The 57,671-nt window shown below is 43.8% G+C and carries 56 protein-coding genes, 1 other RNA gene and 4 pseudogenes (2 of these 61 only partly in view); 9 read left to right on the top strand and 52 right to left on the bottom strand.

Features of this window, described 5'->3' with window-relative positions; translation table 11 throughout:
* The 3 genes in view from ACH33_RS02520 to sbnA are tightly spaced (at most 51 nt apart) and all read right to left on the bottom strand, a layout consistent with a single transcriptional unit that may run on beyond the window.
* Nucleotides 1-961, bottom strand: the 5' portion of a protein-coding gene (locus tag ACH33_RS02520; RefSeq protein ID WP_057897590.1) for a type III PLP-dependent enzyme. Its footprint begins 251 nt before the window's first position; only the first 961 of its 1,212 coding nucleotides appear in the window; the start codon lies at nucleotides 959-961; its stop codon lies beyond the left edge, outside the window.
* A 27-nt stretch (nucleotides 962-988) separates the two neighbouring features.
* Entirely contained in the window at nucleotides 989-2,002 is a 1,014-nt protein-coding gene (gene sbnB, locus ACH33_RS02515) for a 2,3-diaminopropionate biosynthesis protein SbnB (RefSeq protein WP_057897589.1), read from the bottom strand.
* Between the two features lie 51 nt (nucleotides 2,003-2,053).
* Nucleotides 2,054-3,055: a 2,3-diaminopropionate biosynthesis protein SbnA gene (sbnA, locus tag ACH33_RS02510; protein WP_057897588.1), complete on the bottom strand. Its 1,002-nt coding sequence runs from the start codon at nucleotides 3,053-3,055 to the stop codon at nucleotides 2,054-2,056.
* Between the two features lie 240 nt (nucleotides 3,056-3,295).
* Here sbnA and ACH33_RS02505 point away from each other — a divergent pair, with 240 nt between their 5' ends.
* Together ACH33_RS02505 and ACH33_RS02500 are read left to right on the top strand one after the other, a co-directional pair.
* Nucleotides 3,296-4,516: an MFS transporter gene (locus ACH33_RS02505; protein ID WP_057897587.1), complete on the top strand. Its 1,221-nt coding sequence runs from the start codon at nucleotides 3,296-3,298 to the stop codon at nucleotides 4,514-4,516.
* 35 nt (nucleotides 4,517-4,551) lie between these two features.
* Nucleotides 4,552-6,360 carry an IucA/IucC family protein gene (locus ACH33_RS02500; RefSeq protein ID WP_057897586.1) on the top strand — a complete coding sequence of 603 codons (1,809 nt, stop codon included), beginning with the start codon at nucleotides 4,552-4,554 and terminating at the stop codon, nucleotides 6,358-6,360.
* Between the two features lie 188 nt (nucleotides 6,361-6,548).
* Here ACH33_RS02500 and ACH33_RS02495 read toward each other — a convergent pair whose 3' ends face one another.
* The 5 genes from ACH33_RS02495 to ACH33_RS19020 form a co-directional block, all read right to left on the bottom strand.
* A complete protein-coding gene (locus tag ACH33_RS02495) occupies nucleotides 6,549-7,892 on the bottom strand; it encodes a sensor histidine kinase (protein ID WP_057897585.1) in 1,344 nt (447 codons plus the stop codon).
* On the bottom strand, nucleotides 7,889-8,560 hold the full coding sequence (locus ACH33_RS02490; RefSeq protein WP_057897584.1) for a response regulator transcription factor: 672 nt from the start codon (nucleotides 8,558-8,560) through the stop codon (nucleotides 7,889-7,891). Before ACH33_RS02490 ends, ACH33_RS02495 begins: the two co-directional genes overlap by 4 nt.
* Nucleotides 8,561-8,734: 174 nt before the next feature.
* On the bottom strand, nucleotides 8,735-9,940 hold the full coding sequence (locus ACH33_RS02485) for a S1C family serine protease (protein WP_057897583.1): 1,206 nt from the start codon (nucleotides 9,938-9,940) through the stop codon (nucleotides 8,735-8,737).
* A 370-nt stretch (nucleotides 9,941-10,310) separates the two neighbouring features.
* The gene (locus ACH33_RS02480; protein ID WP_057897582.1) at nucleotides 10,311-10,754 is read right to left on the bottom strand and encodes a hypothetical protein; all 444 of its coding nucleotides are present in this window, start codon (nucleotides 10,752-10,754) and stop codon (nucleotides 10,311-10,313) included.
* A 439-nt stretch (nucleotides 10,755-11,193) separates the two neighbouring features.
* A complete protein-coding gene (locus ACH33_RS19020) occupies nucleotides 11,194-11,367 on the bottom strand; it encodes a hypothetical protein (protein WP_156423990.1) in 174 nt (57 codons plus the stop codon).
* A 313-nt stretch (nucleotides 11,368-11,680) separates the two neighbouring features.
* Between ACH33_RS19020 and tnpA (ACH33_RS18510) the strand changes: the two genes are divergently transcribed.
* Nucleotides 11,681-12,079 carry an IS200/IS605 family transposase gene (gene tnpA / locus ACH33_RS18510; protein ID WP_082705854.1) on the top strand — a complete coding sequence of 133 codons (399 nt, stop codon included), beginning with the start codon at nucleotides 11,681-11,683 and terminating at the stop codon, nucleotides 12,077-12,079.
* Between the two features lie 4 nt (nucleotides 12,080-12,083).
* Entirely contained in the window at nucleotides 12,084-13,139 is a 1,056-nt protein-coding gene (locus ACH33_RS02475) for an RNA-guided endonuclease TnpB family protein (RefSeq protein ID WP_057897581.1), read from the top strand.
* Nucleotides 13,140-13,338: 199 nt separating this feature from the next.
* On the opposite strand, the gene ACH33_RS02470 is transcribed toward ACH33_RS02475, so the two are convergent.
* The 3 genes from ACH33_RS02470 to ACH33_RS19015 all read right to left on the bottom strand — a co-directional run bounded on the left by ACH33_RS02470 (nucleotide 13,339) and on the right by ACH33_RS19015 (nucleotide 14,713).
* Entirely contained in the window at nucleotides 13,339-13,980 is a 642-nt protein-coding gene (locus ACH33_RS02470; RefSeq protein ID WP_057897580.1) for a GDSL-type esterase/lipase family protein, read from the bottom strand.
* A 210-nt stretch (nucleotides 13,981-14,190) separates the two neighbouring features.
* Nucleotides 14,191-14,451 carry a hypothetical protein gene (locus ACH33_RS02465; RefSeq protein ID WP_057897579.1) on the bottom strand — a complete coding sequence of 87 codons (261 nt, stop codon included), beginning with the start codon at nucleotides 14,449-14,451 and terminating at the stop codon, nucleotides 14,191-14,193.
* Between the two features lie 88 nt (nucleotides 14,452-14,539).
* Nucleotides 14,540-14,713, bottom strand: a complete 174-nt coding sequence (locus ACH33_RS19015; RefSeq protein ID WP_156423989.1) for a hypothetical protein — start codon at nucleotides 14,711-14,713, stop codon at nucleotides 14,540-14,542.
* Nucleotides 14,714-14,734: 21 nt separating this feature from the next.
* Here ACH33_RS19015 and ACH33_RS02460 point away from each other — a divergent pair, with 21 nt between their 5' ends.
* A complete protein-coding gene (locus tag ACH33_RS02460; protein ID WP_057897578.1) occupies nucleotides 14,735-15,781 on the top strand; it encodes a S8 family peptidase in 1,047 nt (348 codons plus the stop codon).
* Between the two features lie 329 nt (nucleotides 15,782-16,110).
* Entirely contained in the window at nucleotides 16,111-16,407 is a 297-nt protein-coding gene (locus tag ACH33_RS02455; protein ID WP_057897577.1) for a hypothetical protein, read from the top strand.
* Nucleotides 16,408-17,455: 1,048 nt separating this feature from the next.
* On the opposite strand, the pseudogene tnpB reads toward ACH33_RS02455, so the two are convergent.
* From tnpB to ACH33_RS02345, 22 genes and pseudogenes are all read right to left on the bottom strand, one after another.
* A pseudogene (gene tnpB / locus ACH33_RS02450) lies at nucleotides 17,456-18,555 on the bottom strand (IS200/IS605 family element RNA-guided endonuclease TnpB).
* A gap of 7 nt (nucleotides 18,556-18,562) precedes the next feature.
* A pseudogene (gene tnpA, locus ACH33_RS02445) lies at nucleotides 18,563-18,763 on the bottom strand (IS200/IS605 family transposase); the annotation flags it as partial.
* 211 nt (nucleotides 18,764-18,974) lie between these two features.
* On the bottom strand, nucleotides 18,975-20,069 hold the full coding sequence (locus tag ACH33_RS02440) for an RNA-guided endonuclease InsQ/TnpB family protein (protein WP_057897575.1): 1,095 nt from the start codon (nucleotides 20,067-20,069) through the stop codon (nucleotides 18,975-18,977).
* A complete protein-coding gene (gene tnpA / locus ACH33_RS02435) occupies nucleotides 20,069-20,485 on the bottom strand; it encodes an IS200/IS605 family transposase (RefSeq protein WP_082705853.1) in 417 nt (138 codons plus the stop codon). Before tnpA (ACH33_RS02435) ends, ACH33_RS02440 begins: the two co-directional genes overlap by 1 nt.
* A gap of 262 nt (nucleotides 20,486-20,747) precedes the next feature.
* Nucleotides 20,748-21,106, bottom strand: a transfer-messenger RNA (tmRNA) gene (gene ssrA / locus ACH33_RS02430).
* A gap of 118 nt (nucleotides 21,107-21,224) precedes the next feature.
* Nucleotides 21,225-21,689 carry an SsrA-binding protein SmpB gene (gene smpB / locus ACH33_RS02425; RefSeq protein ID WP_057897574.1) on the bottom strand — a complete coding sequence of 155 codons (465 nt, stop codon included), beginning with the start codon at nucleotides 21,687-21,689 and terminating at the stop codon, nucleotides 21,225-21,227.
* A gap of 213 nt (nucleotides 21,690-21,902) precedes the next feature.
* Nucleotides 21,903-24,197 (bottom strand): ribonuclease R, encoded by a 2,295-nt coding sequence (rnr, locus tag ACH33_RS02420; protein WP_409359914.1) that lies wholly within the window; start codon nucleotides 24,195-24,197, stop codon nucleotides 21,903-21,905.
* A 67-nt stretch (nucleotides 24,198-24,264) separates the two neighbouring features.
* A complete protein-coding gene (locus ACH33_RS02415) occupies nucleotides 24,265-25,017 on the bottom strand; it encodes an alpha/beta hydrolase (protein ID WP_057897572.1) in 753 nt (250 codons plus the stop codon).
* Entirely contained in the window at nucleotides 25,007-25,732 is a 726-nt protein-coding gene (locus tag ACH33_RS02410) for an alpha/beta hydrolase (RefSeq protein WP_057897571.1), read from the bottom strand. The genes ACH33_RS02415 and ACH33_RS02410 overlap by 11 nt, the downstream gene beginning before the upstream one ends.
* Before the next feature lie 100 nt (nucleotides 25,733-25,832).
* Nucleotides 25,833-26,066 carry a preprotein translocase subunit SecG gene (gene secG, locus ACH33_RS02405; protein ID WP_057897570.1) on the bottom strand — a complete coding sequence of 78 codons (234 nt, stop codon included), beginning with the start codon at nucleotides 26,064-26,066 and terminating at the stop codon, nucleotides 25,833-25,835.
* A 79-nt stretch (nucleotides 26,067-26,145) separates the two neighbouring features.
* A complete protein-coding gene (locus ACH33_RS02400; protein WP_057897569.1) occupies nucleotides 26,146-26,580 on the bottom strand; it encodes a Fur family transcriptional regulator in 435 nt (144 codons plus the stop codon).
* Between the two features lie 167 nt (nucleotides 26,581-26,747).
* Nucleotides 26,748-28,034, bottom strand: a complete 1,287-nt coding sequence (eno, locus tag ACH33_RS02395) for a phosphopyruvate hydratase (protein ID WP_057897568.1) — start codon at nucleotides 28,032-28,034, stop codon at nucleotides 26,748-26,750.
* A 30-nt stretch (nucleotides 28,035-28,064) separates the two neighbouring features.
* Entirely contained in the window at nucleotides 28,065-29,597 is a 1,533-nt protein-coding gene (gene gpmI / locus ACH33_RS02390) for a 2,3-bisphosphoglycerate-independent phosphoglycerate mutase (RefSeq protein WP_057897567.1), read from the bottom strand.
* Nucleotides 29,598-29,602: 5 nt separating this feature from the next.
* Complete coding sequence (gene tpiA / locus ACH33_RS02385) at nucleotides 29,603-30,364, bottom strand: triose-phosphate isomerase (RefSeq protein WP_057897566.1); 762 nt, start codon at nucleotides 30,362-30,364, stop codon at nucleotides 29,603-29,605.
* A 15-nt stretch (nucleotides 30,365-30,379) separates the two neighbouring features.
* Complete coding sequence (locus tag ACH33_RS02380; RefSeq protein WP_057897565.1) at nucleotides 30,380-31,561, bottom strand: phosphoglycerate kinase; 1,182 nt, start codon at nucleotides 31,559-31,561, stop codon at nucleotides 30,380-30,382.
* 196 nt (nucleotides 31,562-31,757) lie between these two features.
* The gene (locus tag ACH33_RS02375) at nucleotides 31,758-32,762 is read right to left on the bottom strand and encodes an ArsJ-associated glyceraldehyde-3-phosphate dehydrogenase (RefSeq protein WP_057897564.1); all 1,005 of its coding nucleotides are present in this window, start codon (nucleotides 32,760-32,762) and stop codon (nucleotides 31,758-31,760) included.
* A 46-nt stretch (nucleotides 32,763-32,808) separates the two neighbouring features.
* On the bottom strand, nucleotides 32,809-33,846 hold the full coding sequence (locus ACH33_RS02370; protein WP_057897563.1) for a sugar-binding transcriptional regulator: 1,038 nt from the start codon (nucleotides 33,844-33,846) through the stop codon (nucleotides 32,809-32,811).
* Nucleotides 33,847-33,983: 137 nt separating this feature from the next.
* Nucleotides 33,984-34,352, bottom strand: coding sequence for a glutaredoxin family protein (locus ACH33_RS02365; protein ID WP_082705851.1), 369 nt, complete (start codon nucleotides 34,350-34,352; stop codon nucleotides 33,984-33,986).
* Nucleotides 34,321-35,724, bottom strand: coding sequence for an RNA polymerase factor sigma-54 (gene rpoN / locus ACH33_RS02360; RefSeq protein WP_057897562.1), 1,404 nt, complete (start codon nucleotides 35,722-35,724; stop codon nucleotides 34,321-34,323). Before rpoN ends, ACH33_RS02365 begins: the two co-directional genes overlap by 32 nt.
* Before the next feature lie 305 nt (nucleotides 35,725-36,029).
* Entirely contained in the window at nucleotides 36,030-36,362 is a 333-nt protein-coding gene (locus ACH33_RS02355; RefSeq protein ID WP_057897561.1) for a DUF2325 domain-containing protein, read from the bottom strand.
* Between the two features lie 142 nt (nucleotides 36,363-36,504).
* Entirely contained in the window at nucleotides 36,505-37,347 is an 843-nt protein-coding gene (locus ACH33_RS02350) for an alpha/beta hydrolase family protein (protein ID WP_162264988.1), read from the bottom strand.
* 34 nt (nucleotides 37,348-37,381) lie between these two features.
* Entirely contained in the window at nucleotides 37,382-37,624 is a 243-nt protein-coding gene (locus tag ACH33_RS02345; protein ID WP_057897559.1) for a hypothetical protein, read from the bottom strand.
* Between the two features lie 441 nt (nucleotides 37,625-38,065).
* On the opposite strand from ACH33_RS02345, the gene clpP reads away from it, so the two are divergent.
* Nucleotides 38,066-38,671 carry an ATP-dependent Clp endopeptidase proteolytic subunit ClpP gene (clpP, locus tag ACH33_RS02340; RefSeq protein ID WP_057897558.1) on the top strand — a complete coding sequence of 202 codons (606 nt, stop codon included), beginning with the start codon at nucleotides 38,066-38,068 and terminating at the stop codon, nucleotides 38,669-38,671.
* A gap of 73 nt (nucleotides 38,672-38,744) precedes the next feature.
* Here the strand turns inward: clpP and ACH33_RS02335 are convergent, their stop codons facing one another.
* The 8 genes from ACH33_RS02335 to ACH33_RS02300 all read right to left on the bottom strand — a co-directional run bounded on the left by ACH33_RS02335 (nucleotide 38,745) and on the right by ACH33_RS02300 (nucleotide 46,837).
* Entirely contained in the window at nucleotides 38,745-39,005 is a 261-nt protein-coding gene (locus ACH33_RS02335) for an HPr family phosphocarrier protein (protein ID WP_057897557.1), read from the bottom strand.
* Between the two features lie 66 nt (nucleotides 39,006-39,071).
* Nucleotides 39,072-40,013: a DNA-binding protein WhiA gene (whiA, locus tag ACH33_RS02330; RefSeq protein WP_057897556.1), complete on the bottom strand. Its 942-nt coding sequence runs from the start codon at nucleotides 40,011-40,013 to the stop codon at nucleotides 39,072-39,074.
* 12 nt (nucleotides 40,014-40,025) lie between these two features.
* Entirely contained in the window at nucleotides 40,026-40,991 is a 966-nt protein-coding gene (locus tag ACH33_RS02325) for a gluconeogenesis factor YvcK family protein (protein WP_057897555.1), read from the bottom strand.
* A 9-nt stretch (nucleotides 40,992-41,000) separates the two neighbouring features.
* Nucleotides 41,001-41,885 (bottom strand): RNase adapter RapZ, encoded by an 885-nt coding sequence (rapZ, locus tag ACH33_RS02320; RefSeq protein ID WP_057897554.1) that lies wholly within the window; start codon nucleotides 41,883-41,885, stop codon nucleotides 41,001-41,003.
* A gap of 171 nt (nucleotides 41,886-42,056) precedes the next feature.
* Nucleotides 42,057-43,163, bottom strand: coding sequence for an RNA-guided endonuclease TnpB family protein (locus ACH33_RS02315; protein WP_057897553.1), 1,107 nt, complete (start codon nucleotides 43,161-43,163; stop codon nucleotides 42,057-42,059).
* An 11-nt stretch (nucleotides 43,164-43,174) separates the two neighbouring features.
* A complete protein-coding gene (gene tnpA, locus ACH33_RS02310; RefSeq protein WP_156423988.1) occupies nucleotides 43,175-43,573 on the bottom strand; it encodes an IS200/IS605 family transposase in 399 nt (132 codons plus the stop codon).
* Nucleotides 43,574-43,953: 380 nt separating this feature from the next.
* Entirely contained in the window at nucleotides 43,954-44,913 is a 960-nt protein-coding gene (gene trxB, locus ACH33_RS02305) for a thioredoxin-disulfide reductase (protein ID WP_057897551.1), read from the bottom strand.
* Between the two features lie 223 nt (nucleotides 44,914-45,136).
* A complete protein-coding gene (locus ACH33_RS02300; protein WP_057897550.1) occupies nucleotides 45,137-46,837 on the bottom strand; it encodes a tetratricopeptide repeat protein in 1,701 nt (566 codons plus the stop codon).
* A gap of 238 nt (nucleotides 46,838-47,075) precedes the next feature.
* On the opposite strand from ACH33_RS02300, the pseudogene ACH33_RS02295 reads away from it, so the two are divergent.
* Nucleotides 47,076-47,735 (top strand): annotated as a pseudogene (locus ACH33_RS02295) (helix-turn-helix transcriptional regulator).
* 151 nt (nucleotides 47,736-47,886) lie between these two features.
* On the opposite strand, the gene hisIE reads toward ACH33_RS02295, so the two are convergent.
* From hisIE to ACH33_RS02250, 9 genes and pseudogenes are all read right to left on the bottom strand, one after another.
* A complete protein-coding gene (gene hisIE, locus ACH33_RS02290; protein ID WP_057897549.1) occupies nucleotides 47,887-48,543 on the bottom strand; it encodes a bifunctional phosphoribosyl-AMP cyclohydrolase/phosphoribosyl-ATP diphosphatase HisIE in 657 nt (218 codons plus the stop codon).
* Nucleotides 48,524-49,321 (bottom strand): imidazole glycerol phosphate synthase subunit HisF, encoded by a 798-nt coding sequence (gene hisF, locus ACH33_RS02285; RefSeq protein ID WP_057897548.1) that lies wholly within the window; start codon nucleotides 49,319-49,321, stop codon nucleotides 48,524-48,526. The genes hisIE and hisF overlap by 20 nt, the downstream gene beginning before the upstream one ends.
* Nucleotides 49,322-50,059 carry a 1-(5-phosphoribosyl)-5-[(5-phosphoribosylamino)methylideneamino]imidazole-4-carboxamide isomerase gene (gene hisA, locus ACH33_RS02280; protein WP_057897547.1) on the bottom strand — a complete coding sequence of 246 codons (738 nt, stop codon included), beginning with the start codon at nucleotides 50,057-50,059 and terminating at the stop codon, nucleotides 49,322-49,324.
* A 26-nt stretch (nucleotides 50,060-50,085) separates the two neighbouring features.
* Nucleotides 50,086-50,709: an imidazole glycerol phosphate synthase subunit HisH gene (hisH, locus tag ACH33_RS02275; protein WP_057897546.1), complete on the bottom strand. Its 624-nt coding sequence runs from the start codon at nucleotides 50,707-50,709 to the stop codon at nucleotides 50,086-50,088.
* Nucleotides 50,709-51,293 (bottom strand): imidazoleglycerol-phosphate dehydratase HisB, encoded by a 585-nt coding sequence (gene hisB, locus ACH33_RS02270; RefSeq protein ID WP_057897545.1) that lies wholly within the window; start codon nucleotides 51,291-51,293, stop codon nucleotides 50,709-50,711. The genes hisH and hisB overlap by 1 nt, the downstream gene beginning before the upstream one ends.
* A 14-nt stretch (nucleotides 51,294-51,307) precedes the next feature.
* Nucleotides 51,308-52,582, bottom strand: a complete 1,275-nt coding sequence (gene hisD / locus ACH33_RS02265; RefSeq protein WP_057900216.1) for a histidinol dehydrogenase — start codon at nucleotides 52,580-52,582, stop codon at nucleotides 51,308-51,310.
* A 6-nt stretch (nucleotides 52,583-52,588) separates the two neighbouring features.
* Entirely contained in the window at nucleotides 52,589-53,236 is a 648-nt protein-coding gene (gene hisG / locus ACH33_RS02260) for an ATP phosphoribosyltransferase (RefSeq protein WP_091261164.1), read from the bottom strand.
* Nucleotides 53,224-54,399 carry an ATP phosphoribosyltransferase regulatory subunit gene (locus tag ACH33_RS02255; RefSeq protein ID WP_057897544.1) on the bottom strand — a complete coding sequence of 392 codons (1,176 nt, stop codon included), beginning with the start codon at nucleotides 54,397-54,399 and terminating at the stop codon, nucleotides 53,224-53,226. The genes hisG and ACH33_RS02255 overlap by 13 nt, the downstream gene beginning before the upstream one ends.
* A gap of 550 nt (nucleotides 54,400-54,949) precedes the next feature.
* Nucleotides 54,950-55,769 (bottom strand): annotated as a pseudogene (locus ACH33_RS02250) (RNA-guided endonuclease TnpB family protein); the annotation flags it as partial.
* Between the two features lie 462 nt (nucleotides 55,770-56,231).
* On the opposite strand from ACH33_RS02250, the gene ACH33_RS02245 reads away from it, so the two are divergent.
* Nucleotides 56,232-56,939 (top strand): hypothetical protein, encoded by a 708-nt coding sequence (locus ACH33_RS02245; RefSeq protein WP_057897543.1) that lies wholly within the window; start codon nucleotides 56,232-56,234, stop codon nucleotides 56,937-56,939.
* Nucleotides 56,940-57,186: 247 nt separating this feature from the next.
* On the opposite strand, the gene ACH33_RS02240 is transcribed toward ACH33_RS02245, so the two are convergent.
* Both ACH33_RS02240 and ACH33_RS02235 read right to left on the bottom strand, forming a co-directional pair.
* Complete coding sequence (locus ACH33_RS02240; RefSeq protein ID WP_082705850.1) at nucleotides 57,187-57,594, bottom strand: site-specific integrase; 408 nt, start codon at nucleotides 57,592-57,594, stop codon at nucleotides 57,187-57,189.
* Nucleotides 57,595-57,671, bottom strand: the final stretch of a protein-coding gene (locus tag ACH33_RS02235; protein ID WP_156423987.1) for a hypothetical protein. It continues 136 nt past the right edge of the window; the window shows 77 of its 213 coding nt (coding positions 137-213); the start codon falls outside the window, past its right edge — the gene reads right to left on this strand; the stop codon is at nucleotides 57,595-57,597. It lies immediately after the preceding gene.

Here is a 57,671-nt window from a genome sequence, read left to right as displayed (position 1 = left end):
TAGGTATAACTTCAAAAGGATGACTATGCTGCCACGAAACCGGTAGCCGGAAATGATGAGTTCCGCCACGCACGATCGCGTAATTCTTTCCATGATTCTTCTTAATATCAAGCACTTCTGTCGCATAGTAACCGGCAGAAGCGGTCAGATAACGGCCACACTCGAACAATACTGTCATCTCCGGCAAGGAATACTGTTCAAGCACGGGAGAAAGCTCTTCGACAAAATGCTCCCATGCGAATTGCCGGTGCAAATCAGCATAATTTACGCCAATTCCGCCGCCGACGTTCAAATAACGAATAGATTGTCCAAATTGCTTTGCCCACGCAGATACGAGCTGACAATAGTAGGTCACCAGTTGTACATGTTGGGCAGCATCCAAATTGTTCGATAGCGAATGAAAATGAAATCCTTCAACGGTAATATGATCTAATTGCTTTGCTAAAGAAATCGCCTCCGGAACCATTGCTTCATCAATTCCAAATTGGGTGGGGCGCCCCCCCATTGCTAACGTTGCATTCGGTAGAGGGCCGCGCAAATTCACGCGTAATAAAACAGGAATCACCGCTCCGTATTTTTCTGCCAAGTAGTTTACTCTCTTTAGTTCATGCAGACTTTCCACATGAATAAGGCTTACCCGATGCTCAATCGCTCCGGCGATCTCCTCGTCTGTCTTACCCGGGCCTCCAAAAATAATTGGAACATTCTCATCAATGGCACGAACTTTCTTTATTTCACCGAGAGACGCCACTTCAAAACCATGGACAATCGGCGCCAGCGCTTTAAGAATTTCCGCTTCTGAATTCGCCTTAATCGCATAGAAAAGCCGGCACGTTGTGGGTAACGTTTCAACGCATTTTGCAACATGCTCCCGCAAAGCGGAAAGATCATAAATATAGGCGCAAAAAGGGGTATGCTGTTCTTTTTTCCTGGATTTGATGTAATCGATAATATGATTCATCGCGTTCTCCTTATAGCTATGCCTGTTCTATAAATGTAGTTTCGTTCCGACATCGTTAGCTATCGCTTTCCTGTAAATTTCCGCCGCGCTGGCAATGTCCTCAACAGCCATTCCCATAGGATTCAGAATGATAATCTCATCTTCCGCTTCACGTCCCGGCTTTTTCCCAATCAAAACTTCGCCAAGCTCTGCGTGCAACTGTTCACGCGAAAAGCGCCCTTCAAGCACAAGTTGATGAATTACCTTTTTCTCGCGATTCGCTTGATCCCAATCGTCGACCACTACTTTATCCGCGCGCAAGAATACCTCTTTATGCAAATCCATAATCGAAATATTGCTTACAAAGGTGCCTTTATTAAGCCACTCGAACGGAATGTATGGCTCCGCTGCAACCGTCGCGGTCACTAGCACTTCCGCTTGCCGAACAGCGTTTTCTGCCATTTCTGCTACCTGTACCGTCACATGCGGAAACGTTTCCCGCAATTCAGCCGCAAGCCGGTTCGCGGCTTGATCATTTACATCGAAGAGATATACATTCCGAATCGCGGCAAACTGCTCTAACAGAGAAGTAAGTTGCATTCTAGCGATTACACCGCAACCAATGCTCGAAACCTTTGTAAATTCCGGTTTGGCCAAATGCTGAGCTCCGATCACAGTAACAGCCGCCGTGCGCATCCCGCTAATTAAGCTTGCCTCCAATATGGCAATCGGATAATTGCTTTCCGGATCATTGAGAATAATTAAACCGCTTGCCCGTTCGATCCCTCGCCTGCTGGGATTATCATGCTTACTCCCGATCCACTTTAATCCGCTCATAGAAACATCTCCGCCCACATAGGCAGGCATCGCAATAATTCGATCCGCAATGTGGCCGTTTTTTTCATCTGTACGCAAATAAGGTTTAAGAGGCTGAACAAAATCTTTCTGCGCATGCAATTCAAGCGCACGCCTCACCGCGCGTACATAAGGATGGGATGTATTCCCACCCAGTGCTATAATATCTTGCTTGCTTAAATATAAAATAGATTGCTGTTGATTCATGGAAAAATCCCCTTTTTTCAAATTAATTTACTTATAAATACTTATAAAAGATTAGATGGACACCTGCAGCCTTAGAAGCTTTTGTACCCATTCTTCGTTATACACGCTGTCCAAATAACGTTCGCCGCGGTCAGGAAATACGGTAACAACTCTTGTCGAGGGCGACAGCGTAGGCAATAGCTTTCCTAATGCGGCTACAATTGAACCGGATGATCCGCCGGCAAGAATCCCTTCTCGCTCTAAAAGAGCCAGGCAGCCAGTGACAGATTCACGGTCATCTACATGAATGACCTGATCAATTTCATCCGGGGAAAATAGCTCCGGCACGCGACTTGCGCCAATTCCTGGAAGCTCACGCGGCAAAGACGGTGTGCCAAAGATCACCGAACCGACCGCATCTACAGCTACTACTTTGACTTGTGGAAAAGCCTCGCGAACCCTGCGTGAAATTCCAAGTATACTTCCCGTGGTGCTTACTGCGCAGACCAGATAATCAATCGGACCATCTATTTGTTTTACAATCTCACTGCCTGCTCCATGATAATGTGCCTGCCAATTCAAAGGATTCGCATATTGATTGATCCAATACGCGTTCGGTATGGTCTGTACAAGTTCTCTAACCCGCCGAATCCTCGTTTGCAAGTATCCTCCCTGCTCATCAGGTTCTTGAACCATGTCAATGTTTGCGCCCAAATAAGTAAGAATCCGAAGATTTGTTTTTGTTATTTTCGGATCAACGACGCAGGTAAACTTCAAACCGTACCGCTTCGCTGCAATGGCAAGCCCAATGCCCAAATTTCCCGATGTGCTCTCAATAAGATGGGTATGCTGGTTGATGGTGCCATCACATAATCCTTGTTCAATAATATAGCGGGCCGGCCGATCTTTCATGCTTCCCCCTGGATTCATCAGCTCCAGCTTGGCATATAAAGAAACACCTGAATCAGGAAAAAGCGACCTTAATCTTACCAGCGGCGTGTTTCCCACGCAATCCATAATAGAGTCTGCAACACGTATAGATGTACTTACCAATTGAGAAGTATACTTTTGCATTACGAGCATCTCCCCTCCAGGAAAGAGATATGGTTTTAAGAAAAGTGATAATGATAATCTATATCACTTATTGAGTATTATTATTGATAATCATTCTCATGTCAATGATTAGAAAAAATTTTAAATTATTTGTAATGTGCCTTATTTCTGATTGACAATGATTATCAATACTGTTAATATGTACACATTAATTGATAATGATTGTCATTTTCTTTTATGGAGGGGTGTGATGAAAGGTAAATGGATTCTGCCTTATGGAAAACCAATGTTCGAATTCTATGGAGCGGACGTTTTCTGGTTAGTACAGGCTTAACCGGAATTAGTCCATTTATCCCCTTTTTTATGGAATCACTCAGTCATGGTGATACAGAAAATAGGCTGCTTTGGAGCGGTTTGGCTCTCGCTGCCCCTGCCCTATCTTACGCCATCATGACACCCCTGTGGGGCAAAGTAAGCGACAGATGGAGCCGGAAATGGATGGTGGTTCGCGCCCTATCCGGCTTAGCATTAAGCATGTTCTTCATGGGGATTGCACAAACTCCCTTCCAATTCTTTCTGTTTCGTTTGTGTCAAGGAGCCTTCGGTGGAATTTCTGACGCAAGCAGCGCTTTCATCGGCGCTGAAACTCCAAAAAATCGCCAAGGATATACGTTGGGAAAAATGGAAAATGCCTCAGCGCTTGGCCTTCTACTAGGCCCATTTCTCGGAGGCATACTTGTGGAATTTTGGGGCTGTCGTCCATTGCTTTTGCTAATGGGTCTCTTAACGGGTTGCTGTGCAATCATAGCGGCTATCTTCCTTACCGAAACCCGATCCCAGACGAAAGCAGAATCCATACACAATAGTATATGGAAAACTTTTGCTTCCCTCTATCAACACCGTGCCGTGCGAGCATTCATTCTGGCCGGAATTCTAGTAAAAGTGGCTGATTTCGCTACCTTTGCGATTTTTACTCCTTATGTAGAACAAATGATCCAATCATCAGCAACAGCTATCTGGGCGGGAATTCTTCTAGCTATGACTTCATTCGGGGAACTGGTTGGCGCACCATGGTGGGGAAAGAAAAATGATTGTCAACGTATTGAGTATACTTTCATCTGGGCTGCCTTTTTTTGCTCTGTTTGCATGCTTATTCAGACGTACACTTTGAGTTTGCAATGGCTTCTTATTGTCCGCTTTCTGCAAGGCTTTTCTTACAGTGCACTCCTGCAATCTGTCATGTTATATGTGCTGCGAACATCTGATATGGACAATCAGGGCGTACGAATCGGCGCAACCAACAGCCTTCTCATGATCGGCCAAATCACCGGTCCCTTCCTCGGATCGTTCCTGGGTAGCCACATCGGCTTCCCGTTTGTCTTTCTTGTCATGGGAATCGTATTGGCATTCACTTCTATGATTATCTGGTATTCTTCTCTACTTTCAAGCAACCGGAATCTTAATGTCCATCACAAACTCTAAAACGCTTTTAATGATTCAAAGAAAGGAGCATAAGTATGACTGCGATTGCCGGACATGTAAACAAAGAAGAGGAAACGATGATGAAACTGACGGAAAAAGAAATGCTCAAGCGAATTTTGAACGCGTATCTTCGCGAAACAGGCAATCATGATCCAAGGGATCAGCAAGCGGTGCAAACTCTCTCTCTTCCGGTTCACACGGAAACCGCCATGAAAATTTTTTTGCCACACACAAAAAATACAATTCTCGGGACACTTACCTATTGGTCCGCTGGCGGCCATCATGCATATGGAGATACGTTCTTTCAAGAAACAGAGACAGGAAAAAAGACCCTGTCCTTTGAACAAATTGTTCTTTTCATTATGCAAGAAGTCTCTATTTCAGAACCCGATAAGACGTTGCGGCAACAGAAACAGGAAGAATTGATACGTATGATTAAAAACAGCTTAAAAAATATGCGTATATACAGTCAGCAGACAACAACAAGAGAAGGGCTTGCCACGGCCCGCTTCGATTTTCGATACTCGGAACAATCGCTCTACTACGGGCATCCGTTTCATCCTACACCCAAAAGTTCAGAAGGCTTTACAGCAGAAGACTTGCGGAAATACGCGCCTGAAATGGGCGCCGCTTTTCCCCTGCACTATTTTGCCCTTTCTCCCGAACTCATTATAGAAGGATGGGTCAATAAGCAAGAAGAAGAAACAGACCCTTTTATTCCAGAAGCAATCGCAACGCAAGCCCGTCAACAGCTAAACACCGAATATGAATCGTATGTATTGCTTCCATGCCATCCATGGCAAGCTATGTATCTTCTCACGCAGCCGCTGGTTAAAAAATTAATAGAAGAAAAACAACTGATCGATCTTGGTCCATTAGGTAAGAACGTATATCCTACTTCCTCCGTTCGTACGGTCTGGTCGCCAGAGCATCAATGCTTCTACAAGCTATCTCTACATATACGCGTGACAAATTTTATTAGAGAAAATACCCGCGAACAATTATACCGGACACTGGATGCGGCCAAGGTCGTGCATTGTGTGAAAGACCGTTATAATTCTGAGAATTTCACCATCTTATTGGAAAACGGATTTCGGACGGTATCAATTCCGTATGCAACCCATGCGGAAAACGAGCAAATTATGGCAAGCTTCTCCGCTATTCTGCGCGAAGCACCCGCAGAGTGCCAGGAAGAAAATACACCTTATGTCATTGCTTCTTTATTCGAGGTACCTCCTAAAGAAAAAGAACCGGCCTTATTCTATGCGATTCGTAGACAGAATGAGAAGCGCGAGTTACCTAACTTGTTTGAATGGCTAAAACAATATTTATCTATTTCTTTGCAGCCGATTTTACAGCTATTCGCTGAAACAGGGATCAGCCTTGAGGCGCACGTGCAAAATTCCATGCTTCGGCTAAAAGATGGTTTTCCATCCAAATTTTACGTTCGTGATTTAGAAGGGATTAGCGTAGACCGCGAACAAGCGAAAAAGCAAAATTGGGTTGATACGATTATTTCTGCTGCTAGTCCCGTTTTATATAGCAACGAACAAGCATGGTTCCGTCTAAAGTATTACTTTTTCGTTAATCATCTGGGGCACCTTGTTCATACGCTCGCCCGCTATAGTCATCAAGATGAGTATTTATTCTGGCAAACGGTGCGGGAATTCTTACAGTCGATGAAAATAACCACTGCTTCACCGCAGCTACAATCATTAATTGATGATCTGCTGCACAGCGACACTCTTCCGGCAAAGGCTAATTTATTCAGCTGCTTTCAAAAACGGGGTGAAAATCCGTTGTATATGGACATTCCAAATCCTATATTTACATGCGCGCTATAGCTCCACATATTAAGAAAGAAACAGGACTATCCATACTCACCACATAAAAACATGCAGTGAAAAATACACCTTTCCTTCCTTCGCGCCTTTTTATCTTTCTATTCTGTACCAAACCAGGCAAAAGCGAAAAAGCGGCCGCCAAAACATCGCAACCGCTTTTTCGCTCTTGTCGTGAAGGTATGGAGATGTTAAGCCGAACAAATTTGTAAATAAAAAGCTACACCCCCCTCTTCATTCCTCGCCCAGACTTTCGCCTGATGAAGATCGGCGATGCGCCTGACAATCGCCAAACCAAGCCCAAATTGTCCTTTCTTTCCTTTATAAAAAGGATGAAAAATGGCTTCCAGAGCATCTTGGGAAATCTTCTCTCCATCATTCCAGATTCGCAAGGTTATATATGTCTGTTCCTGCTTTTTTTCTTTTTGCGCTGAAATTATAATTTGTTTCGACGCATAACGAATTTGATTGTCCAAAATGTTCTCTAGCGCCACTTGCAACTGCTCCCGGTTTCCTTGCACCACCACGGGGATCAACTGCATCTTCCATTCAAGTTCCACACGCTGAAAACGCAAACGATTTACCACTTCATGAACCAACTCTGCCATATCGACAGGCTGAAAAACCTGCTCCTGATCAGATAAATAATCAAGTTTTGTTAAATACAGCAAATTTTTTATTTGCTTTTCTAGACGCTCCGCTTCTCCTTCAATCACATTCATTGTACCGTGCAAATCTCCTTTTGGATAAATTCCGTCCTGCACGGCTTGTATATAACTGCGAATGACCATAACCGGCGTTTTCAATTCATGGGAAACATGCTGCAGGAAAGAGCGCTGGGCTTCATCTTGCTGAATAAGTTTTTTCCGCATTCTCTCAACCGATTGCGCTAACTTTCCGATTTCGTCCTTTCTATCCAAAAGCAAAGGTTCCGACCAATCCATATCTGCGATGCGTTTTACATGTTTTTCAATCTTGATTAGTGGGCGTGATAAATATTTCGCTAGCCAAAAGGAAAAAGGAAAACTTATTACCAACACAAATCCTAAAACTCCGATTAACTGTTGAAAAAGCGATTGAATGATCCGGTTTTCATATTCTTCCCATACATAAGAGAAAAGATAAACATCCTGTCCATCGACTTCTCCCTTGCGAATTACATAAAAAATCTTTTCACCCGCTATGTTTCCTACATACCTTTGCGAATCACTCTCTTGCTCAAACGCTTCCCTTTTTACCTCCTGCAAAAAGGACAAAGGAAGATCAGTCGGAGAAACGATGACTACTCTATCCCCTAACAAAAAAACATGCTTGACTACTCGAATATTTTCAAGCTTCTGTCGTGCCCCGGGCGGAATGTTTTCCATGTCATGTATCCAAAGCAAATTTTGAGCATCCTCAATTCTCGTATAAATCTCCTGGGTTAAAAAAGGACGAACAGTTAATGGAACCAGCAAAACGACAAGCAAGGCCAACGCTACCATAAAACCGGTAAAGACGAGCCAAATTTGTACGGCTAAGGATTTATTTTTCATTGCTTTACAACCCTATACCCATATCCGTATATTGTCTCGATACGCAAGTCAGGCATTTTTTTGCGAATACGCCTTACAATGTCATCCACTACTCGATCCGTACCAAAATAGTCTTCTCCCCATACATACTTTAAAATCTGCTCCCGTGAAAATGCTTGGCCCTGATTTTTCGCAAACAAAAGTAAAAAATCGAATTCTTTGGATGTCAATTCGATGATCTGCTGATGATGCATAACCATTCTTTTCGACTCGTCTATCGAATACGGGGGCAGGGAAATTACACAGGTGGAAACAGAAGCTTTCCCGTATACACGCTCCAATAATTTACGTGTACGAATGACCAGCTCACGCGGCAAAAAAGGTTTAGCCAAATAGTCATCGCTTCCCATCTCCAACCCAATGACTCGATCCAGTTCTGCATCCCGGGCGGAAATAAAAATCACCGGAACCTCAGGGGAATCCGCTTTAATTTCCCGAATGAGCTGATAGCCGTCAATATCCGGCAACATAATGTCCAAAATCCATAAGTCGGGCCGATGATGGATGGCCTGCCTTGCTTCTTCCCCGGTTAGAAAAGAAACAACATCCCATCCTTCTTTCCGCAAATAAGAAACAAGCAATTGATTTACATTCTCCTCATCCTCAACCAAATAAATACGAAATGGCATGGTTTCACCCCCGTGACAAACAATTTTTATGGATTAAACATACCGAAAAAAGGGGATGATATGCAACATATGAGAAAAACTCGCAGACGTAAGCGCTCGTTCTTTTTCCGTAAACATTGCAAATACGACGAACAGAAAAAACCGGGGATAGACTCCCCGGTTCCGGTGGTTTCTTTACGGCATGTTTCGTTTTGTAAGTACAATATTGACGCTATGCAGCTTTCCGTCGCGATAGAACGTTACTTTCACTGTATCCCCAACTCGCTTCTGGAATAAATACTTGCGTAATTGTACCGAATTCTCAATTTTTTGATCATCGAGCTGCACAATGACATCATACTGCTTTAATCCCGCCTTCTCGGCAGGGCTGAACTGTTCTACATCTTTCACAACAACTCCGCTCTCCACATCGGCAGGCAATTGCAGCGGGTCTTGCCATGCCTCTGTCGGTACAGCCTGCAAATCGACCGGCGTAATGCCCAACTTCGGACGCTGCACAGACTTGTGCGCAATCAAATCATCAATAATTTTACTCGCGTCATCGATCGGAATGGCAAAGCCTAGTCCTTCCACTCCTGTCTTCGCAATTTTAGAGCTATTGATCCCGATCACCTGACCGGAAATATTCACGAGTGGGCCACCGCTATTTCCCGGATTGATCGCCGCATCCGTTTGCAGAACATTCGTTTCAAAATCTTGCTCCCCATCTCCATCCAGGTCAACCGGTATCGTTCTTTCCGTTGAACTGATAATTCCCTGAGTAACTGTGCGGGAGAATGTCATACCAAGAGGGTTCCCAATGGCAATCGCCGGTTCACCCACCTTAACTGCAGATGAATGACCGAATTCCGCAACCTGTTGAACTTTCGAGCCATCAATTTCAAGGACAGCCAGATCAGTCCACGGATCCGTACCTATAACTTTAGCATCAATGTTTTTCTTACCATTCGCAAGAGATACCTGAACTTTCTGCGCTCCTTCGATTACATGATTATTCGTTACAACATATGCTTTATCTCCAGCCTTGCGAAATACGATCCCTGAGCCGGTTCCTGCTTCCCCACGCGCAACTTGTCCAAAAATATTCGTTGTTTCTTGAATATTAATCACACCGACGACCGCATTTTCCACTTTCTTAACCGCATCGACAACAGCCGAATTAACGTTTACAGAATAATTGGCTATCTCACCGCCGGATGGTGCACTGGATGGTGCCACATTCCAACCTGGGAGATAGCCTGATTTTAGCAGCGTCGGCATCATCATTAACACAAGCAAACCACCCATAATCGCTGAAACAAAAGCAATAAAAACCAGCGAGGATCCTTCTCTTCTTTCTTTCTTAAGCTGACTGGAAAAACTATCATCATAATAGCCCATAGCATGACTCCTTTCTCCACTGCATTTTGCCTAATCGTTTCTATAGCTTCAGAATCGTTTTTATATCTGTTGATCAGTAATTGGTTCTTAATATCTTTTACTGTAAATAAAAAATGCGGAACAAATATCAAGGAATTGTGGGAAATTGTCAAAACATAGTCAACAAAAAAGAGGCCTACTCTCCGTTCACGATGGATGTATCTTAATACAACCTGTGTGAAACGGGAATAACCTCAACAGTTCCTGCGGTTGGCTAGCTTACGCTAACAATCTCATACTTTTTCGGCTCATGCTCGTTTGCATTCCATGTTGTCGCAAAATGGCCTGATACTCGTTCGATGCATACTGGCTCCCTTGATCCGAGTTGTTTCTATAAAATGTTTTTTAACATCGATTGCACCACCGGGTTTTGCAAAAGTTTTATAATCTGGGCAAGGTCTACATTGTCAAGTAAATTTCCCAGGCTGCTTTTTTCTGTGTCTGCTGTTTGGCTACTCTTCGGGGCGGTTTCCGGGGCAGTTTGAACTTCCGCGTTGCTCTTATCGCGCCGCTTTCTTGGTTGTCTATTGTTTCTTTTGGCTAGATACTTTTTAACCTCTGCTAGTTCTACCAGGATATTTTCAAGTTTTTCTCTATTATCCTTTGTCTCCATAATATGAGCTTCAATGTTATACAACGTATTTTCAAGTTTTTCCCTGTCATCTTTTGTCTCGATTATGTTACCTTCTATTTTACGCAGCGTATTTTTAATTCCTAATAATCGCTGGTTGATGACATGCAGCTCTTTTCTCCGGTTTGGACTGCCCTTCTTCACGACAAAACACCTCCTTTTTCTTTTGTACTGCTGGGTCCCATACTCATTGTATGTTAAAAAAGGCATAATAGAGATAAGGCATGTACCTAGTTTATAAACGTACAAAAGGAGAAAGAGGAAAGAACACGAGAAAAGTCCAGGCCATTGTTTTTGTATGGAATATGATTTGACGTTCATTTCTACATAGGAACTTTAGATTTTATTACTGTCCAATCCTATTACTTTATGTAAAAACCCACTTTTGAGCGTACAAAAATGAGGGAACGTATGATTTTTCAGTAATAGCATCTGTTAGATTTTGTTATCCTTTATTTCTTAAAGGTTGTCCTTCCTGCACGGTGAATAGGGGGATTCTTCATTCATATCCCCCGTTCGTTTTCACCCGCACAAGAAAGGCTCACGAGAAGAATAAAAAAACAAACATGAAATTAATTTCGTGTTATTCACGTGATTCCCGTCGTTCTCTGCGTCGTTCTTTGCGTGGTTCACGCTGTTCCTTCGCTGATTTACGTGTTTCCCGCTGTTCTTCACGTCGTTCACGCCGTCCTTTGGCTGATTTACGTGTTTCCCGCTGTTCTTCATCTTCACATCGTTTCCTACCAAAAAGACCCATTCTCTTCCCCCCTTTTCACATGGCATCTAATTCCATACTATGTGGAGTAAGAGCAATGGTTATATTAGTATCTCGCTTTATATGCATAATGTGAAAATTGGGCGCATAGAAGATAACGCCCGATAATTAGAGGTACTTTTTTTATCCAAGCACATTTTCATTTATTACAGAAAATACCGTCTGAAAGCCCACGGTTTGAATCGTGGGGTGAAAGACAGCGTTGCTCGATAATCCCTTCATGGGATTGCTTAGAGCAACAATTTTTTATCTTTAATTGTTGCAGTATGACTATTAAACTGGTACGATCCATAATATGGAACAAGAATATCGAAGAACGAAAACAACTGTATCTTTAATTAACTATCATTTTGTTTTCTGCCCACGTTATCGAAGAAAAGTGTTAGTGAACAGAGTGGAAGAGCGATTCAAGCAGTTAGTAGAAGAAATTTGCCAAGAGAATGATTGGATCATTCTTGCTATGGAAGTGATGCCTGATCATTGCCATTTGTTCTTGAATTGTCTTCCCTCTGATTCTCCATCAGATATTATGGCAAGAGTGAAAGGAGTGACTTCCAGACGATTAAGACAGGAATTTAAACACCTGTCTCATCTGCCAAGTCTTTGGACACGCTCTTTCTTCGTTAGTACAGCAGGGAATGTATCAAGTGAAACAATCAAACGCTATGTGGAATCTCAAAAGAAAAGGGGGTGAATCGATGCCAACGATCACACTAAGGCTAGAACTACACAAACCGACTCAAGTCAAACAGGAAATGTACCAACGAATGACAGAATTGAACACAGAATTTGCTAATTGGCTATTGCATCATCCTGAATTAAACAAAGCAACGAGCAAGATATTTAAAGACTTTTCGTCACAAAAGTTTCCTTCTGCTATCGTTAATCAGACTATTCGAGAAGTAAAGTCCCAAAAGAAAAATCAGAAGGCAAAGACGTTTAGAAAACTATGGTGTTGCTTTAATAATCAAAACTTAAAAGTAGAAAAGAAAGGAGATTTCTACACGGTTGCTTTTCCAACATTAGAGAAAATAATAGGTGTACCCGTTGTAGCACGTCCATATCAACAAGCATGGCTTAATCGAATCATTAACGGAACGGCAAAACAAGGAGCGGCTAAACTGTATAAGAAAAAGAAAAAATGGTACTTAGCCATTCCAATCACTTTTGAAGTAGAACAACGGAAAGAAACTAAAGTCATGGGAGTTGATCTAGGACTGAGATACATAGCTGTCGCCAGTGTTGGAACAAAATCATTATTCTTCAAAGGAAACCAAGTTGCTTTTATTCGTAGATGTTTTGCGGCTAGACGAAGAAAGCTAGGTAAACTGAAAAAACTTTCCGCCATCAAAAAATCAAAAGATAAAGAGTCTCGTTGGATGAAAGATCAGAACCATAAAATCAGCCGTCAAATCGTAGATTTCGCATTGACCAACGGTGTTGGTATCATTCGAATGGAAGATTTGACGGATATTCGAAATAGGGCAAAGTCTAAAAAAGAAGCTGGTAGAAACCTTCATTCATGGGCTTTCTATCAGCTACAGAAAATGATTAAGTACAAAGCAGAAATGGTAGGTATCCGCTTTGAATTAGTTAAACCAGACTACACTAGTCAAACTTGTAAATGCGGTTATAGGGATAGGGCAAACCGAAACGGTATACACTTCAAGTGCAAAAAATGCGGATACACCATACATGCGGATCTAAATGGAGCAATCAATATCGCAAAGGCCATTTCTGGGTTAGTAGCCTAGCGTACTGGTAACAGGTACGCCGCCCGTGTGGGTACACTCTAACCACATGGGACGGGGTGATGACACACCCTCGAACTTGGGCGTTGTCCAAAACGGAAACGGACTGCGGACGCTAACGAACCAAGAATCCCACGGCTTCAGCCGTTTGGAGTGTCAAATAAGAGATGCATGAGATGATGGGCACGTAGTTAGACAAGTGTTAAGGTTTATAATCTAATCTTCTAATTGTTTCTGCTATTACTCGATGACCTTTATAGTTTGGGTGCTTACCATCAATAAATAACAGTGTATTTTCATGATGTAAAAAGGCTGCATATACAGGGGCAATCTTTGTATAGGAGTCGGCTGCTTTATGGAGAATTCGATTTAGTTTTTTCACCGACTGCCGAGCCAGAGGGAATTCAGGCAGCGGATTATAAAGTTCGATATAGAAGATCATATAAGAGGTAGTGGAGGATTTTTTTATGTTTTTAATACTTTGATCAATGGAAAGGAAATTACGTTGAAAATTTTGAAGCGCTATTTCTACTGTTTTTTTATTCTTCGTTTTATCATAAACACGACCTGCCTGAATTAAATCGTTTCCACCAATGGAACATGTGATGATATCTGCTGTCTTTATGGCTTTGAAAAAGGTGATGTCATTTCTGATCCTGTGCAACAATTCTTGACTTGTCCAGCCGGGCCGCCCTAAATTACGAAAAATGACACGTGTTTTCCAATCTTTTTCTATAAAATCTCGATACTGGTGAGCATATCCATAATTAAACCAAGCTCCAATCCCTGCGGTAATAGAGTCTCCTATGGCTGTGTAATGTAGAGGTGATAACACCTTCCTCATTTCTCTTTGCCTCTTCCCTTATGATTTTATTTAAACTAATGATAGGAGAATGGGTGATTTTCTATTCGGTATATATTTCGTTCCTACCTTCATTTAAAATCCATCGGAGAATTGAGATGTGCTTCATATGAAAGATAAAGGGAGATGAAAGTGAAATTGTATATCGGCGTACTTTTTCACTTTTACCATCATTTTTTGTTCGGAAATTATTTAGCTTCGCATTTTTTTCTTAATGTCATTAATCTGTTCCATATTAACTCCGCTTTTTAGAAGCATAGATAGCAAGGAAAGAGAGCCTCCACCTTTAGAAAAACTTCTAAACTGCTGAACATATTTGTTAAGTTCAGCCTCTGAAAACGTCTTTCCATGTACTTTTCCAGCAGCTTTTATTGCTTTTTTTATCGTTTTTTCATCGTTCCATTTGTCTTTTGGAATCTTCTTAACAATTTCAATAATAGCATTTATATTCATCCAAGTACTCACCCCTATCTTGTAAGATACTATATTGTATTGTTAAAAGTTTTGATATGTAACGAGGCAATAGCATACATTTTGAATTTCACTGTCCTAAAAATGTTAAATGTAGTATTTTTTTTGCTTGTTTACTAATGGATACAGCAAGATTTTGTTTACATCCCTTCTCTTCTTCCATAAAATAGGGCAAAAATTTAGGTATCTCCCTTCTCCTATTACATCCCCATTCACTCAATTTTTCATATACTGGTACTACCATGTAGAAAGAGGAGGCTGATTTATGGCAAAACGTTATCTGATTCATGTAAAAGCCAATATGAATCAAGCTCGTAAAGTCTGTATGAAGCAGAATGGGATTGAGATTTTGTACTGCCACAAGCATTTCCCCTTCATCGTTGCTAATGTTGAAAACATCAAATTTTTTAGTAAGCATCCCGCTTTTTCCCTTATTGAGGAGGACATTCAAATCCGGGTACACCGGGCCGCCCCCTCTACCTTCAATCCGTCTGCATCTCCCATTCCCTGGAACATTCAGGCCGTTCATGCACCGGACGCCTGGCCCAAAAGTACAGGGAAGGGCGTTCGTGTAGGCGTACTGGATACCGGCATTGCCTCCTCGCATCCGGCTCTGCGCGGCCGTGTTGCTGGAGGATATAATATCATTGGACAAAGTCGCAATTTTGCAGACGATAACGGACACGGCACTCATGTAGCTGGTATCATTGCCGCTAACGGTCGAGCCGGTGGCCTTTATGGAGTTGCTCCAGAAGCGCAGCTCTATGGGATTAAAGTGATGGATCGGGACGGCAACGGGAGAATTAGTGATGTAATCAGGGGCATCGAATGGGCGATGGATAACCATATACAAGTGCTGAATATGAGCCTTGGAGACCGTAACTATAACGCCGCCCTGGAATACGCCACACGAAAAGCTCACCAGAAGGGAATGATTTTGGTTGCATCGGCAGGAAACGATGGGGAACGCAGCGGACTTGTAGATTATCCTGCACGTTTTCCATGGGTCATCTCAGTCGGAGCGGTTGATCAGGAGATGAAGCGGGCTTCCTTTTCGAGCACAAGAGGCCCGGTGGACATGATGGCACCTGGTGTAGACATAAGAAGCAGCTGGAAAAGCGGATATAGGACGGAGAGCGGTACCTCAATGTCAGCCGCGCATGTTAGCGGTGGAGCGGCTCTCGTGCTTAGCCGCCATCCTGAGCTGAATGGCGCTAAGGCTGAAAGTTATTTAAAGCGCCTAAACAAGCGAAGTAGAGTACGGAAGGGATACGGACATGGGCTCCTGAATCTCTCTCCCCTTTCAGAATAAGACTCTACATTAGCGATAAAAAACGCTACGGAAACCAATCCATAGCGTTTTTTTATTCAACAGGAATGCTGTTCCGTTTATACCAGAAGTCTATGTCCGTCTCGTCAATGCTTCGTAGTGGAATGAACACCGTTATAAACATATCGACAACTGGACGTATGCCTACATTTGATGCTTTCTTTTTTGAGGATATCATCCATTGTTTTCGTCCATTCGGCGAAAGGAATGTGATACCAAATCTGGACGATTATTCGGGCACTTAACTAAGACAAGACGTTGTATTTCCTCATATCCTATAGTGAATTTATCAAGAAAGGAGAAATCAAAGAATGCCTACTCTTCGTCGAACATTAACAAAAAACATAGGGAAATGGACGGTAATTAATACAAAGGCTGGTGCCCTTCACGTAAAGATTGAAAGCGTAAATAACAAAGGCGCTATTGTATTACTGCCGGACCATTATACGGTTAATGATCCTTCCGTTAAACTCCTGGAGAAGAACGTGAACACAAAAGCAGAAGATGTTCATACGGCACAAAGATTTTTTAGACGCAGACGACGTTTTTTCTTCCGTCGGTTTTTCTTCCCATTCAGCTTTTTCTTATTCCCGTTCTTGTTCATTTAAGGGGGGCTGTTGTTTCTTATCTGCCATGGATGACTCTACATCCATGGTTTTTTGTTTTGCGATAAACGAGGACAGCGTGCGTGATGGATGACAAAAAGGTTGTCTTTACTGGCAGTCTTTTATGACTTGAGCTCCTTCCCTTGTGAAAACAGACGCTCTTATCAATGACTTGGCACATGCACACACAATAATCACCAAAAGAATAAAGAAAGTAAGAAGGATTGAAAATTCGCTAAAGAAGCCATCACAAAGTCCTCTTCTCTTCTTGTTTAGGTTTAGGTGAAGACATAATTCATGCTATTCAGGTAGGTATGGACGAGTGTTAGGCGAATGCCTCTCTTTAAGAGAAACAAATACCCCTGTGAAGAAATAGGAATCATTTTTGTGGTCTGATATCCCCGTTATGTAAAAAAGGATAACTTTTAATCGCTCAAAAGTGATCCGAGGATTTGAGTTTTCTGGAAATGATATCGGGGTAATTCTCCTACTGTTTCTTAGGAGATTCCCCTGCTGCTATATAACGAACAGGGGAATCCTTTCCTACCTATTAGTCACATGCACACGCAATAATGACCAAGAGGATAAAGAGAACAAGGATAACACCAATTTCCTCTCTGTCACCAAAAAAGCCCATGTGATCACCTCCCATGTTCAATGAATTGAACGCTATACTGCATACTACGTAGATAAGTACAGACGAGTGTTAGGTCACCGTCTTTTTTCAAGGTTTCAGGCTTGTCACTTACAAATAATGAAAAAAGCCAATCTGATAATAAATACAGATTGACTTTTTTTGAATAAGCTTTTAATTTCTATGCCTGTTTTTACTTGTCCGTTCCTATGTCTCGGTCATTATTCGTGGCTTTTGAAAATTCGGTTGGCATCATTCGATATTTACATAACTTTTTTCTTTTTGTTAAAGCAATAACCTTGATAATTGAACCTCTCATAGCTAAAGCCACGAGATTCTTGGCTAGTCCGCTCTACCGAGCAGAATTAGTACATGATGTACCCCAAGCTATCCCCGCAGTTCCTGCGGTTCCTGCAATTATGCAGATAGTCGTCTTTTGCCTTCGGCAAGAATATTCAAACTTGCGTTTACATCGCGGTCATGGGAAGTATTGCATTCCGGGCATTCCCATTGTCGCAAGGTAAGATTTTTAACTTCTTTGTTTTGGTATCCGCAACATGAACAGATCTGAGAGGAAGCAAATTTTGCCTACGACAACAACAGTGCGACCATACCACTTTGCTTTGTATTCAAGCATCGTTCTGAATTGATACCAAGACACCTCGCTAATCGCTTTGGCAAGTTTATGATTCTTCATCATATTAGACACTTGCAAATCTTCAATCGCAATCATGTCGTGGTTTTTGACAATATGCGTTGAAATCTTTTGCAAGTAGTCTTCTCGAGCATTTGCAATACGTTCATGGATTCGGGCAACCTTCATCCGTTGCTTATTCCAATTTGAAGAACCTTTCATACGTCTAGAAAGAATGCGTTGAGCGCGTTTGAGTTTTTGCTCCATACTCCGTAGAAATTTTGGATTCTCGAACACTTCACCTGTCGAAAGAACAGCAAATTCTTTGAGGCCAACATCAATTCCAACTTCGCTGTTTGTTTTCGGCAATGGTTGTACATCGTTTTCAACCAAGATAGAGACAAAGTACTTACCAGAAGGATTGCGTCTAATCGTAGCATGTAAAATCCGACCTTCCACTTCTCTTGATTTCGCAAAACGAACAAGCCCAAGCTTCGGAAGTTTAATTTTGTTTTCTACAATCGCAATGTTTCCGTTGGTGTGTTTCGTTGTATAAGACTGAACCTTATTCTTTTTGCTTTTGAAACGTGGTGCATCGTTCTGTTTCTTGAAAAATCGTGAGTAAGCATCGGCAAGATTTTTTACTGACGACTGAATGGCGATGCTGTCCACTTCTTTTAGCCAAGGTAATTTTTTTCAGATTCGGCAATTCAGAACAACAGGCTCCATATGACAACCCTTTGCCTGTTGCTTTGTACGTTTCGTTCCACTTTGCTAAGAAGTAGTTAAACACAAATCGACTACATCCCATCGTTTTAGCGATTAAGACTTCTTGTTCTTTGTTTGGATAGATACGGAATTTGTATGCTTTATTGACTACCATTGTCTTTTCACCTCACTTTCTGATTTTGAATGTATTGTCGTATCTGCGTTTCTGTATGTTCGCTAGCCGTTGCCACAAAGTAGGATGGATTCCAAAGATCCCCTCCCCATAGTTTCTTTTTTAACTGGGGAAACTCTTTAAATAGCAACCTTGCTGAAACTCCTTTTAACGTTTTGATAATATTTGGAATTAAGTGTTGTAGATTACAATAAAGCTATAGAGAGCTTAAAAGCTTTTTGTTGATTTATTAATTTCTATTTAATCTTCGATTCATCAGCTTCTTCCAAATATCCCGGAATACTTGAACTACCTCTTTTTTTATCCGTGAACCTCTCTCCAATAAATTGGAGAGCTTCTCGCTTCATCGAGCCGACTATTGTCGCACTCTCCACGAAGGCTAGTTCCTAGCCTAGCGTGTCTTACGACACGTTTTGTAGTTGTTGTACTGCCCGTTTGAGAATGTTTTTGGCGGCATTTACATCACGGTCACATTCAAATCCACAAGAAGGGCAACGATGTGTCCGTACAGCCAATGTTTTCTTTACGATTTCATCACAGCTTGAGCATTGTTGACTTGTGTTTCGTGGATCAACCAGAACAACACGCTTACCAGCACTTTCAGCCTTGTAAGTGGTGAACTGCACAAGTTGATTCCACCCTGCGTCTGCAATACTCTTTGCAAGATGATGATTTTTCACCATGTTTGTGATTTTCAAGTCTTCAAAGGCGATCAAATCATAGCGATTGACCAATTGACGCGAAATCTGATGAGCATTATTTCTGCGCTGATTCGCAATGTACTCATGCTTCTTGGCGAGGAGTGCCACAGCCTTTTTACGGCGGTTTGACCCTTTCTTTCGCCTTGATACGATACGCTGTAACTTTTTGAGTTGTCGCTCGCTTTTACGCAAATACTTGGGGACATGATAAAAATCACCATCCGATGTGATCGCCAGATGCTGTAAGCCCAAATCTACACCGATCTTTTTCCCTGTTGATTGCGTTTTTGTTTCCATTTCACAGGACAAACAAACATAATATCGTCCATTTTTAGCGATGACTGTGCACGTTTTGATTATACCTTGCACTTGACGATGTAGTTTGATTCGAACGGTTCCAACTTTGGACAGCGTGATGTACTTTCCTTCGAGTGAAAATCCTGATTGCGGATACGTGAAACTGTGATAGCGATTCATCCCTTTGAAGCGAGGAAATCCTGCTTTTTCGCCACGCTTCAACCGTCTGAAAAAGGCTTGATACGCTTTATCCAGACGTTCGACTACGTTTTGTAAGACTTGCGAATGAACATCCTTATACTCTTCACACACCTTTTTCAGCGCAGGTAACTCTTTCTTTTGGGAATAGAACGTCAGGGATACACCACACTTTTTATACGCCGTAATTCGCTGTTCAAGCAAGGCGTTATAGAGCCATCGGCAATACATGAGCGTTTCGTTTATTCTTTCTCGCTGTTCTTTGGTTGGCTCAATACGAAACTTATACGTTCGTAGCATTACGAATCTCCTTTTTTCTGATTTTCGATATAATTGCGAATTACATCTTCTGAGATCGAACCAATGGTTTCGATGTAAAAGCTACTGTTCCAAAGATGACCGCCCCATAATCTTTTTTTCAGTTGTGGAAATTTCAAAAACAGTTTACGAGCAGAAATTCCTTTCAGCATTTTCACAATATACGAGGGGGGGATCTTTGGATGAGCAGAAGCAAAAACGTGAATGTGGTCTTGTTCGCCGACTTCCATCATGACGACTTCAAACTCTTTTTCCTGTGCGATTTCTTGAAAAAGGTCTTTCAAGTAGCCTTCTATCTCGGAAGTGAGTACTTTTCTTCGGTATTTTACAGACCAAACGATGTGATAATTAACATTGTAGACACAGGTTCGAGCATGTTTTATGGTAGATTTTTTCATACATATAGTATAGCACAAAAAGCTGTTTAACATGTATTATATTGAGCGTTTTCAATTACATATAGTCAGTGAAAATAACAAAAAATTTGCCCTTGTAATCCCCGCAAGGGGGATTACAAGGGCAAAGCGGACTCTCATCTCTCCTCTAAAGAGGCAGAGGATTCCCGTCCGCAATCCTAAAATAAAATAAAGCATAAAGTTTCCAAACGGAAATTTTATGCTTTATGTCACATAATTACTAATAAAAACTCCACACTATGTATGGTGGAGGCGGTGGGAATCGAACCCACGTCCGAAGACTCCGACCACATGAGCTTCTCCGAGCGCAGTCACCTGTGAGCATTTCACCTACCAGGCTGCCAGATGACCCACTACCCGATAGGCTAGTCTGATTGTTCTCTTCCCTCGGCTGCAGACGGAAGCCTTGGGCGTAGCCCGCTAAGGTTGGCCCTTAGTCACCCCACACGGGCGATGGAGCGATAAGGGTTAGCCGCAATTAGGCAGCTAAAGCGTAAGATTCTTTTTTAGCGTTTATATTTACGCTTGCGTTGTTGACGGTTTCGCAACCCACCGGCTCGCTACTCATGCTCGAACCATCCCCGTCGAATCCAGAACGCCCCCGTGAAAAAGGGTCGCTCCTGGGAAGCAGAGCAATCATAACTTATCGCTATCAAATGCTATAATGAGTATAGCATATCTCAATATATAAAGCAACATGTATGCCAAAAAATTCCTGAAATTATCTGTTTCGGGCACGTAACGCGCGTTGCATTTCCCGTTGTGCGTCGCGTTGTTTTATCGATTCGCGCTTATCGTATTTCTTCTTGCCTTTTGCCAGCCCGATTTCCACTTTACAAAACCCACGTTTGAGATACAGACGCAAAGGAATTAAAGAATAGCCTTCCATTTTCGTCTGACCGAGCAACTTGTTAATCTCGGAACGATGCAAAAGCAACTTGCGCGTACGAAGCGGATCATGGTTGTAACGGTTACCCTGCTCGTATTCGCTAATATGCACATTATACAGCCACGCTTCTCCATTTCTAATCCGCGCGAAACCGTCTCGCAAGTTTACTCGCCCTTTGCGAATGGATTTAATTTCCGTTCCGGTAAGGGCAATCCCCGCTTCATACGTTTCTTCAATAAAATAATCGTGACGCGCTTTTTTGTTTTGCGCCAACACCTTGATTCCTTCGTTACTCATCGCCCAAACCTTCCTCCACCAGCATTTTCTCGTATTTATACATAGTACCACAAAAACTGTCTTTTGAAAAAGTCATATGGACGGTCGACACACCGCGCAACCACATGCTCCTTCTGAAAGAAATGGGCGGCGAGATACGTCCTACAAGCTTTTGATTGCTTGCAATGCCTAGGAAGAAGAAACGTATTTGTTAATCTTCCCGTTTACGCACTCCTACTTCTTCTTCTTTTTCTTTTTTATGGATTTCGGGACGCTGGTTTTCTTCTTTTTCTTCTTCTCTATAAATTCCATCCAGAACGGATTTTCCTTGCCCTGGGCAGGCTTTCCTTTGCCCCGGTGTTTGCGTTCGCTGCCTGTAGCGGTGATGACTTTTACTTTGTCTTTCCCGCCGCGGCCTGGCGATTTGCTTCTTTTCAGTCCTACGACCTCAAAATCAATCGTATGTTCGTCTACATCCACGTTTACAACTCGCACACGCACTTCATCCCCGATGCGGAACATGCGTCCGGTTCGCTGACCGATCAACGCATATTGCTTTTCATGAAAATCATAATAATCATCTGTAAGGTAGCTAATATGTACCATGCCTTCGATCGTATTCGGCAATTCAACGAACATACCGAACGAAGCAACGCTGCTGACGATGCCATCAAATTCTTCGCCCATGTGCTGCAACATGTATTCCGCTTTCTTCAAATCATCCGTCTCCCGCTCAGCGTCCACCGCATTGCGCTCGCGCTCGGACGACTGTTCTGCAATGGAAGGCATCTTCATATGCCATTCTGCAATGCGCTCCGGCGTAAATCCGCCCAGCTTCAGCGATTCACGAATCATGCGGTGCACAACTAAGTCCGGATAACGGCGAATCGGCGAAGTAAAATGAGTATAAAACTCAGCCGCCAGACCAAAATGACCGCGGTTTTCCGCGTCGTATTTCGCCTGTTTCATAGAACGCAACATCACCTTGGAAATGATCGTTTCTTCCGGCGTATCTTTGGCCTGGTCAAGCAATGTTTGAAGCGCACGCGGATGGATATTATTGGCTTTTCCGCGTACAAAATAACCGAAGTTGGTCACAAATTCAAGGAATGTTTGCAGACGATCTGCGTCCGGTTCCTCGTGAACCCGGTAAATAAACGGCACATTCATCCAGTGGAAATGCTCGGCTACCGTCTCATTCGCCTTCAACATAAACTCTTCAATTATCCGCTCAGCAATTGTCCGGTCACGCAGTCGCACTTCCGTCGGATTTCCCTCCGGATCTACCAGAATTTTTGCTTCCCCGAAATCAAAGTCGATCGCGCCACGCTCCATACGATAGCGACGCAGGCGCAGCGCAAGCTCTTTCATCGCTTCAAAATGCGGGATCAATTCCTTGTATCGTTCCTTTAATTCTTGATCATCTTCCTCAAGAATCTTATACACATCAGAGTAGGTCATTCTTTCGTTTGTGCGGATGACGCTTTCGTATATTTCATAGGTAACCACATTTCCTTCGTCGTCAATTTCCATATCGCATGTTAACGTAAGCCGATCCACCTTCGGGTTTAAGCTACAAATACCGTTCGACAGTCGATGCGGCAGCATAGGAATGACGCGGTCAACCAAATATACGCTCGTACCCCGGCGGAACGCTTCCATATCCAGCTCAGAATTTTCTTTCACATAATAGCTTACATCAGCAATATGAACACCAAGACGATAGTTCCCGTTTTCGAGAATCTCCACTGACACCGCATCATCCAAGTCTTTGGCATCCGCGCCGTCAATCGTGACCATAACCCGATCACGCAGGTCGCGCCGTCCCTTCATTTCCTCTTCGCTAATCGTATCCGGCACAGCTTCCGCTTCCCGCATAACCGCTTCCGGAAACGCTTCAGGGAGCCCGTACTTGCGAATAATAGAAAGAATATCGACACCTGGATCATTTTTGTGCCCTAGAATTTCAATGACTCTTCCTTCCGGGTTCCCTCGCCCGGTCTCCGGATAACGCACGATTTCCACAACGACTTTGTGTCCATCTACCGCACCCATGGATTCGCCTTTCGGAATGAAAATATCTTTCGTAATCCGCTTATCATCCGTCATCACAAAACCGTAGTGTTTTTCATCCTGATAGGTGCCAACCACCGTATGATTGGCCCGTTCTACAATCCGTACAATCTCGCCTTCCAATCGCGGTCCCCTCGTATTTTGGTTCAGACGCGCCAGCACTACATCCCCATTCATCGCACCATTCATATCGTTGGCATGAATATAAATGTCAGGCATGCCCTCTTCTTCTGGCAGTACAAACCCGAATCCTTTGGCGTGCGCCTGCAGGCGACCGCGGATCAGGTTCATTTTCTCCGGTACACCGTAACGATTCGTGCGCGTGCGAATAATCTGTCCGGTATCTTCAAGGTGGTTTAGCGTTTTGATAAATTCTTTAAAATCACTGGCCGACGTAACGCCCAGCGCTTCTTCCAACTCATGAACCGTCATGGGACGAGTCGCTCGTTCGCGCATAAACTGTAAAATATCTGCTTCTATTGCCACATCCATCCTCTCCTTTACTTAAGATAAACGTTCCTCTTCATTCTTTGTTCAAAATCTTTTGCAAAAAATCAGACACGCTCTGAAAAACACGCTCCCGCTCTTTATCCAGTGTAATAATATGTCCGGATTTATGGTAATGTTTTATTTCTTTATATTTTGAACCAATATGGGAATAAATATAATCCCCGCTCACTGGCTCGATCGTCTCGTCGTTCGTCGACTGAATCACAAGTGTCGGAGCCGTTACCCTTCTCAACTCTTTTTTCACCAGCATCATAAATTCCCAAAGGCTAGCGATGCAGACAACCGGACTTCTTTCATAAGGGAATAATTCGGATTCAATATGCGCTTCTTTCGCTTCGGAACGAGGAATATAGGGGCGTACATAGTGGACGTACTTAGCCCAGCGAATCCGTTTGTCCCGTACATCAACCGGAGCATTTAACGAAACAACGGCCTGCAAAGGACGATAATACGAAAGCCTAAGCGCGAGAAGCCCTCCCATGGACAAACCGGCTACCACAATCTGCCTGCATCCTTCCCGAACAAGTCGTTCATATCCGTCTACCGCGCTTTGCCACCAGTCCGGCCAACGTGTTTTTGCCATCTGCTCGGGTGTGGTTCCATGCCCAGCCAAAAGCGGGGCGTAAACCGTATAACCAAAACGCTGGAAATAGCGTCCCATCGGCTGCATTTCGGCGGTACTTCCAGTAAATCCATGCAACAAAAGCAATCCTGCCTCACCGCCCGGATATAAGAATGTTTCCGGAGAACGGGGTTTAGCTTTCACTTTTTATCTCTCCTTCATGCTCGTGATGACCTGGATCTAAAAAATTATCAATAAGCGAAAGCAATTGTTCCTGTTCGCAATCATGACAAATAATATGTTTCGATTCAGGGAGAATATGCAGGTACTTCTCCTCAGAACGAATGGTGCTGTATATATACTCGGCGCTGCGCGGCTCTACCAGATCATCCTTCCCCCCCTGGATAATGAGAGTGGGAACAGTAACATGCGGAAGCTCCTGTTTCAATATTTTGACCAAATGACGAAAGTGAATCACTGCACGCGGCGGCGTGGAAGTCGCTTTACGCAAATATCGGCGATACACCTCCTTCGCGTCAGCGCCCGTTGTAAAATGTTGTTTGATAATATTGGCCGCGTCTTTAAAAAGCTGGCGCGGGTTAATATAAAACAGGCTGGCGCTCAGCAGCACCAGTTTATCGACTGGATAACGAGCTGCAAGATGGGCCGCGATAAGTCCTCCCATAGAAAAACCCACCACATAAACGCTGCGACACGTCAAGAGCATATCCTGTAGCACTTCTTCAGCGGAACGAATCCAATCCTGCCATGTGACCTGCCGCAACGACAATTCGTGACCATCATGCCCTGCCAACACCGGCGCTTCAATCCGCCAGCCGCGGCCTTCAAAATGCCGGGCGATCGGTTCTACTTCGTACGGACTTCCAGTAAAACCATGAATTAACAAGCACCCAATCATGCTTATCGTCCTCCCCTGTAGATAAAGAAAAACAGCAAGTATGCTACTTGCTGTTTCCCCCTGTATCATGTTACCTGTCCACTTATTCCCAATATGCAGACTAACGCAAAAAATACGCGACCACAATCGCAAGAATCATAAACAATGTTGCCAATATTACGGTTAATTTATTCAACAAGGCGTCAATGCCCCGCGCTTTCGCTTTACCTATAATCTGTTCAGCCCCACCCGCAATCGAACCGGACAAACCGGCGCTTTTTCCAGATTGAAGCAACACGACCGCGATAAGCAAAATCGAGATAACTACAAGTAAAACCTTTAAGAATACTGTCATTCTTCTTCCTCCCAAAAACGGAGCAATCCATTTTATAATTGTTTATCATTTCATAATGTACCATAAAGGAATGCCGTCTTCAAGGCTTGCCTTTGTTCTGCGCGCGACAAGCAGGACAAACACCCTCAAGCATCACCCGTGACTCTATCGGGGAAAACTCTTCTTCAACTTCCGGCGTTACTTGTAGTGAAATCTTATCAGGACTTATGTCGATCAGCTTATCGCATTTTATACAGTGAAAGTGATGATGCGCTTCTTCAGTAATTTCAAAACGGGAACGCTCATCTTGATAATGTTCATGTACAACACCAAGCTCTTTTAACGATTTTAGCGTATTATAAACAGTGGTAAACGACAGGGTCGGAAAGTCATCGCGCATGAAATGATATATCTCTTCTGCCGTCGGATGGTTCAGGCGCATAAGAACATTGATAATCGCCAAACGCTGCACGGTCACCCGTCCGCCCCGTTCCTTAATGCGGGCAATGACCGTGTCGATGATATTCGAGTTCATCGTCCGCTCCTCCTTTATTTTTTATTATAATATACTATCTGTAAAAAATCATTACAAATAGACAATTCTGAAGATCATATAATTAAGAAAAACCAAAAAAACCTGTCACCGTCCTCCCCACAGGGAAATCCGGATGACAGGTCTCTTTTATTACGCGTTAATACCGATTATTTCTTGAGATTGTAAAACGCTGCACGGCCGGCATACTTACTAATATACGCTAATTCGTCTTCGATGCGAAGCAACTGGTTGTATTTCGCTACGCGGTCTGTGCGGGAAGGCGCGCCAGTTTTGATTTGACCAGCGTTTGTAGCCACGGCGATATCGGCGATGATGGAATCTTCCGTCTCGCCGGAACGATGGGAGATAACTGCCGTATAGCCTGCGCGCTTCGCCATTTCGATCGCGTCGAACGTTTCGGTCAACGTACCGATTTGGTTTACCTTAATCAAAATAGAGTTGGCTGTCCCCTGTTCAATACCTTGAGACAAACGATTTGTATTCGTTACGAACAAGTCGTCGCCGACCAGCTGTACACGATCGCCCAGACGTTGTGTCAGCTTGTTCCAGCCATCCCAGTCGTCTTCAGCCAGACCATCTTCGATCGAGATGATCGGATATTTGTTAACAAGCATCTCCAAATAGTCGATCATTTCATCCGTCGTTTTTGTAATGCCTTCGCCAGCCAACTCATACTTGCCGTCTTTGTACACCTCAGTGGAAGCGACATCCAGCGCCAGCATAATGTCTTCACCTGGTTTATAACCCGCTTTTTCAATAGCGGCGATGATAGTTTGTAGCGCTTCTTCGTTTGAAGACAAGTTAGGAGCGAAACCGCCCTCATCGCCTACAGCTGTATTCAATCCCTTTTCTTTTAACACAGCTTTCAGATTATGAAATACTTCCGCGCCCATACGCAATGCATGCGCAAAATTATCTGCGCCCACAGGCATAATCATAAATTCTTGAATATCCACATTGTTGTCCGCGTGTGCGCCGCCATTCAAAATATTCATCATCGGCACCGGCAAGGTCTTAGCATTAAACCCGCCCAAGTATGCATACAGCGGAACGCCCAACGCATCGGCTGCGGCACGCGCCACTGCCATGGATACGCCCAAAATAGCATTTGCGCCTAATTTGCCTTTGTTGTCTGTGCCGTCAAGCTCAATCAGCAGGTTGTCAATATCCACTTGAGCCAGTGCGTCAAAGCCCTCAAGTTCAGGAGCAATGATATTGTTTACGTTATCTACTGCTTTTAATACGCCCTTACCAAGATAACGCGTTTTCTCACCATCACGCAACTCTACAGCTTCATGCGCACCGGTGGAAGCGCCGGATGGAACCATCGCACGGCCCATCGCACCGGATTCAAGATACACTTCGACTTCTACCGTCGGGTTACCACGGGAGTCCAACACTTCACGTGCGTAAATATCTGAAATAATGGTCATTTGTTTCATCTCCTTCAATGTATGTATATCTTAATATAAAGGTTTTCCCGTCATTTCTTTAGGTTGTTCAATACCCAATAATTTTAAAATGGTCGGCGAAATATCGGCAAGAACGCCGCCTTCACGCAATTCCACGCCTTTTTTCGTCAGGATAAATGGTACCGGATACGTGCTGTGCGAAGTCACCGGATTGCCTTCCTCATCCAGCATCAAATCCGCGTTGCCGTGATCGGCAGTCACAAGCGCTACCCCGCCTTTTGCAAGGACGGCTTCCACAACCCTGCCCATGCATTCGTCCACGGTTTCGACCGCTTTAATAGTCGGCTCCATCATGCCAGAGTGACCAACCATATCACAGTTGGCAAAGTTCAAAATAATGACATCATGCGTATCCGCCTCAATCTCCTTCAAAAGGGCTTCGGTCACTTCATACGCGCTCATCTCCGGCTTTAAATCGTATGTCGCCACTTTTGGCGAGTTAATCAAAATTCGCTTTTCACCTTCGAACTCGGCTTCGCGCCCACCGCTGAAGAAGAATGTAACATGTGGGTATTTCTCCGTCTCAGCGATACGCAATTGGCGCAGATTATGCTGCGACAGTACTTCGCCCAGCGTATTATCCAGATCAGTCGGCTTGTAGGCCACATAACCGCCCACCGTCTCGCTGAATTTTGTCATGCAGACGTAGAACAAATTCTTCGGTCGCTTGTCACCACGATCAAATCCGCGAAAATCTTCGTTGGTAAAGACTTGCGACAGCTGAATGGCCCGATCCGGGCGGAAATTAAAGAAAATCACACTGTCATTGTCTTTCACTGTCGCCACTGGCGTACCGTCAGCATTAGTAATAACGGTTGGCATGACAAATTCATCGTATACGCTTCGCTCATAAGATTCTTGCACCGCTTCAATCGGATCGGTATATTTCGGACCTTCCGCATATACCATAGCACGGTATGATTTCTCCGTACGCTCCCAGCGTCTATCGCGATCCATTGCGTAATAGCGCCCTTGTACCGTCGCAATGCGGCCTACGCCGTATTCTTTGATTTTGTCCTGAAGCTGCTGGATATACATCACTGCGCTGTCAGGGGCCACATCGCGTCCATCCAGGAACGCATGAATATAAACGCGATCCAAATTTTCTTGTTTCGCCATTCTCAATAATGCAAACAGGTGCTCAATATGACTGTGTACGCCGCCATCTGACACAAGACCGTACAGATGCAGGTCGGTGTTATTCTCTTTGGCGTGTTGAATAGCTTTCAATAATGTTTCATTTTTGAAAAATTGTCCTTCTTGAATATCTTTCGTTACGCGTGTTAAATCCTGATACACGACACGACCTGCGCCAAGATTAAGGTGTCCGACTTCCGAGTTTCCCATTTGTCCTTCCGGAAGCCCGACCGCAAGGCCACTTGCACCAAGCAATGTATGTGGATATTCATTCCAGTATTTATCAAAGTTTGGAGTGTTCGCCTGCTTGATAGCGTTTCCGTACTCCTCTTCCCTGTATCCGAACCCGTCCATAATGATAAGCGCTACTGGTTTCGGTCGATTCATATTCCTCATTGCCTCCTAACCGCTTCTACCAATTGCAGGAATGAATCCGGAGCTAGACTTGCGCCTCCAACGAGCGCGCCATCAATATCCGGCTGTTCCAAATAGGCCATAATGTTGTCAGGCTTTACCGAGCCCCCATACTGAATGCGTACTTGCGAGGCGACTTGACTGTCAAACGCATCCTCTACCATGCTGCGGATAAAAGCGATCACTTCCTGTGCGTCTTCTGCTGAAGAAGATTTGCCGGTGCCAATCGCCCAAACCGGTTCATACGCGATGACAAGTTGCTTCGCCTGTTCGCTCGACAGTCCTTCAACCGCACGGATAACCTGATCGCGCACCAGTTCCTTCGTTTTTCCGCTTTCGCGCTGTTCCAAGTTTTCCCCAACGCAAACAATAGGAAGTAAACCATGGGCAAACGCGGCTTTTGCTTTCCGGTTTACCGTCTCATCCGTTTCAGCAAAATATTCCCGGCGCTCTGAATGCCCGATAATCACATACTTCACTCCAATTTCGACAAGCATACCAGGACTTATTTCTCCGGTATAAGCACCGGACTCTTCCCAGTGAACATTCTGCGCCCCGATTGCGGCCGGATAATTGTGCAATTCTTCCACCAGCGCGGCCAATGCAGTGAACGGAGCGCAAATAACCGTTTCCACTTTTCCTCCCGGCAGAAAAGAGCGTACCGCACGGGCGAAATCGCGCGCCTCCTGTATCGTTTTATGCATTTTCCAGTTCCCAGCAATAATAGGGGTTCTTTGCATGAGTGTGTCAACTCCTTACTTATCAGCCAGCACAGCTACGCCCGGAAGTTCTTTGCCTTCCATGAATTCAAGCGAAGCTCCGCCGCCTGTTGAAATATGAGTCATCGCTTCCGTCACGCCCGCCTTTTCTACCGCGGCCACAGAATCACCGCCGCCAATAATCGTCGTTCCGTTCACTTCTTTCAGCGCGCGGGCGATCGCGTTTGTTCCTTCCGCGAACGTATTCATTTCGAATACACCCATCGGGCCGTTCCATACGACCGTCTTGGATCCGAGAATTGCTTCTCTGTAGCGTTCTATCGTTTTCGGTCCGATATCAAGCGCCTGCCATCCCTCCGGAATCGCGTCTACATCTACGATTTTCGTGTTAGCATCGTTTGCGAATGCATCCGCTACTACAACATCGACCGGAATCAGAAATGTAACGCCCTTTTGCTCAGCCTGCTCCATGAAAGACTTCGCAAGCTCTACTTTTTCTTCTTCAAGAAGCGAGCTTCCGACATCGTACCCTTTTGCTTTAATAAATGTGTTGGATAGGCCGCCACCTACAATTAAATTATCTACTTTCTCCAGTAAGTTTTCAATGACGCCGATCTTATCCTTCACTTTCGCCCCGCCGATAATCGCGGTAAACGGGCGTTCCGGCTGGGAAATCGCTTTGCCTAAGAATTCAATCTCTTTTTCCATGAGAAAACCGGCTACACCTTCAATGTAATTGGCGACGCCTGCTGTCGAAGCGTGTGCACGGTGCGCCGTGCCGAATGCGTCATTGACAAATAAATCTGCCAGCGATGCAAATTGCCTGGACAGTTCTTCGTCATTTTTCTCTTCGCCCGGATGAAAGCGAACGTTCTCAAGCAGCATAACTTCACCGTCATTCAAATTTTCGGCTTCCGCTTTCACAGCCTCGCTATAAACCTCATCCATTTTTTTAACCGGCTGGCCAAGCAGTTGAGACAGGCGCTCTGCCACAGCGTTTAAACGCAATTCTTCCACTACTTTTCCTTTCGGGCGGCCGAGATGGCTTGCCATAATAATGCGTGCGCCGTTTTGCACAAGGTACTCAATCGTCGGCAATGCCGCACGAATTCTTGTATCATCCGTAATCCTTCCCTCTTCCATCGGAACATTGAAATCAAAACGGCAGAACACACGCTTCCCTCTTACATCAACGTCGCGAACGGACTTCTTATTCATATACAGTACCCTCCTCTTTTCCATCAAACCCAATGATATCTGTATATTTTTCGCTATTTATCTTTTCTTAGCCGTTAAGAAAAAAGGAGGAGAATATCCACCTATTCCCTCCCCCTTTTCATAACCGATTATATTTTAGCCGCTAGGCACCTTTTTTTGCAACACAATTCACAAAATCAAACATACTTTTTATCTTTTAAAATCCTTTTTGGGCAACATAATTCACTAAATCAACCACACGGTTTGAATAGCCCCATTCATTGTCATACCAAGATACTACTTTGACCATATTGTCCTCGATTACCATCGTGGACAACGCGTCGATGATGGAAGAGCGTGGATCACCGTTGTAATCACGCGACACGAGCGGCTCTTCAGAATAACCAAGGATACCTTCCAGTTCGTTTTCGGAAGCGGCTTTCAGCGCTTGATTCACTTCTTCCACTGTTACATTTTTATCAAGCTCAGCCACAAGGTCTACTACAGATACGTTCGGAGTGGGCACACGCATCGCAAAACCATTTAATTTGCCTTTCAGTTCAGGCAACACAAGCGCAACGGCACGCGCGGCGCCAGTCGTTGTCGGAATGATGGACATGCCGGCAGCGCGGGCACGGCGCATATCTTTATGCGGCAAATCAAGAATTTGCTGATCGTTTGTGTAAGAATGTACTGTAGTCATTAGACCGCGTCGAATGCCGAACTTTCTGTGCAATACTTTCGCGAGCGGAGCCAAACAGTTCGTAGTGCAAGACGCATTAGAGATTACATGATGTTTTTCCGGATCGTATGTTCCTTCATTTACACCCAGCACAATGGTAATATCCTCGTTTTTCGCAGGGGCGGAAATTATGACTTTTTTCGCGCCGGCTTCTAGGTGCTTTGCTGCATCTTCACGCTTTGTAAAGCGGCCGGTCGATTCTACAACAATATCCACGCCCCACTCTTTCCACGGCAACTTTGCCGGATCACGTTCAGCGGATACTTTTATGCTATGATCACCGATAACAATAGCATTATCTTCTGCCCGTACATTCTGATGATACGTTCCATGCACGGAATCGTACTTAAAAAGATGAGCTAACGTTGCAGCATCTGTTAAGTCATTAATCCCTACAACTTCCACTTCAGGGTTTTGCAAGGCTACCCGCAATACGTTACGTCCAATGCGTCCAAAACCATTAATCCCTATTTTCACCATACTTTATCCTCCTTGTCATATTTCAAGCGCCTTCTAAAGAAAACGCTTATTCCTCTTTTCCCAAAAGAATAAACATCTCTCTCGCTGCCGCCTCATCGGTAACAAGCAAATAATTGCTGCGCTTTCTTATATACGACAGAATCGCTTTTGCCTTACTTTTACCGCCAGCGATCGCAAGCACCGTATCCAGTTTGTTCACATTCTCCATCCGCATGCCTACAGTGTTCATGCGGTACACCATCTCACCTGGGCCATTAAAATAATATCCGAACACTTCGGATACAGCCTTTCGTTCTTTTAGTATACGAACAATTTCTTCATCCAAACCGCGCCGGCGCGCCATTTCTTCTGCTGCTCCAATCCCATGCACAAGAATGCTTGCCCTGTGAATTAAATCAAGTACGTCTGAAATCACGGGATCGCGCTGTACATTCTGGAGCGTCTCCTGCTGTATAATATCTGGCAAATAAAGCAAACGATAGGAAGCTCCCAGATTGCGCGCCATTTGTGCGGTTACAGTATTCGACTCCAACTCCACCTCTTCGCCCAGTGCGCCGCGCGCAGGAACAAGAATAACATTTTCAGTGTGGGTAGGTTGCACATGGCGGGCCACCCGCGCCATCGTACTTCCTCCCGCGACCGCTACAATCTTATCGTCATCAAGAAGGCGAATCAGTTCTTGCGCAGCCTGTCGGGCCAGATCATCTTTAACCCAATCGCTTTCATCCGCATCGCCAGGCACGATAACAACTTGGCGTACCGCTAAACGATGCGCCGCCGCCATTTCCAGTTGGTTGATTCCGCCTACTTCTTTCCAGAATGACTGAAACCCTTCAATCATGCTTTCGCCATCCGGAGTTACAAACATGCCGGCACGGTTCAAATCAATTAAACGTTGCTCGCGAAGAAATTCCACTTCACGCCGGATTATCCTTTCCGTGCTCTGCATGACTTCGGCAAGCGCACGCCTTCCGACCGGCTGCAAAAGCCGAATTTGACGTAAAATTTTGTATCGGTTCTCAACGATGACCATTGCCTCGGGGGCCATCCGTTGAAGCAGAGAAGGCCAATTCGTCTCTATCACGCTTTCCACCTTTAGATTATAGGGACAAAAAATGTCCCTAATAGATATTTTTCGTCCCACAAATGTTATAAAAGAATGCCTGTCAATGCACAGGCATTTTTTATTCAACTTCATTTTATCAAAACTTTCCTTCTCTTTCAAGCATGCTTTGTGGAACGAAGTGCCAGTTCCCGACGTAACCATAACTCCGTTACTTTGGAAACAAAGACCTTTTCCCCGTTGATATGTACCACAGGGATCAACTGGCCATATGTTTCTTCGAGAGCCGGATTATCTGCAATGTCCACCATCTCAAGTTCGATGGGATAATCTCTCGCCACTCGCTCAACCTTCTCTTTTGCCTTATCACATCTTTCGCAGCCTTCTCTCGTGTAAATCTTAATGCGAAAAGGTGTTTCCATCCCCATATCCCTTACTCCTTTGCCAGCAAACGCTCCCATCGCCAGAAGCGAAGAAATTCTGGCGCAAGATTTGTTAAAAACGCTTTCTTTTCGATGAAGAATCAATATTCATCTCTTCGCGGTATTTTGCCACGGTACGACGTGAGATTTCAATTCCTTCCTTCACGAGAATATCGGTAATCTTCTGGTCAGAGAGCGGCTTTTTCTTGTCTTCTGCGTCAATCAAAGCCTTGATTTTTTCTTTAATACTGAGAACAGAAGAAGCTGCTCCTCCATCCACCCTGTTCAGGCCAGTGGTAAAGAAATACTTTAGCTCGAACAGCCCGCGCGGCGTTTGCACATATTTGTTGCTGGTTGCGCGGCTGATGGTCGACTCATGCAGTCCGACCTTCTCCGCGATGTCGCGCAACGTCATCGGTTTCAGTCCGGACGGCCCTTTTTCGAAAAAGTCTCGCTGCTCTTCAACAATGGCCTGTGTGACTTTGTACAATGTCATGCGCCGTTGCTCGATGCTACGAATCAACCAAAGTGCGGAATTTAGCTTATCCTGGATATAGCGCTGCACTGTGTCTACTTCATCTTTTTGCAGCATCCGCTGATAAAAGCGGTTAATCGTCAAATTCGGGGTGCTGCTTTCATTAACCATGACCACATACTCATCTTCGACTTTCTCTACCGTTACGTCCGGCACGATATAACGGGGTGTCCCCTGAGCGAATTCCGCACCTGGGCGCGGATTCAACGTGCGCAAATAGTCTGCCGCCTGCTGTACCTCTTGCGGTGTAACCTTCAGGGAAGAAGCAATTTTCTGATAGCGCTTTTCTGCCAAATCTTCAAGATGGTGTTCTACGATAGCCATTGCCAGCGTATTCTCTTCCGGCTTTGCCTTTAACTGAAGCAATAAACATTCCGCAAGTGAGCGCGCACCTATACCAACAGGTTCCAACGTTTGCAAAAGCGAGATCATTTCTTCAATCTTTTCGACATTCGTATTAAGAATGTCCGCTGCCTCCGCCTCTGAAATCGTTAAGTAACCGCTTTCATTAAGGTTACCAATTAAAAAATTCAAAATCCGTTTTTCGACTGGCGTCACATCTTTAAGCATTGCCACTTGCTCAAGCAAGTTCTCCTCCAGCGTAGTTCCGCCTGCCGAAATAAAATTAAACGGATCATAGTCCTGTGCTGTTCCCATACTTTTTTGGTAATACGTCTCGTCTCCTGTTGCATTGGCACGAGCATAATCTTTCCAATCAATATCATCATGATTATTTTTCTTTTTCTCTATAGCTATGTCCGTCGTCGTTAGTTCCCGGTGCCGTTCCGACATGTCAAGAATCGGGTTCTCTGTAACCTGTTGCCGCAGGAATTCAAGCAAATCGACAGCCGAGTACTGAAGAATGGTTATTGCCTGACGCAACTCAGGCGTCATGACTAACTTCAACGTCTGTTGCTGATACAAACCGAACCCCATTTGCATCTGGCATCACCTTCTTTTCTGTGAAACTTTTTCTCTTATTCATTATTATATAACAATTCTCAACAAATTTCGCTAGCAAAAATCCTGCCAATTACAAAAATGGGGCGCGGGGCATATTTCCTCTTTATCTTCCTTACTTATATGGCAATTATGTTGACTGCTTCATAACATAAGTATACAAAGAAAAAGAGCGCAAAGCTTTGCGCTCCCGCTCTTTTAGATATTTCATCACGTTCTCGGATGTTTTTCGTTCTTTATTATTTGCCACTCTTCTTTGCAACCATATCGTGGTTGCTCTGTGCCGTTCAATGAAGCGAACGCTTATAAGCACAAGAACGATCACAACCCTCTTTTTGGCATGCCATCATTTGCTCCAGGCTACACTCCAGATGGCTGACAGAGCGTTTCGCAAACACGATCGGGACGTTCCGTTTCTTGGCGTCCGCTTTTACCCGTTTAGCCAAGTTATGGTTTATGTAATCGGTAAATACAATCACTCCCTTGACCATTTGCGGCAATGAATAGGCTTGGTCCTTTTTCTTTCTTCCTGAAACATGAATCAATTCCCCATCCAGTTTCTCTTCTAGTAAAGCATTAATATTTCCAAGTCGATCCGCTCCAATTACAACGTACGCCATCTTCTGTCCCTCCTCCTGTTATGAACACTTCTGTTTTTTTTATCATAATATATTTGATAAAGATTATCAATATCAATTAAGTTTATTTAAGGAAAAAACGAGACGGCTCCCCTTTGCCGTCTCGTCTTATTATCTTCCGCTGTTATAAATGCTCTTTAAAGAATTTCGTTGTAACATCAAGTGCTTCAAGAAACTGCGGAGTATCCTCTTTATGTGGATGCACCATATTGAACGTATGCCCAGCACCTTCTATCCAATGAAGCGTTGCGTTTTTTGCATGCTTTTTCAGACTGTATGCTCCTTTGACAAGATGGTCGAAATCTTCTCGCCCCTGCACGATAAGCAGCGGTATGTCAAGATGAGCCACGCAATTGAGTAAGTCATACTGGCGAGCGTTCACTTCAATATCGTCCAGTACCACTTTTTCAATTGGCATCTGCTGGCCTGTTCTTCCGTTAATGACATAACCTACTCCTTTTTCTTCCACTTGTTTTCGCACTTCAGGGCCAAAAATATCAACATGAGCGATCCCGTTCCATGTCACAATAACCTGCACATTCTCCGGATGAGCAGACGCATATAAAATCGTATCACCGCCACCTTTGCTGTGGCCCATGATGCCTATACGGCGCGGGTTCATATGCTCGGCTAGCGGAAGCGTACCCCGCTTCACCTGCTGAACGAGAAAATCAAGATCGTTCAGTTCCTGTTGATACGTATTACGCCCAAATTTTTCAAGCTCGGTAAAATTCACCAGATCCTTGCCTATACCGTTTCCAGAAAAGTTAAACGTAATGGCGACAAATCCCTGAGCGGCGAAATACTCGCCCATACGCGGGAACATCCCCCAGTCTTTAAATCCTTTAAAGCCATGACAAATAATAACAACCGGCTTTTTGTCAAATTCTTTTGTTTCATCGCTGATAAAAACATCGCCGCGAATCGTTAAATTTTCTTCCCGTATCAGCGTAAACGATTGTTTCAACGCGCTCTCCTCCCACATTTCGCTTTCTGAATAGTTAAGCGAAGTTATCTGGAGCGATTTCCGGAGCGGTAAAAGCAGGTGGCGTGCTTACTTCCTTAATATCGAGCACATGCCGATTATACACGATAAGCTGTCTCCCTTCTTCCGCCGTTTCGAAGACGAAAGCACGATTTTTCAGAGTATAAAGAATATGACCGACCACACACACCAACTCTCCGTCCAAATCGCTATATGTTAATTGTATCATTTTTCCAATATATTTATCATATTGCATCATAAATATAACTCCTTTCAAGATGTATAACTTGAAACTATGATATGAATTTGTTGTATAAACATCACCTTCCATCTATCCTGCTCTCTCATAAATAAACACAAACAGATACATATGCAAAATTTTATTTATTATCACACATTTTATTATAATATGTCTCCTTTTCGACAAAAGTTCCCTAAAGATTACACAAATCCCCCCTTACATTCAATCGTGTTCTACCCTTCAGAATCCCCTCAAACTTTCCCCTCTTCCCGTAAACTCGGTTGCCAGCGGCATTTCCTTCTAAACTGAAATATTTATAAATCATCCGTTTATGTTGATTAAATTCCAGAAAAAAAGCATATAACTGAAGAGAAGAGTATAGTACCAAGGTTTTTATTTGACCTTTTTTGACCTTTATTGTACTATATATTTATAGAATGAAGAGAGGAGGAAGTACCAGTGAACTTAATTCCTACAGTTATCGAGCAGACGAATCGTGGTGAAAGAGCATATGATATTTATTCTCGTCTTTTGAAAGACCGGATTATTTTCCTTGGCACTCCAATCAACGATCAGGTAGCGAATAGCGTCGTGGCCCAGCTTCTCTTCTTGGCCGCTGAAGACCCTGATAAAGATATTAGCCTGTATATTAATAGCCCAGGTGGTTCCATTACCGCCGGCATGGCGATTTATGACACCATGCAATACATTAAACCAGATGTATCTACCATCTGCGTGGGAATGGCAGCTTCTATGGGCGCCTTCCTTCTCACAGCTGGTGCTCCGGGCAAACGCTTCGCCCTCCCGAATAGTGAAGTGATGATTCATCAACCACTAGGCGGCGCGCAAGGTCAGGCTTCTGACATTCAGATCGCCGCTACCCGCATCCTGAAGATGCGCGATCGTTTGAACCAAATTATCTCCGAGCGTTCTGGCCAACCGCTGGAGCGTGTAGAAAAGGATACAGATCGCGACTTCTTCATGTCTGCCGAAGAGGCAAAGGAATATGGTCTCATCGACGATGTTATCGACAGCATCGGAAAGAAAGAGCCTAACCTATCCTAAATATAAGGTAAGGAAAAAAGCCAGAAGCATCTCCTGACAAGATGCTTCTGGCTTTTTTCAGTCAAACTTTATACTATTCTTCACGTTGTACCATCTGCACAAGGCTTTTCACTGCTTCTTCCGCATCAGAACCTTCGGCACTAATGGTGATTTCTGCGCCACTTCCAACCGCAAGACTCATTACGCCCATAATGCTCTTCGCATTTACCTTTTTATTATCCCGTTCGATAAATATGTCTGCAGCGTAACGGTTTGCTTCCTGAACGAAAAAAGCAGCGGGTCGTGCTTGAAGTCCTGTTTTTAATTTAACTACAACGCTTTGCTGAGCGTGCATAGTATGATTCCTCACCCTCTATCAAACTGAATTTGTTTTATTATACCATGATCACTGAGGTTATTCTTATAGTTTTGCTTCATTTTCTCTTAATTTAGCTGCGATTTCATTAATTTTTCGTAAACGATGGTTAATACCGGATTTGCTTACTTTGCCACTCGGAACCATTTCGCCCAATTCGGCCAGGTTCATATCCCGATATTTAAGGCGGAGTTCTGCCACTTCGCGCAGCCTGTCCGGCAAATTTTCAATACCAATATACTTATCAATAAGCATAATATTTTCAATTTGCTGCATAGCTGCCGCCACCGTTTTGTTTAAATTCGCCATATCGCAATTGTTTAATCGGTTCGCGGAGTTTTTCATTTCCTTGACAATGCGCACGTCTTCAAAGAAAAACAGTGCTTGTTGCGCTTCAATAATACGTAAGAAGTCGGCGATTTTTTCGCCCTCTTTAATATACATAATATACCCTTTTTTCCGCTCAATACTCCGCGCGTTCAATCCGAAATAATTCGCCAGCTTAACCAAATCTTCGCAATGCTCTTGATGAGCCGAAAAAATCTCAAGATGGTAGCTCGACGCTTCCGGATGATTCACCGAACCTCCGGCTAAAAAAGCGCCGCGTAAATATGCACGTTTACAACACTCATGTTTTATAATGTCGGGTGAAATACCGTAGTGAAACGTGCCGTCGACCATAATGCCGAGTTCTTCGAGAATCTCCCGCGCTCGCTGCGGAATCCGGACGATATAAACATTGTTTTTTTTCAGTCTCATCTTTTTTCGAACTAACAACTCCGCATGAATATGAAACATCTTTTTGACAAGCGAATAAATGCGGCGCGCAATCGCCGCATTTTCTGTAGATACATCAAGCACAAAGCGCTTTCCGCCAAACTGCAACGAACCATTCATTCGGATTAAAGCGGTCAGCTCCGCTCTGTTGCAACAATCATAACCTTCCAATTGTGTTAATTCTTTCTTCGCTTGTGCAGCAAAAGACATGCCGCCACCACCTCATTTCTTCACACCGATTACGTTCATAATAATTTTGCTGAGCTTAGCAGCATTATGGCGCAAAAATTTGTCGTATACAAGCAGATTGTCGGCGATAACGCGGTATCCTTTGGCAGTCAGCTTTTCTTCCGAGTAAATGACCGGTGCGGCACCCTTCTCCGCGTACATGGCCAGTACTTCATCACTAATTTTTCCATTATTCACAATAATATACTGGAATAAAGAATTGCCGACATGATCATGAATCGCCTGAATATGATCCTCCGCTGTATAGCCATCCGTTTCTCCTGGCTGAGTCATTACATTGCAAATGTAAGCCTTTATGGCTCGGCTTTCACGGATAGCTTCCACAATTCCCGGCACCAGTAAATTTGGCAATACGCTCGTATACAAGCTACCAGGTCCAATAATAATCGCATCCGCCTCCTTTAGCGCCTGAATCGCCTCCGGAAGCGGTTTTGCGCCTTCATCAATAAATACGCGTTTAATTCGCTTCCCTGCTTTGGGAATAATGGATTCACCAGATACAACCGTTCCGTCCTGCATTTCGGCGTGAAGCACAATGGAATGGTTAGCAGTCGGAAGTACCCGGCCACGCACTGCAAGCACTTTGCTTAGTTGTTCAATTGCGCTTACAAAATCGCCTCCGCTAATTTCGGTAAGCGCCGCGATGAGCAGATTACCGATTGAATGTCCGGCGAGTCCGTTTCCATTCACGAATCGATGCTGCAGTAAACTTTCCAGCAATGGCTCCGTATCCGCCAGCGCGATTAACACATTCCGTACATCTCCTGGCGGAGGCATTCTGAGTTCAGAGCGCAGCCGGCCCGAGCTTCCTCCATCATCCGCCACCGTCACAATAGCGGTAATATCAACCGGTTGATTTTTTAAGCCGCGGAGCAGAACGGGCAGTCCTGTTCCTCCCCCAATCACTACTACACGGGGTTTTTCTTTATGTTTTTTCATTCTACACCTCTATGAGCGACCTCTCTCTATATCCCGATGATTTACACGGACATTATATTGATCCTGGTAACGCTGGCCCAAGTACTCGGCAATAGCCACAGAACGGTGCTTGCCCCCGGTACATCCTATGCCGATGACAAGCTGGCTTTTTCCTTCTTGCTGGTAGTGCGGAAGCGTAAAGTCAAGAAAATCGGTCAATTTCGTCAAAAAATCTTGCGAAACATCCCACTTAAACACGTAATCCGATACTTCCGCATATTTTCCTGTTTTCGGCCGCAACGTTTCCACATAGTGCGGGTTAGGCAAAAAACGAACATCGAATACGAGATCGGCATCGATTGGAATCCCAAATTTAAAACCAAAAGACTGGATAATGATCGTCAAATTCCGGCTTATCTGGCTAAAAATTTGGCTTATTTTTTCCTTCAATAATACAGGTTTTAAATATGTTGTATCAATAACCAAATTTGCAAGCCCTTTAATCTCTTCTAACAGGCGACGTTCTGCTTGGATGCCGTCCAGCGGCAAACCATTCGGCGCAAGCGGGTGGTTACGACGCGTTTCTTTATAGCGCTGCACAAGCGTCTGGTCACTTGCATCCAAAAAGATGATTTGATATGTTATATTCTCCATTTCCTGAATACGTTCTAACGATTCAGCAAGCGCATCGAAAAATTCCCGTCCGCGCAGATCGATAACAAGAGCCACCTTCTGGATACGGCCACCGGATTGATCAATCAGCTCGGCGAATTTCGGAAGGAGCACCGGCGGCAAATTATCAACACAAAAAAAACCTAAATCCTCCAGCCTTTGAATGGCTACCGTTTTTCCCGCACCAGACATGCCAGTAATAATCAGCAAGTTGATCTCATGCCCTTTCACTTGTTTTTCCATTCTGCTATTCACATCCTACCCACAAGTTATCCTTTACTGTATAGTCGCCTTTTTCTTTAAGTGAACTACCCGCCACCTACGCTTCATTTAGAGGTGGGGCTTCTAAGGTAATCGTACCTAACGGTACGAAATTTACTTAGCTATCAAGCCTGTTCCATGCTCTATTTATAGTTATGCTAACAGTCGCAATCCTTCATTTTTGATATTGGTAGCAGCATTCCAGTCCCTGTTTGCCACAAAACCACATTCACAGCGAAAGGTGCGCTCAGACAGAGATAGAGATTCCTTTACTTGACCGCAACAAGAGCATGTTTTGGATGATGGAAACCACTTATCTATTTTGATAAGCTTCTTTCCTTGATCCTCTAACTTATATTGGAGAAATGTCGTAAACATCCCCCATGCATTGTCCGCAACGCTTTTGCCGAAATTCAGGGCTTGTGACATTCCTTTCATGTTGAGGTCTTCGATAACCACGCAGTCATACCGTTTCGCTAATTTATGTGATTCCTTATGAAGAAAGTCCTTACGTTGGTTTGCAATCTTTTCGTGTAGCTTCGCTACCTTCAATCGTTGTCTGTTCCAACGATTAGACCCTTTCTTCCTGCGTGACAAGACATGCTGTTCCTTGGCTAATTTTTCCAAGGCTTGGCAATAGAAACGAGGGTAATTGGCTGTCTTACCTTCTTCGCTATCGACAAATAAGCCATTCATAGAAAAATCTAAACCAACAACAGCTTTTATTTCTTTTTGCACAGGTTGATGTTCATATTCTGTAAGAATAGAAACATAGTATTTTCCTGTTTTTGTTCGAGAAACGGTGCATGACTTGATAACGTGATGGGATGGAATATCTCGATGTTGTTTGATTTTGACAAGTTTGAGTTTCGGTAATTTGATATAGCCATCCAACAGCATGATGTTTCCGTTGACTACATTCGTTGTATAGGACTGTCTCGCCTTACGGCTTTTGAACTTAGGAAATTCAGCACGACCAAAGAAAAAGTTTTGGTATGCCTTTTGCAAATTGAGTTGAGCATTTGCTAACGCAAGGCTATCGACTTCTTTGAGCCATGCAAACTCCTCTTTGTACTTAGCAGGAGTGGGGAATTTTTGCTTTTTCAAGGCTTCTTTGTCATCCTTGAATTGTTCATATGTTTCCTTCCATTCAGCCAACATTTTATTGTAGACGAAGCGGACACAACCGAAGGTTTTTGCAAGAAGTTGTTCTTGTTCTTGCGTTGGGTACAGACGAAATTTATATGCTTTGTTTGCCATATCGAATCACCTCACTTCATCCCTTGATTTTCTATATACTGCTTTATCACTTCAATGGGCGCACCACCCGTTGTAAGCAAGCAAAAGCTTCTTGACCAAAAATACTCTTTCCAAAGTTTTCTTTTTACTTGTGGAAAATGCTTTTTGATAAGTCGAGAACTTGCGCTTTTATAAGCGTTGATGAACTTTGACATTTCAGTATTTGGATGTGCTTTGAACAAAATATGCACATGGTCAATATCATGATTCCATTCAACTAAGGAAATATTATAATTTTCACCCAATCGAACAACCATATCTTTCACATAGTCAGATATGGTATCGTCAATCACTTTTCTACGATATTTCACGACCAGAACAAGATGATAATATAATGAGAACATCGAATGATTATTATTAATTTCATTGATACAACAGCCTTTTATTTATCTAAGACTGATTATATCACAACAAAATAAAGAACCAACTTTAGGCTACGCCTAACCGAAATTCATCTCCCACTTTCACTGGTGACGAAAGCACCTTCACGTTTAGAAGTGGGAGACTTCTCTCGGAGGAAAACTAAAACATATCCTATCCGGTAAGACAAAATAGAAACGCTGCATGTTGTGCTAAGAAAAATTCACAGGTAAACGCGTTACCAGTTTTTCCTCCCCACAAAAAAAGAACGCAGACTCGTCCGTCTGCGCCAAGGGTTCTTAATTATAAAAGGGGTCAATTAATTATCTTCAATATATACCTATTATGTTTCAACAACGTTACAACGCTATTAAAAATTTATGACCGTTTGTCAATGGCTTACTTTAGACTCTTCGTGCAGCTTTTCGTTCAATTCTTCCACATAATGTTGGGCAGACAGGGCCGCATCAGCGCCGTCGCCTGTCGCAGTTACGACCTGGCGTAGCGTTTTTTCGCGTACATCGCCGGCAGCGAAAATACCTGGTACCCGTGTTGCCATGCGCTCATCGGTTTCGATATATCCCGCTTCGTTGGTAATACCCAGGTTTTTCACCGCGCTAGAAAGCGGATCCATACCTACGTAGATGAAGACACCGTCCGTTTTGAATTCAGTTTCTTCACCCGTTTTCTTATTATGCAGCAACACGGATTTGACAGTTCCATCACCGCGGATTTCTTTTACTTCCGTATCCCAGATAAACTGGATTTTTTCGTTTTCAAACGCGCGTTTCTGCAGAATTTTTTGCGCGCGAAGCTGGTCGCGGCGGTGAATGATCGTCACCTTTGTCGCAAAACGCGTGAGGAAGACCCCTTCTTCTACTGCGGAATCACCGCCGCCGACAACGACAAGCTCTTTTCCGCGGAAGAATGCGCCGTCACATACCGCGCAATATGAAACGCCGCGGCCGGAGAATTCTTTCTCGCCCGGAACGCCCAGTTCACGGTGTTCTGCTCCGGTTGCTACAATAACAGACTTCGCTTTAAATTCTTTGTCTCCCACTTTCACTACTTTATACGGATAACCGTCTACAATCTCCTTAATGTCGCCGTATTGATATTCAGCTCCAAATTTTTTTGCATGTTCAAACATTTTAGTGGAAAGATCCGGACCAAGGATCGATTCAAAGCCAGGATAGTTTTCAATTTCTTCGGTATTTGCCATCTGCCCGCCTGGAATTCCTCGCTCAATCATCAATGTACTCATGTTGGCACGAGAAGTATACACGGCAGCTGTCATGCCTGCAGGACCCGCTCCAGCAATAATAACGTCATAAATTTTTTCTTGGCTCATGCTTCCTACCTCCTAGTTACCTATATCTTACCTCAACAGTAGAGGAGATACTCGCCTTCATCGAAAAAATTCGATTTAAAATCTTTATTTATAATAACTCTAAATAAATAAATTGTCTATAATGCGTCACTTTCGATGTTTTGATCTTCTTATCATCCTCATAATATATACAAATACACCCCGGTATGTACCGGGGTCTTTACAGAATTTTGTCTCTCTCTATTTAAGGCAATGTACATACAGCGGTGATTAACTTATAATTACGCGCCAAGGAAGCAGCAGAGACACCGTAGCGAGCCGCGACTTCTTCTTGCGTGATCGCGTAATTGTACCGCCGAGCAATGACGTATTCTAACGACGCGGCCCATGCTTCTTTTTTACGAATCGTCGGCACGTTCGGATATGTTTTTCCGATATAATCTATCCACAGCATTTGGGCTTCCTGCTGTTCCAGCACGTCATACCTGTCCTGCATATGAACACGCAAGCACTCGGCAACTTCCTGCCACTTTTCCGTCCAAACAGGTACTATTGATCGCAACCGAAAATCAATAATTCTTGTCTGCTGATTAATAATGGCCTTGTATGGTTGTTCCGCTCCCATTTTACGAAGAACGAAAATGACTAATTTTTTCAAATAGTCGTCTTCCACCGGATTCATTAAGAATCCCCGCAGCGCTTCTTCTACTTCACTGTCCGCAATATAAGCGAACGCTTGAATAACTTGAAATTTCGTATCGCGATCGCCAAAGCGAAGCGCCCAGAGAAGCGAAGAGCGAAGCAACGGATTCCGCTTCCACTCCTGGTTAATTTCATCAGACGACGTCTCTATACTTCCAAACGGAAACGTATCATGAAATGGAAGCTGATAATGGTACGAAGCTTCCGAAATCGCTTGACCGCCGATCTTACGCTGTTGTATCTGCCTTAAATAATAAGGTGCCACCTTTTCGGACGGATCAATGCGCTCGACTTTTTTCCATAAAGATTCGGCCTCGCCTATCCTTCCCGTATTGTAAGCGGCTACTGCAGTATAATGCAGTATATATAAGTCGCCCTGTCCTGTGCGGGGAACCATCTTGCGGAACAGAAAGTAAGCCGCTTCGTCTTCGCCCAGAATCCCAAGAGTGGTCGCTAGTTTGTATGCGAGATCAAAATGATAAGGTATGATCTTTTTTAGAACAGCTAATAATTGTTCCAGCTTTTCCTGATTGCGCAAATGAGAATAAAAAACGGCTAGATTGCACAGGCCATGAATATTGCATGGATCCTCTTCCAACACCTGCTGAACGGTTTCCATTGCTTTTTCAAACCGTCCCATATAGTAATAACAAAGCGCTAAATTATTGCGTGCCGCAATAAAGTCAGGATGCCCTTTAATGATCGAAAGCAATAAGCGAGCCGCTTCGTTAAACCGTCCCTCTTCCAGCAAACGGCGCGCGCGATCATGTTGAAACACAACTTCAAGGCTGGTATCACTTTCTGATTGACGAGGTCTATCCTGTAAATGAAATTCGATATATTCCCGTAAGTCTTCCGCTTCTTCCGCATAAATCGGTTCAGGAAAACTTTGTAAATATTTCAAGATATATTGTTCAGCCAGTTCGAATTCCATCATATTGGCATAGTTGCTGGCAAGATAAAAATAACATTCATCAAGTGAGGGGTCGACTTCGTCGAGCACATGCCAAAGAATCCGATTGGACTCTTCATATTTGCCGAGTTCAGCCAATATGCCAGCCATACTGCAATAATAATCTGGATTGTTCGGCTCAATTTCAACCGCCTTTCGCAAATAGCGAAGAGCTTTTTGAAAATTAAGCTTATCAAGATAGCGCATTGCCCACTCGTAATAGAAATCTGCATCCATATGAATCGGAACAATTTTGCCCTTCTTTTTCGGCGCATATTGCTGCTTGGCCATATGTCCCTCCAAATTTATCTTCCTTATTGTTTAAGTATACCACACTTAAGATAGCCTTCTCTATAGAACAAACGCCCGGAGCAAACGAATGGTTTTTTGTACCTCCTTAGAAAACAAAAAACACCACTCCCCTTAAAAGATAGGGGGAGCAGTGCTTCCGTTCAAAAATGCCGCAAAAAAAGTCAAATTTTTTTTGCGGCATTTGCTATGCTAAATTTAGCAGCAAGGGGATGAGAAAATGGTTTACGATACAGAAATTCAAAAAGCGATCAAATTTATAGAAGATCATTTACAAGAGGAGTTGTCTCTAGAATGCGTTTCTGGCGAGGTCGGATTTTCGATGTACCATTTCCATCGAATTTTTCAAAAAGAAGTAGGGATGACGGTCGCGGATTATATACGAAGAAGAATTACGAACGCTGCCAGTATGTTGCTTTATACAAAAGAACGTATTCTGGATATCGCTCACCTGCATCGCTTCGAATCACAAGATCAATTCGCTACTATGATGCCATCATTTAAAGCAAATAAATACAAAGGGAAGCGCCTCAAATTATCGGCCTTTATTAAAACAGAAACTGTTGAAGGGTTTTGTGGATTATGGAGGAGAGTTGACAACGCCTCCGATGATATTCTCCAATTTGATAATATGTCAAACCGCCCGATTACGAAAACAACGAATTGGAACCGTTACTCAATTGTATTAGATGTACCTGAAAATAGTGCGACGATTTCTTTCGGTGTTTTACTTAACGGTAAAGGGCATGTTTGAATCGAGCACGTTACGTTTGAGGAAGTAGATGAAAATGTACCAACTACAAATTTAGAATTTTGCAGTCATCTTTTAGATGAACCAGTCAATTTATCGTTTGAAGAGGAATTTAAGCGTATCTTGTAGCAAAGGAGCCAAAAAAAGGATGAAAAAAATAAAATTGTTTTTCTTTATCGTGGGGGTCAACAAACTCCTTATAAATAAAAGAGGCTGTCTCAAAGTCATGGGGACAGCCTCTTTTCTAAAATTTATTATCCCTTGATTACTTCTTATTGCATTACCTCGCGTGACGTTTCTCCAATTCTTGAAGTACCGCATCAAACGGCAGTTTCTGCTCACGAAGCAGCACAAGCAAATGAAACAGTAAATCGGCCGCTTCATATCGCAGTTCATCATGACTGCGGTTTTTCGCCGCGATAATCACTTCGCTCGCTTCTTCGCCAACCTTCTTCAAAATCTTGTCCACACCTTCCGTGAACAGGTATGTTGTGTAAGAACCTTCCGGCATTTCCGCTTCACGAGTCGCAATTAACGTTTCCAGACGGTTAATGATAGCAAAACGATTCTTGACTTCCTTCTCATCAGCAGGCGAATTTTCGGCTACACCTGCTTCTTCGCCAAGCAGAGAATCGCTAAAACAGGAATACACGTTTTTATGACAGGCGGGACCCGCAGGAATCACTTTGACAACCAGCGCGTCACTGTCGCAATCATACAACACGTCCACCACTTTCTGCACATTCCCTGACGTAGCCCCCTTGTGCCACAACTCCTGGCGCGAACGGCTGAAGAACCATGTCTCCCTTGTTTCCAGTGTCTTCTGTAGCGACTCTTTGTTCATATAGGCGAGCGTAAGCACTTCTTTGCTCTGCGCGTCCTGCACAATCGCCGGGATTAAACCACGATCGTCAAACTTAACATGATTTATGTTCATGTACTACCGTCTCCTCTACCAAACGTATCTCGATGTCTCTCTCGCACAGATACTGTTTTACTTCTTTAATGGAGGTTTCTTTGTAGTGAAAAATGGAAGCAGCGAGCGCCGCATCCGCTTTTCCTTTCACGAATGCGTCGTAAAAATGCTGCTTTGCTCCGGCGCCACCCGAAGCAATGACAGGGATACGAACCGCTTCAGATACTGCGCGCGTAAGCTCCAGTGCGAAACCATCCTTTTGTCCGTCACAATCCATACTAGTTAACAAAATTTCCCCTGCACCCAATTCTTCGACCTGTTTCGCCCATTCTACCGCGTCAATACCGGTTGCTTGGCGCCCACCGTGCGTATACACTTCCCAGCCATCGCCATCCTCACGCGCTTTAGCGTCAATTGCCACTACAATGCATTGACTCCCGAATATCTCTGCACCTTCGCGCACCAGTTCCGGACGCTTAACCGCCGCCGTATTAACAGAAACTTTGTCGGCTCCGGCACGAAGCAAACGACGCATATCGTCCACCGTATTAATGCCGCCCCCTACTGTAAACGGGATGGTTACATTTGCAGCCGTATTCTCAACAACCCCCACCATCGTCTCTCGCCCTTCATGTGAAGCTGAAATGTCAAGAAAAACAAGTTCGTCCGCTCCTTCTTCACTGTAACGCCTTGCCAGTTCCACCGGATCACCCGCATCACGCAGATTCACAAAGCTGACGCCTTTGACGACGCGCCCTTCTTTTACATCCAAGCAAGGAATAATTCGTTTCGCGAGCATTTAGACTACCTCCCCGATCCGTTTCAGTGCCTGCGGCAATTGTACTCGCTCCGTATATAATGCTTTACCGACGATGGCGCCCCCCACACCATCCTTTGCATAACGAGCCAATTCAAGCAGATCTTCCTCTCGGCTCACGCCTCCGGACGCGATCACATTCTTCCCGGTTGCACGCGCCAGTCGTACAATTGCTTCTGTATTCGGCCCCTCAAGCGTACCATCGCGGGAAATATCTGTATAAATAAAGGTTGCTGCCCCTTTAGCTATAAGCGCTTTGGCCAATTCTTCTGCCATCACTTCTGATGTCTTCAACCAACCGTGTGTCGCCACATAACCGTCTCTGGCATCAATGCCAATCGCCACTTTGTCACCGTACCTGGTTAGTACTTGCTCAGTAAACGGCTCATCCTGAATCGCTGCCGTACCAAGAATCACCCGGCTCACACCGCCTGCAATATACTGCTCGACGTCTTCCATGCGCCTCAATCCCCCGCCGACTTGCACCGGAACATCAAGCTTGCGGGCAATTTCTAATACGATTTCGTCATTTATCGGTTTACCTGCTTTTGCGCCATCTAGATCAACTAGATGAATCCATTCTGCTCCCTGGGCCGCCCACTGCTTTGCTATCTCAACCGGCGAATCGCCATACACCGTTTCTTTATTGTAATCGCCTTGCAGCAAGCGCACGCACTTGCCACCCCGAATATCAATCGCCGGATAAATAATGAAATCCATCTCCCCACTCCCTCTCTGTTGCCTGCTTACTTTACACGCGCTGTTTTGCACATCTTCGTGAAATTCTCAAGCAGTTTCATGCCAACCGCTCCGCTTTTTTCCGGATGAAACTGCATGCCATACACGTTTCCTTTTCCGACTACTGCAGGTACTTCCTGATAATAATCCGCTGTCGCGAGCAGAACAGAACGGTTCTCCTTCGTCGGCTGCAGAAAATATGAATGCACGAAATAGACATATCCTTCGGGTACGCCTGCAAAAATCGGGTTAGCCTGCAAAAATGTAAGCTTGTTCCAGCCCATATGCGGAATTTTATAATCGCCCTGAAAACGTTCCACGCGTCCCGGCAGAATGCCAAGTCCTTCATGCTCGCCGTGCTCGGTGCTCATGTCAAATAGCAGTTGCATACCGAGGCAAATGCCAAGCAACGGCTTGCCATTCGCCGCCAGATCACGAATCGGCTCCACGAGACCGCGCTCCCGCAAATTTTTCATCGCGTCACCAAAGGCCCCCACTCCTGGAAGAATGGCGCCTTCCGCATGCGAAAGAGCTTCTACGTCCGACACAAATTCATACCTGTAGCCAAGACGTTCTATCGCTTTGCTAACGCTATGCAAATTGCCCATGCCATAATCAATGATTGCAATCACTATAACATCCCCTTCGTCGACGGAACACCTTTTACCCGCGGATCAATCGCTGTTGCTTCATCCAACGCGCGACCGAGCGCCTTAAACACCGCTTCAATCATATGGTGCGTATTGTGTCCGTAATGCACAATAATATGCAGCGTAATGCGCGCTTCAAGCGCCAGCTTCCAGAAAAATTCATGAAAAAGCTCCACCTGGAAATTGCCAACATTGGTAGACGGAAACTGAGCGCGGTATTCCAAATGCGGACGGTTACTAATGTCGACAATCACCTGGCCAAGCGCCTCATCCATTGGCACAAACACGCTGCTATAGCGTTTGATGCCTTTTTTATCGCCCAGTGCTTCGCGAAACGCCTGACCAAGGCAAATCGCAATATCTTCCACCGTGTGATGGTAGTCGATTTCAATATCCCCTTTAGCGTCCACCATTAAATCGAAATGACCGTGCTTCGTAAACAAATCAAGCATATGTTCAAGAAACGGGACACCGGTTTTAAGTTCCGTCTCCCCTTCTCCATCTATATTAAAAGAAAGTTTAATATCCGTTTCGTTTGTTTTTCGTTCAATTGCTGCCCGACGCATAGCTGTTACTCCCCCTATTCTCCTTCATTATCCAATCGCATCTGGATCGCCCGCGCGTGCGCTTCCAGTCCCTCCTGGCGAGCCAGCGCTACAATCTTACGACCGTTCGCCAGCAAATCCTCCCGGCTATAAGCAATTATGCTTGATTTTTTGAGAAAATCATCCACGTTCAACGGCGAAGAAAAACGCGCCGTTCCATTTGTCGGCAATACGTGGTTCGGTCCTGCAAAGTAATCGCCGACCGGTTCAGAGCTATACGCTCCCAGAAAAATCGCACCGGCATTCCTGACTTTTCCGATGTATGCCATAGGATCTTTCACCATCAGTTCCAGATGCTCCGGAGCGAGTCGGTTGACAACCTCCAGTCCTTGTTCCAGGCTTTCCACCACGCAAATCGCACCGTAATCCCGAATGGACGCTTCCGCAATCTCTCTGCGCGGAAGTTCGGCCAATTGCCGCTCCACTTCCTGTCGTACCGCTTCCGCTAGCTGCGGACAAGCGGTCACAAGGACGGCGGAAGCCATTGTATCGTGTTCAGCCTGGGACAATAAGTCGGCCGCCACATATGCCGGATTCGCTGTTTCATCCGCCAGCACGACAATCTCGCTCGGCCCCGCCACCATGTCGATATCCACGAGACCAAATACCTCGCGCTTGGCCAGCGCAACATAAATATTGCCCGGACCGACGATTTTATCTACCGGTTTGATCGTTTCCGTTCCGTATGTTAAAGCGGCAATCGCCTGAGCGCCACCCACTTTGTATACTTCCTTAACGCCCAGTTCATACGCCGTAACCAGCACGCCTGGATTTATCTTGCCATCTTTACCGGGTGGAGTTACCATCGCGATTTCCTCTACACCAGCCACCTGTGCCGGAATCGCGTTCATCAGTACGGATGATGGATACGCGGCCGTACCACCCGGCACATACAGACCGACACGGGCAAGAGGCCGAATCAACTGTCCAAGCATCGTGCCGGATTCTTTTGTAGTTAACCAAGACTGACGCATTTGGCGGCTATGATAATCGCGAATATTGGTGGCCGCTTCGCGTACAGCCTCACGTACTTCCGGGCGGATTTGCCGAACCGCCTGGACAAATTCTTCTTCCGTTACTTTCATTGTGTCCAATTTGATGCGGTCAAATTGCTCGGTAAAGCGGATTACCGCCGCATCTCCTTCCGTTTTTACCGCCTTGAGAATTTTCAGCACCGTGGCCCGCTGCGCCTCTGTCCCCGTCTCCACATCGCGTTGGGTGGAAAAATCAGCCGCATCGACGATCTTGATCATGAATTAACTCTCCTCCACTATTGAAGCAAATTTCTCATATATATAGTCGACCGCTTCGCTCTTCATCCGATAGCTCACCCGGTTTGCGATTAAGCGGGTTGTAATCGGCATGATTTCTTCAAGTTCAACAAGCCCGTTTTCTTTCAGCGTACGCCCGGTCGATACAATATCAACAATCCTCTCCGCTAATCCGATAAGCGGTGCCAATTCGATAGAGCCATTCAGCTTAATCACTTCCACCTGCTGCCCCTGTTCACGAAAATATTTAGACGCCACTCGCGGGTACTTGGTGGCAACTCGGGGTGTACCGCCGGACGGCTTCCAGTCCGGTAACCCGGCGACCGCAAGGCGGCAACGGCTGATTTTTAAATCAAGCAGCTCATACACATCGCGCCCTTCCTCCAGAAGCACATCTTTTCCAACAACTCCGATATCAGCCACACCATACTCAACGTATGTCGGCACATCCGTCGGCTTGGCGAGAATAAATTCTAAATTCGCTTCCGGTACCGGAACAATAAGCTTGCGCGAATCATCAAACTCCGGAGGAAGAGAAACGCCGGCTTTGCGCAACAATTCTGCCGCTTCTTCGAAAATCCGGCCTTTCGGCATGGCTATAACCAATTTTTCTTCTGTTTTTACCGCCACGATGCTTCCTCCTCCGTCAGATCAATAACTTCTGCATATTGCGAAAAATCAAGGGCCGCAAGCTCTTCTTTCCGCTGTGCAATGACTACTGCACTGTTTTCCTCGCGCAACTTCCGCGCCCTCTCCAGCGCTTCCATACGCTGTTCCGCACTATATAAAATCAGGAATTTGCTCGGCTGTTCCGGCTGATAGTCCACCGCCTCCAGCAGGCTATCCATCTGCACCGCAAATCCGGTTGCAGGACACGGACGACCAAAGCGCGCCATCAGTCCGTCATAGCGGCCACCCGTGCAAATCGCAAACCCCTGATTGGCGGCATAGCCTTCAAAAAGAATACCTGTATAATAGTCCAAGTTGCGCAGCAAATTCAAATCGAGCAGGACATATTTTTCAACCTGATACGCCTCAAGCGCTTCCCACAATTGTCTTAAATTAGTAACAGCCTTGCGTGCCTGCCCGTTCACTGTGATAGATTCCGCCCTGTCGATCAGTTCCTTGCCGCCGCGCAGTTTCAGCAGTTCATAAAGCCGCGCTGCGTTTTCCCGCGAAAGATGCAACCCCTGTACATAATGACGGAAGCCTACATAATCGCGGTGATACAAAAATTCTTTCAGCCTTTCGCGGTCTTCCATTCTTTGGACAATCTCCTCAAGCAGACCTTCAAGAAAACCGATATGACCCACCGCAATTTTAAACACTTTCACCCCTGCCGCTTTTAGAACAGATACAGCGAGCGCAATCGCTTCGGCATCCGCATCAACGGATGCTGAGCCGATATATTCAATTCCGAGTTGTGTAAACTCCGCATTACGCCCCGCTTCGTTTCTCTGCGCACGAAACACGTTCGCGGAATACATCAACCGCAACGGAAGCGGTTCTTCTTTCAAAAGCGAAGATGCGACCCTAGCAATAGGCGCCGTCATGTCCGGACGCAGAACGACGGTTTTGCCTTCGCTGTCCAGCAATTTAAACAATCTGTTATCGAGCGTTGCACTTGCTTCTCCGACCGTGTCGTAATATTCAAGCGTTGGGGTGCTAATTTCCTGGTATCCCCATTGTTTCATACAGGCTTTTACTCGCTTTTCCAGCCAGCGCTGTTTTTCGAGGAGATCGGGAAGGATATCCCGCATTCCCAGCGGTTTTTCAAATCCTAACGGCTTTGACATCCTGGCTTCTACTCCTTTTCTCTATCCTTTAGTTTGGTAGCGAACTAAAGGATTTCTCGTTGAGAGTAGTCTACCATTCATTGATTTATCCGTCAATACAAAAAAGCGAACCGGATCTTTCCGATTCGCTTTTTGCTGGCTAATGCGCCTTGCTTAAAAAATATATAAAATAGCAAATAATTTCATTCAACACTCTGTATAATTATTCGGATATTTAAGCGCTTGACATGGAGCCTCTGCGGGCATGATTTCTTGCAAAGGGTCAAGCTATATTAGGGTTGGCAACGCAAAGAAATCTATTATGTCCTTCACTCTATGCAAAGTTTTAAATATACAAAAAATTATGCATAACCTTAATTGCCAAACAAAACCATGATGTTATCCATTTTCTCAAAATCCTTCTAATCGCTATTTTTAGTTCAGCTGCATCAAGATACAAACTCATTCAAAGCATTTCTAAAACACTTTAATGTTTTTTTCAGCCCACCCATTTTTTACATTTTGCAATAACGTCAGACGTTTTTTGTCTCATTAAAATATCGTAAATATTAAATTGTGACCATGACACTTCGCTAATGGCTTTGGCAAGATTATGATTTTTCAACATGTTCGATACCGACAAATCTTCCATCCCGATAATGTCGTGGTTTTTGACAATTTCGGTGGAAATTTTGTATAAGTAATCATTCCTTGCATTTTTAATTTTTTCATGAATACGAGCAACTTTTATTTTAGCTTTATACCAGTTTGAACCACCTTCTTTTCGTCTGCTCATAATCCGTTGGGCTTTCGCCAATTTTTCTTCTAATCTACGGAAAAATTTTGGATTTAAGTAAGTCGTTCCGTCTGACAAAATAGCAAAATCTTTCAGTCCCACATCAATACCGATAGCAGAATTAGTTTTAGGTAACTCGGAGACTTCTGTTTCAGTCGCTATAGATACAAAATATTTACCTGATGGATTTCTTCTAATCGTTGCACTTAAAATGCGTCCTTCTACTTCTCGGCTTTTTGCAAAACGAACAAGACCTAATTTTGGGAGTTTAATGTAATTGCCTTCTATAGAAATGTTTCCATTGGTATATTTTGTTGTATAAGACTGAACAGGATTCTTTTTAGATTTAAAGCGAGGATAATTTCCTTGCTTTTTGTAATATCTATCGAAAGCATTCGCTAGATTTTCAACAGACTTTTGCAAAGCAATGCTATCTACTTCTTTCAGAAAGGTATATTGTTTCTTAGTCTTTTTGTTTTTGTTGTGCTAAAAAATGATTGAAGACAAAGCGTGAACAGCCAAACGTTTTATTGATTAGTTCTTCCTGTTGTTTGTTTGGATAGATGCGGAATTTATATGCTTTGTTGACTAGCATTGAGTATCACCTCCTTATGCTCTCGAACAGTCGGACAATCGAGATGGCAAGTAGCCATCCCTTGTCCGAAGGCGATTCATCCCCCACCTACTCACTGGGCTACGCTCTTCACGTTTCTTGAGGTGGGGGGCTTCTCGCCTAAGTTAAGATAAATTAAATTTCAAAACAAATTAAATAAACTTAACTAAAATGTCATTATTTTTTTAATTTTATAATTTTTATTACTCTATATAAAATTATACCTATATAACATATTACTAATATAATTTGATAAATTATTGGAAAATCTTTTTTCGCATTAAAATATGCAAAATAAAATAAACCTACAGTTAAAATTAATATAGTAATAATTTCCTTTTTTAACATTTTTATACTCCTTTAAATATACATTTTCTTCAATTTTTAGTATAATTTAATATAAAATGAAAATAAATAATTATTATGTAAAAAAGAGGAAAAAATATGAAAAAATTTTTCGTTTATTCATTATCTAGCGCTTTATTAGCAGGTAGTATTTTATCTGGAGCAGGTGCGGTATCAGCTGCCACTCAAGAAGAATTCCCAGCGGAAAATATCACTGTAAATCAATCAGTAAGCTTGGGAGAATTAATTTCTACTGGTAAAATTAAAAATGCAACCTTAAAAAATAGAATCTATTCAGTTACTTACGAAAAAGATCAACAAGAATATAAAGTTGAATATAACGGAAATACTGGTTTAGTAACTATAAATGGAGCAATCCAAGAAGGTTTTACATTTGAATATAATCCACAATTAGCCCTTAATTCTCAAAAATCTGTTGAATCTACAAATACTGTTAGCATAAATGCTGCAGCAGCTAAATCCGGATATTCATATGTCGGAACTTTAAAAGGTCACACAGATACAGCTAAAAATGCTTATAGCTTGGCTGTTCAGTTATCTTTATTGATTCCTGGGACTGGATGGGGAATTAATGCAGTAAAAGTTTTACTATTATATACTGACTACGATTTAAATGAGAAAATTCCTTCTAAGTACTATAAATATGATTTATATCAAAAAGGTTTCATGACTAATAATTGGTATCAATATAGCGTAACAACTTTATATGAAGACAAAAACTATAAAATAAAAAGCGGTGAATCTTGGACAAGTAATCCACAAAAAATTGATTTACCAAACAGCTAACAAGATAATTAATTCAAAAGTTTAAAATGACAAATAAGCTAGCTTCTTTTAGAAGAATATAGGACATTGTCTGCCCATTTTAATGAAAATTTGCCTTTAAAAGCGACATATTTAATTTTCCGAAAAACCCATTTATATCAATGGTTTGAGATGGATTTGGGGTGTTGCATATTTGCAACACCTCTCTATTAATCTCTTAAAAAATTACTTTCCTTCCAAAATGATTAACGTACTATTTTCAACTTTTTTATAAAAATTCATCTACATCATCTGTACGCACATTAATATAATGTTGCATAATCGTTTGATACGACTTATGTCCAGACTGTTTTGTGATTGTTGGAATGTCAGCTCCCTTTTGATACATTGAAGTAATTTTTGTTTTTCGAAAAGTGTATGGCGCAAACCCCAGCCAACTACGAATCGCTTGATTATAACTGATTTCTGAAATTTGTCTACTCGTATAATTCCCCCATTTATCGGCTGCCCCCACAAAATAATCATCTGGCTGCAGCTCAAACACTTGAATATACTTCTTCACGGCTTGCACACACTCAAGCGTTAGACGTTTTTCTTTCATCTCTCCCTGTTTCTTCATCATGACATTGACTGTACGATTCTCCAGATCAAAATCGCTTATTTTTAATCGGACCATTTAGGAAGGTCGATTTGCTGTAATCAAGTTCACTAAACAAATAGCTCTCTTTCGGATATCGCTCTTTTTATCCGTGT

This window comes from Aneurinibacillus sp. XH2 (assembly GCF_001439585.2).
Lineage (GTDB): Bacteria > Bacillota > Bacilli > Aneurinibacillales > Aneurinibacillaceae > Aneurinibacillus > Aneurinibacillus thermoaerophilus.
Note: the sequence above shows the minus strand (reverse complement) of the source record. Positions and strands in the feature narration are given on the sequence as shown.

What these genes read in the sequence shown, in the direction of transcription:
- sbnB (WP_057897589.1), bottom strand. Translation starts at nt 2,002, where the DNA reads ATGAATCAACAGCAATCTATTTTATATTTAAGCAAGCAAGATATTATA.
- sbnA (WP_057897588.1), bottom strand. Translation starts at nt 3,055, where the DNA reads ATGCAAAAGTATACTTCTCAATTGGTAAGTACATCTATACGTGTTGCA.
- ACH33_RS02505 (WP_057897587.1), top strand. Translation starts at nt 3,296, where the DNA reads ATGGATTCTGCCTTATGGAAAACCAATGTTCGAATTCTATGGAGCGGA.
- ACH33_RS02500 (WP_057897586.1), top strand. Translation starts at nt 4,552, where the DNA reads ATGACTGCGATTGCCGGACATGTAAACAAAGAAGAGGAAACGATGATG.
- ACH33_RS02495 (WP_057897585.1), bottom strand. Translation starts at nt 7,892, where the DNA reads ATGAAAAATAAATCCTTAGCCGTACAAATTTGGCTCGTCTTTACCGGT.
- ACH33_RS02490 (WP_057897584.1), bottom strand. Translation starts at nt 8,560, where the DNA reads ATGCCATTTCGTATTTATTTGGTTGAGGATGAGGAGAATGTAAATCAA.
- ACH33_RS02485 (WP_057897583.1), bottom strand. Translation starts at nt 9,940, where the DNA reads ATGGGCTATTATGATGATAGTTTTTCCAGTCAGCTTAAGAAAGAAAGA.
- ACH33_RS19020 (WP_156423990.1), bottom strand. Translation starts at nt 11,367, where the DNA reads ATGGGTCTTTTTGGTAGGAAACGATGTGAAGATGAAGAACAGCGGGAA.
- tnpA (WP_082705854.1), top strand. Translation starts at nt 11,681, where the DNA reads ATGGAACAAGAATATCGAAGAACGAAAACAACTGTATCTTTAATTAAC.
- ACH33_RS02475 (WP_057897581.1), top strand. Translation starts at nt 12,084, where the DNA reads ATGCCAACGATCACACTAAGGCTAGAACTACACAAACCGACTCAAGTC.
- ACH33_RS02470 (WP_057897580.1), bottom strand. Translation starts at nt 13,980, where the DNA reads ATGAGGAAGGTGTTATCACCTCTACATTACACAGCCATAGGAGACTCT.
- ACH33_RS02465 (WP_057897579.1), bottom strand. Translation starts at nt 14,451, where the DNA reads ATGAATATAAATGCTATTATTGAAATTGTTAAGAAGATTCCAAAAGAC.
- ACH33_RS19015 (WP_156423989.1), bottom strand. Translation starts at nt 14,713, where the DNA reads ATGGTAGTACCAGTATATGAAAAATTGAGTGAATGGGGATGTAATAGG.
- ACH33_RS02460 (WP_057897578.1), top strand. Translation starts at nt 14,735, where the DNA reads ATGGCAAAACGTTATCTGATTCATGTAAAAGCCAATATGAATCAAGCT.
- ACH33_RS02455 (WP_057897577.1), top strand. Translation starts at nt 16,111, where the DNA reads ATGCCTACTCTTCGTCGAACATTAACAAAAAACATAGGGAAATGGACG.
- ACH33_RS02440 (WP_057897575.1), bottom strand. Translation starts at nt 20,069, where the DNA reads ATGCTACGAACGTATAAGTTTCGTATTGAGCCAACCAAAGAACAGCGA.
- tnpA (WP_082705853.1), bottom strand. Translation starts at nt 20,485, where the DNA reads ATGAAAAAATCTACCATAAAACATGCTCGAACCTGTGTCTACAATGTT.
- smpB (WP_057897574.1), bottom strand. Translation starts at nt 21,689, where the DNA reads ATGAGTAACGAAGGAATCAAGGTGTTGGCGCAAAACAAAAAAGCGCGT.
- rnr (WP_409359914.1), bottom strand. Translation starts at nt 24,197, where the DNA reads ATGCGCGAACGAGCGACTCGTCCCATGACGGTTCATGAGTTGGAAGAA.
- ACH33_RS02410 (WP_057897571.1), bottom strand. Translation starts at nt 25,732, where the DNA reads ATGATTGGGTGCTTGTTAATTCATGGTTTTACTGGAAGTCCGTACGAA.
- secG (WP_057897570.1), bottom strand. Translation starts at nt 26,066, where the DNA reads ATGACAGTATTCTTAAAGGTTTTACTTGTAGTTATCTCGATTTTGCTT.
- ACH33_RS02400 (WP_057897569.1), bottom strand. Translation starts at nt 26,580, where the DNA reads ATGAACTCGAATATCATCGACACGGTCATTGCCCGCATTAAGGAACGG.
- eno (WP_057897568.1), bottom strand. Translation starts at nt 28,034, where the DNA reads ATGACCATTATTTCAGATATTTACGCACGTGAAGTGTTGGACTCCCGT.
- gpmI (WP_057897567.1), bottom strand. Translation starts at nt 29,597, where the DNA reads ATGAATCGACCGAAACCAGTAGCGCTTATCATTATGGACGGGTTCGGA.
- tpiA (WP_057897566.1), bottom strand. Translation starts at nt 30,364, where the DNA reads ATGCAAAGAACCCCTATTATTGCTGGGAACTGGAAAATGCATAAAACG.
- ACH33_RS02380 (WP_057897565.1), bottom strand. Translation starts at nt 31,561, where the DNA reads ATGAATAAGAAGTCCGTTCGCGACGTTGATGTAAGAGGGAAGCGTGTG.
- ACH33_RS02375 (WP_057897564.1), bottom strand. Translation starts at nt 32,762, where the DNA reads ATGGTGAAAATAGGGATTAATGGTTTTGGACGCATTGGACGTAACGTA.
- rpoN (WP_057897562.1), bottom strand. Translation starts at nt 35,724, where the DNA reads ATGCAAATGGGGTTCGGTTTGTATCAGCAACAGACGTTGAAGTTAGTC.
- ACH33_RS02355 (WP_057897561.1), bottom strand. Translation starts at nt 36,362, where the DNA reads ATGGCGTACGTTGTAATTGGAGCGGATCGACTTGGAAATATTAATGCT.
- ACH33_RS02345 (WP_057897559.1), bottom strand. Translation starts at nt 37,624, where the DNA reads ATGATGCAATATGATAAATATATTGGAAAAATGATACAATTAACATAT.
- ACH33_RS02335 (WP_057897557.1), bottom strand. Translation starts at nt 39,005, where the DNA reads ATGCACGCTCAGCAAAGCGTTGTAGTTAAATTAAAAACAGGACTTCAA.
- whiA (WP_057897556.1), bottom strand. Translation starts at nt 40,013, where the DNA reads ATGTCTTTTGCTGCACAAGCGAAGAAAGAATTAACACAATTGGAAGGT.
- ACH33_RS02325 (WP_057897555.1), bottom strand. Translation starts at nt 40,991, where the DNA reads ATGAAAAAACATAAAGAAAAACCCCGTGTAGTAGTGATTGGGGGAGGA.
- rapZ (WP_057897554.1), bottom strand. Translation starts at nt 41,885, where the DNA reads ATGGAAAAACAAGTGAAAGGGCATGAGATCAACTTGCTGATTATTACT.
- ACH33_RS02315 (WP_057897553.1), bottom strand. Translation starts at nt 43,163, where the DNA reads ATGGCAAACAAAGCATATAAATTTCGTCTGTACCCAACGCAAGAACAA.
- trxB (WP_057897551.1), bottom strand. Translation starts at nt 44,913, where the DNA reads ATGAGCCAAGAAAAAATTTATGACGTTATTATTGCTGGAGCGGGTCCT.
- ACH33_RS02300 (WP_057897550.1), bottom strand. Translation starts at nt 46,837, where the DNA reads ATGGCCAAGCAGCAATATGCGCCGAAAAAGAAGGGCAAAATTGTTCCG.
- hisIE (WP_057897549.1), bottom strand. Translation starts at nt 48,543, where the DNA reads ATGAACATAAATCATGTTAAGTTTGACGATCGTGGTTTAATCCCGGCG.
- hisF (WP_057897548.1), bottom strand. Translation starts at nt 49,321, where the DNA reads ATGCTCGCGAAACGAATTATTCCTTGCTTGGATGTAAAAGAAGGGCGC.
- hisA (WP_057897547.1), bottom strand. Translation starts at nt 50,059, where the DNA reads ATGGATTTCATTATTTATCCGGCGATTGATATTCGGGGTGGCAAGTGC.
- hisB (WP_057897545.1), bottom strand. Translation starts at nt 51,293, where the DNA reads ATGCGTCGGGCAGCAATTGAACGAAAAACAAACGAAACGGATATTAAA.
- ACH33_RS02255 (WP_057897544.1), bottom strand. Translation starts at nt 54,399, where the DNA reads ATGTCAAAGCCGTTAGGATTTGAAAAACCGCTGGGAATGCGGGATATC.
- ACH33_RS02245 (WP_057897543.1), top strand. Translation starts at nt 56,232, where the DNA reads ATGAAAAAATTTTTCGTTTATTCATTATCTAGCGCTTTATTAGCAGGT.
- ACH33_RS02240 (WP_082705850.1), bottom strand. Translation starts at nt 57,594, where the DNA reads ATGGTCCGATTAAAAATAAGCGATTTTGATCTGGAGAATCGTACAGTC.